This window comes from Variovorax sp. GW460-12-1-14-LB1, from assembly GCF_059423605.1.
The window spans coordinates 57,672-102,026 of the sequence record NZ_JBWKYF010000017.1 but is presented as its reverse complement, the minus strand read 5'-3'; the positions used below and the strand labels follow the sequence as shown (position 1 = coordinate 102,026).

Sequence of the window (44,355 nt, the reverse complement as noted above, 5' to 3'; positions counted from 1 at the left end):
CGGTGCCTGCGTGCTGGGTGCGGTGGGGCTGGTTTCGCTCGACGGAAGGCGGCGGGAGGGAGCGGTCAAGCCGGCCGATGTATACTCCCAAAGCTTTGCATGCCGCAAGGCGCACGGTGAGGGCAGTTCCAGTGCTCACCGCAAGTCAAACATCCCGGAACAAGGAAATTCAACATGATCGCAGCCTCCATCAAGGCCGAAGTTGTCAAGGACAACGCCCGTGCAGCCAACGACACCGGCAGCCCCGAAGTGCAAGTCGCACTGCTGACCGCCCGTATCAACGAGCTGACCCCCCACTTCAAGACGCACGCCAAGGACCACCACGGTCGTCGCGGCCTGCTGCGCATGGTCAGCCGCCGTCGCAAGCTGCTCGACTACCTCAAGTCCAAGGACGCCGAGCGTTACACCGCGCTGATCGCCAAGCTGGGTCTGCGCAAGTAGTTCGAATCGCATGAAAAAACGCCTGGGTTAGTCCGCTAGCTCAGGCGTTTTTTACTTCGCGATCCACTTTCGGAGTGCCCAACAGAGCGAAGCTGTGTCATTCCAATGAAGTTCGTCCCGAGCTTCGCTGGAATGGCATCGTGTTCTGAGCAGCCTCCGCCCCTTGCGAATCCTGTGTGATTCGCTATCAAAATAGGAGCAAAAATGAGCCTCTTCAACAAAATCACCAAGTCCTTCCAATGGGGCGACAAGACCGTCGTCATGGAAACCGGTGAAATCGCCCGTCAGGCGACCGGCGCCGTGCTGGTCGATATCGACGGCACCGTGATCCTGGCGACCGTGGTCGCCTCCAAGACCGCCAAGCCCGGCCAGGACTTCTTCCCGCTGACCGTCGACTACATCGAGAAGACCTACGCCGCTGGCAAGATCCCCGGCAGCTTCTTCAAGCGCGAAGCCAAGCCCAGCGAACACGAAACCCTGACCAGCCGCCTGATCGACCGTCCGATCCGCCCGCTGTTCCCCGAAGGTTTCCTGAACGAAGTGCACGTGGTGATCCACACCGTGTCGCTGAACCCTGAAGTCGACGCCGACATCGCCGCCATGATCGGCGTGAGCGCCGCGCTGTCGATCTCCGGCATCCCGTTCAGCGGCCCGATCGGTGCCGCCCGCGTGGGCTACATCAACGGCCAGTACGTGCTGAATCCGGGCCCCACGGCCCGCAAGGATTCGCAGATGGACCTCGTCGTCGCCGGCACGCAAGCCGCCGTGCTGATGGTCGAATCCGAAGCCCAGCAACTCAGCGAAGAAATCATGCTGGGCGGCGTGGTATTCGGTCACGAGCAAGCCAACATCGCGATCAACGCGATTCACGACCTCGTGCGCGACGCCGGCAAGCCGGAATGGCTCAAGGAAGGCACCTGGGTGCCTGAAGCCAAGGACGAAGACTTCATCGCCAAGATCAACGGCCTGGCCGAAGAAAAGCTGCGCGCCGTCTATCAAATTCGCAGCAAGCAAGCCCGCACGCAAGCCCTGCGCGAAGCCAATGCCAGCGTCTTCACGGCACTGAAGGCCGAAGGCGCCGAGTTCGACGCCGGCAAGGTCAGCGACCTGCTGTTCGCGATCGAATCGCGCATCGTGCGCGGCCAGATCCTGCAAGGCGAGCCGCGCATCGACGGCCGCGACACGCGCACCGTGCGCCCCATCGAAATCCGCAACTCGGTGCTGCCCCGCACCCACGGCTCGGCGCTGTTCACGCGCGGCGAGACGCAGGGCCTGGTCGTCACCACGCTCGGTACCGAGCGCGACGCACAGCGCATCGACGCGCTGGCCGGCGAGTACGAAGACCGCTTCCTGTTCCACTACAACATGCCTCCCTTTGCCACCGGTGAAGTGGGCCGCATGGGCTCCACCAAGCGCCGCGAAGTGGGCCACGGCCGTCTGGCCAAGCGCGCGCTCGTCGCCGTGCTGCCGACCAAGGAAGAGTTCCCGTACACCATCCGCGTGGTGTCGGAAATCACCGAGTCGAACGGCTCCTCGTCGATGGCTTCGGTCTGCGGCGGCTGCCTCTCGATGATGGACGCCGGCGTGCCCATGAAGGCGCACGTGGCCGGTATCGCCATGGGCCTGATCAAGGAGGACAACCGCTTCGCGGTGCTGACCGACATCCTGGGCGACGAAGATCACCTGGGCGACATGGACTTCAAGGTGGCCGGCACGACCAACGGCATCACCGCGCTGCAGATGGACATCAAGATCCAGGGCATCACCAAGGAAATCATGCAGGTCGCACTGGCACAGGCCAAGGAGGCGCGCATGCACATCCTGGGCAAGATGCAAGAAGCGATGGGCGAGGCCAAGGCCGACGTGTCGCAGTTCGCACCGCGCCTGACCACGCTGAAGATCAACCCCGAGAAGATCCGCGACGTGATCGGCAAGGGCGGCGCGGTCATCCGTGGCCTGCAGGAAGAAACCGGCACGACGATCAACATCGACGAAGACGGCACCATCACCATCGCCTCGACCGATCCGGAAAAGGCCGAATTCGCCAAGAAGCGCATCGAGCAGATCACCGCTGAAGTCGAAATCGGCAAGGTCTACGAAGGCCCGATCACCAAGATCCTGGACTTCGGCGCACTGGTCAACCTGCTGCCCGGCAAGGACGGCCTGCTGCACATCAGCCAGATCGCGCACGAGCGCGTCGAGAAGGTGACCGACTACCTGAGCGAAGGCCAGATCGTGAAGGTCAAGGTTCTCGAGACCGACGAGAAGGGCCGCGTCAAGCTGTCCATGAAGGCCCTGACCGAGCGTCCGGCCGGCATGGAATACAGCGAGCGCCCGCCGCGCGAAGACCGTGGCGATCGCGGCGACCGTGGCGGCGACCGCCGCGAGCGTTCGGACCGTGGCGACCGCGGCGGCGATCGTGGCGAGCGCGCACCGCGTTTCAACGACCAGCAGCAACAGCCCCGCGGCGAGCAGCAACAGCAGCCCGCCGGCGAGTCGCAGCAGCAAGCGCCGCGCGAACCGCAGGAGTAAGCAGTGAGGTGTGACGGCCTGTGCCGTCGCCTCTCGCGTGGACAGTGGTGATGCCCGCCCCGTGCGGGCATCCGAGCCTCGGAGACCCCCATGAAAGCCATTGAGATCACTTCGTACGGCGCCCCCGAGGTGCTGCGCGTCGCTGCGCGTCCCGACCCGGTGGCGGGCGAGGGTGAGCTGCTGATCCGCGTGGCGGCCAGCGGCGTGAATCGCCCGGACGTGCTGCAGCGGATGGGGCACTACCCCGTGCCGCCCGGTGCCTCCGACCTGCCGGGCCTCGAAGTGGCCGGCGAGATCGTGTCGGGTGACGCCAAGGCGCTGGCCGATGCGGGTTTCCAGGTCGGCGACCGCGTGTGCGCGCTGGTGGCTGGTGGCGGCTATGCCGAGCTGTGCGTGGCGCCCGTGGCGCAATGCCTGCCGGTGCCCAAGGGCTGGAGCGATGTCGAGGCGGCTTCGCTGCCCGAGACCTTCTTCACCGTCTGGAGCAACGTGTTCGAGCGCGGCCGCCTGCAGAAGGGCGAGACCCTGCTGATCCAGGGTGGCTCCAGCGGCATCGGCGTCACGGCGATCCAGATCGCCAAGGCGCTCGGCGCGACCGTGATCGTCACGGCTGGCAGCGACGACAAGTGCGAAGCCTGCCTGAAACTCGGCGCCGACCACGCGATCAACTACCGCACGAGCGATTTCGTTGAAGTGGCGAAGCAGCTCACGGGCGGCAAGGGCGTGGACGTGGTGCTCGACATGGTGGCTGGCGACTACGTGGCGCGCGAGGTCGAGTGCCTGGCCGAAGACGGCCGGCTGGTGATCATTGCGGTGCAGGGCGGTGTGAAGAGTGAGATCAACGCGGGCCTCGTGCTGCGCCGGCGGCTCACGATCACGGGCTCGACGCTGCGTCCGCGGCCGGTGGCGTTCAAGGGTGCCATCGCCAAGGCACTGCGCGAGAAGGTTTGGCCGCTGCTCGAAAGCGGCGCGGTCAAGCCCGTGATCCACAGCACCTATGCGGCAGCAGGTGAACCCAGCGGTGCGGCCCAGGCTCACACCCTGATGGAATCGAACCAGCACATCGGCAAGATCGTGCTGACTTGGTGAGACGAACAACGCGATGACAACCTTCAAGAAACTGATTGCCGGCAACTGGAAGATGAATGGCGGCCTGGCCGCCAACGAGGCGCTGGTGAAGGCCCTGCAGCAAGGGCTGGCCGCCAGCCCCGCGGCCTGCGGTGTTGCACTGTGCGCGCCTGCGCCGTACTTCGCCCAGCTGCAATCGCTGCTGGCGGGCACGCCGTCGCTGGCCCTTGGTGCGCAGGACATCTCGGCGCACCCGCAAGGTGCGTTCACCGGCGAGCAGTCGGCGGCCATGCTGAAGGATTTCGGCGTGCGCTATGCCATCGTGGGCCATTCGGAGCGTCGCCAGTACCACGGCGAAACTGACGATGCCGTGGCTGCGAAGACGGCGGCGGCGCTGGCGAATGGCATCACGCCGATCGTCTGCGTCGGCGAGACGCTGGCAGAGCGCGAAGCAGGGCAGACCGAAGAGATCGTCAAGCGCCAGCTGGCCGCGGTGATCCATGTGAACGGCCATTGCATCAGCGAGATCGTCGTGGCCTACGAGCCGGTCTGGGCCATCGGCACGGGCAAGACGGCTTCGCCGGAGCAGGCGCAGGCGGTGCATGCCGTGCTGCGTGCGCAACTGCACCATGCCGCGAGCGAACACGCCGCGGGCATCAAGATTCTGTACGGCGGCAGCATGAACGCGGCGAATGCCGCCGAACTGCTGGCGCAGGCCGACATCGACGGCGGCCTCATCGGCGGCGCCTCGCTCAAGGCGCCCGACTTTCTGCAGATCATTTCTGCCGCTGCACGCTGATCGCGGCAACGGCAGCCATCACTTAGGAGTAAGAACGAATGAACGTGGTCCTCAATCTTCTGGTCGGCGTGCAAATGCTGGCGGCGCTGGCAATGATCGGCCTGATCCTGATCCAGCACGGCAAGGGTGCCGACATGGGCGCGGCCTTCGGCAGCGGCAGTGCAGGCAGCCTGTTCGGTGCCAGCGGCAGTGCCAACTTCCTCTCGCGCACCACGGCTGTGCTGGCTGCGGTGTTCTTCGCCTGCACGCTGCTGCTGGCCTACTTCAGCCACGCACGTCCTGCGGGCGGTGGCAGCCTGCTCGAGCGCGCAGCCGTGGGTGCGCCTGCTGCACCGGCCGCGCCTGCGACTGGCGCTGCGGGCGAAATCCCCGCTGCAGCAGCACCTGCCAAGGCCGCTTCGGCGCCTGCGGCACCCGTTTCGGGCACCGGCCAGATTCCGGCCAAGTAATCAGGTTGTTTTCATGCAGCCGTTCGTGAGAAACGGCTTCATTTCAGGGTAAACTCTAAATCTGTTCAGAAAGCCAAATGCCTCAACGGCACCTCATGCCATCTGGACAGTTAAAAACCGCGGTCGTGGTGAAATTGGTAGACACGCTATCTTGAGGGGGTAGTGGCGAAAGCTGTGCGAGTTCGAGTCTCGCCGACCGCACCAAATCTCACCGGCAGAAGAACTCTCTCCAGAGGCTCTTCTGTCGGTGGCAAGCGGTGAAAATTTCTCGATGAACCTCGATTCCTACCTTCCCGTCCTTTTGTTCATTTTGGTCGGGGTCGGCGTAGGCGTCGCCCCGCAAGTCATCGGATACATCCTCGGGCCCAATCGGCCCGACGCTGCGAAGAACGCGCCCTACGAGTGCGGCTTCGAAGCCTTCGAGGATGCGCGCATGAAATTCGATGTGCGCTATTACCTCGTTGCGATTCTCTTCATCCTCTTCGATCTCGAGATTGCCTTTCTCTTTCCGTGGGCCATTGCGCTCAAGGAAATCGGCGCTGTTGGCTTCTGGGCCATGATGATCTTTCTCGCCATCCTCGTCGTGGGCTTCGTCTACGAGTGGAAAAAAGGCGCGCTCGACTGGGAATGACAAGGAAGCTACACGATGGCCATTGAAGGCGTTCTCAAAGAAGGCTTCGTCACCACGACCTACGACTCGGTCGTGAACTGGGCGAAGACCGGATCTCTCTGGCCGATGACGTTCGGCCTCGCATGCTGTGCGGTTGAAATGATGCACGCGGGCGCGGCCCGCTACGACATCGACCGTTTCGGCATGCTGTTCCGCCCCAGCCCGCGCCAGTCCGATCTGATGATCGTGGCCGGCACGCTGTGCAACAAGATGGCGCCGGCGCTGCGCAAGGTCTACGACCAGATGCCTGAACCGCGCTGGGTGCTCTCGATGGGCTCCTGCGCGAACGGCGGCGGTTACTACCACTACAGCTATTCCGTGGTGCGTGGCTGCGACCGCATCGTGCCGGTCGACGTCTATGTGCCGGGTTGTCCGCCCACCGCTGAAGCACTGCTGTACGGCGTGATCCAGCTGCAGCAGAAGATTCGCCGCACCAACACCATTGCCCGCGCCTGAGAGATTGCCGACGATGACTGACTTTGCAATTTCGCCGGAGGTGCTGCGCGCCACCATCGCCGAGACACTCGGCGCCAAGGCCAAGAGCGTGACGGTTGCGCTTGAAGAAGTGACCGTCGTGGTCAGCGCCGCCGACTACATCGACGCGGCGCTGCTGCTGCGCGATGCGCCCGGTTGCCGTTTCGAACAGCTGATCGATCTGTGCGGCATGGACTATTCCGACTACCGCGAAGGCGAGTGGCCAGGCGAGCGCTATGGCGTCGTCTCGCACCTGCTCTCCGTGAGTCTCAACCAGCGCGTGCGCCTGAAGGTGTTCGCGACCAGCGAAGACCTGCCCGTGGTCGATTCGCTCCAGCCCGTCTGGAGCGCCGCCACGTGGTTCGAACGCGAAGCCTTCGACCTGTACGGCATCGTGTTCGACGGCCACGACGACCTGCGCCGCATCCTGACCGACTACGGCTTCATCGGCCACCCGTTCCGCAAGGACTTCCCGGTGTCGGGTCACGTCGAAATGCGCTACGACGAAGAGCAGAAGCGCGTGGTCTACCAGCCGGTCTCGATCGAGCCGCGCGAAATCACGCCGCGCGTGATCCGCGAAGACAACTACGGCGGCGGTTTGCACTGACAGATATGGCCGAAATCAAGAACTACACACTCAACTTCGGTCCCCAGCACCCCGCGGCACACGGCGTGCTGCGCCTGGTGCTCGAGCTGGACGGCGAAGTGATCCAGCGTGCCGACCCCCACATCGGCCTGCTGCACCGTGCGACCGAGAAGCTCGCCGAATCGCGCACCTTCATCCAGTCGCTGCCCTACATGGACCGCCTCGACTACGTGTCGATGATGTCCAACGAGCACGCCTACTGCCTCGCCATCGAGCGGATGATGGGCCTCGATGTGCCGATCCGCGCGCAGTACATCCGCGTGATGTTCGCCGAGATCACCCGCCTGCTGAACCACCTGCTGTGGCTCGGCGCGCACGGTCTCGATTGCGGCGCGATGAACATGCTCATCTACTGCTTCCGCGAGCGTGAAGACCTGTTCGACATGTACGAAGCCGTGTCCGGCGCGCGCATGCACGCGGCGTACTTCCGCCCGGGCGGCGTCTATCGCGACCTGCCGGATTCGATGCCGCAGTACAAGGTCAGCAAGATCAAGAACGCGAAGGCCATCGAGAAGCTCAATGAGAACCGCCAGGGCTCGTTGCTCGACTTCATCGACGACTTCTGCAAGCGCTTCCCGAAGATGGTCGACGAGTACGAGACGCTGCTCACCGACAACCGCATCTGGAAGCAGCGCACCGTGGGCATCGGCGTGGTCACGCCGGAGCGCGCGCTGAACCTCGGCTTCACCGGCCCGATGCTGCGTGGCTCGGGCGTCGAATGGGACCTGCGCAAGAAGCAGCCCTACGACGTCTACGACCAGATGCAGTTCGACGTGCCCGTGGGCAAGACTGGCGACTGCTACGACCGCTATCTGGTTCGCGTGGAGGAAATGCGCCAGGCCAACAAGATCATCCAGCAGTGCTCGGCCTGGCTGCGCGCCAACCCCGGCCCGGTGATCACCAGCAACCACAAGGTCGCCGCGCCCGCGCGCGAATCGATGAAGGCGAACATGGAGGAGCTGATCCACCATTTCAAGCTCTTCACCGAAGGCTTCCACGTGCCCGAAGGCGAAGCGTATGCCGCCGTCGAGCACCCCAAGGGCGAGTTCGGCATCTACCTCGTGAGCGACGGCGCCAACAAGCCGTACCGCCTGAAGATCCGCGCCCCGGGCTTCCCGCACCTCGCTGCCCTCGACGAAATGTCGCGCGGCCACATGATCGCCGACGCTGTCGCGGTGATCGGCACGATGGACATCGTGTTCGGCGAAATCGACAGGTGAGAGAGAGCGAATGACGATTTCCTCAACCCATCACCATGACGCGGCGCCCTCGGCGCCGCTGAAGGCCGCCATCCTCGAGCGCTTTGCGCGCGAGGTCGCCAAGTACCCCGAAGCCGGCAAGCAGTCGGCCGTGATGGCCTGCCTGGCCATCGTCCAGCAGGACGAAGGCTTCGTGAGCGTGCAGCGCGAGCGCGAGATCGCCGCCTACCTCGGCATGGCGCCCATCGCCGTGCACGAGGTGACGACCTTCTACAACATGTACAACCAGCATCCGGTGGGCAAGTTCAAGCTCAACGTGTGCACCAACCTGCCGTGCCAGCTGCGCGATGGCGTCACCGCGCTCGTGCATCTCGAGAAGAAGCTGGGCATCAAGATGGGCGAGACCACGGCCGACGGCCTGTTCACGCTGCAGCAGAGCGAATGCCTGGGCGCCTGCGCCGATTCGCCCGTGATGCTGGTCAACGACCGCACCATGTGCAGCTTCATGAGCAACGACAAGCTCGACCAGCTCATCGACGGTTTGCGCAGTGCCAAGCCAGGGGAGGCTTCGTGATGACGCCCGAACAGGTTCTCTCGCAATTCCAGGCCACCGGTGTCCAGACCTGCTTCCATGACCGCCACATCGGCGCTCAGATCTATGCAGGCCTGGACGGCACCAACTGGCACCTGGCCGACTACGAAGCGCGCGGCGGCTACCAGGCGCTGCGCAAGATCCTCACCGAGGGCCTCACGCCCGACCAGGTGATCGCCGAAGTGAAGGCCTCGGGTCTGCGCGGCCGTGGCGGCGCCGGTTTCCCGACCGGCCTGAAGTGGAGCTTCATGCCTCGCCAGTTCCCGGGCCAGAAGTACCTCGTCTGCAATTCGGACGAAGGCGAGCCCGGCACGTGCAAGGACCGCGACATCCTGCAGTTCAACCCGCACATCGTGATCGAAGGCATGGCCATCGCCGCGTATGCGATGGGCATCAGTGTGGGCTACAACTACATCCACGGCGAGATCTTCCAGAGCTACGACCGCTTCGAGGCCGCCCTCGAAGAGGCACGTGCCGCCGGCTACCTCGGCGACAAGATCATGGGCAGCACGTACAACTTCCAGTTGCACGCCGCCCACGGCTTCGGTGCCTACATCTGCGGCGAAGAAACCGCGCTGCTCGAATCGCTCGAAGGCAAGAAGGGTCAGCCGCGCTTCAAGCCGCCGTTCCCGGCCAGCTTCGGCCTGTACGGCAAGCCGACCACCATCAACAACACCGAGACCTTCGCGGCGGTGCCCTGGATCATCCGCAACGGCGGGCAGGCCTACCTCGAGTGCGGCAAGCCGAACAACGGCGGCACCAAGATCTACTCGGTGAGCGGTGACGTCGAGCTGCCCGGCAACTACGAAGTGCCGATGGGCACGCCGTTCTCCAAGCTGCTCGAACTGGCCGGCGGCGTGCGCAAGGGCCGCACGCTCAAGGCCGTGATTCCCGGCGGCTCGTCGTCGCCGGTGCTGCCGGCCGACATCATGATGGCCTGCACCATGGACTACGACTCCATCGCCAAGGCCGGCTCCATGCTGGGCTCGGGCGCGGTGATCGTCATGGACGACACGCGTTCGATGGTCGAGTCGCTCAAGCGCCTCTCGTACTTCTACATGCACGAGTCCTGCGGCCAGTGCACCCCCTGCCGCGAAGGCACGGGTTGGCTCTACCGCGTGGTGGACCGCATCCACAACGGCCAGGGCAAGCCCAGCGACATGCAGCTGCTGGACTCCGTGGCCGGCGACATCATGGGCCGCACCATCTGTGCGCTCGGTGATGCGGCGGCCATGCCCGTGCGCGCCATGATCAAGCACTTCCGCCATGAGTTCGAGGCCCTGATCCCGGGTCACGTCCCGACGGCGCCCGTCAAGGCCTGAGTGCGAGAAGAAACACAGACATGATCGAAATCGAACTCGACGGCAAGAAGGTCGAAGTGACCGAAGGCAGCATGGTGATGCATGCAGCCGAAAAGGCGGGCACCTACATCCCGCACTTCTGCTATCACAAGAAACTCAGCATCGCGGCCAACTGCCGCATGTGCCTGGTCGACGTGGAAAAGGCGCCCAAGCCGATGCCGGCCTGCGCCACGCCCGTCACGCAGGGCATGATCGTTCGCACCAAGAGCGACAAGGCCATCAAGGCCCAGCAGTCCGTCATGGAGTTCCTGCTGATCAACCACCCGCTGGATTGCCCCATCTGCGACCAGGGCGGCGAATGCCAGCTGCAGGATCTGGCCGTGGGCTACGGCGGTTCTTCTTCGCGTTACGAAGAAGAAAAGCGCGTCGTGTTCCACAAGGACGTCGGCCCGCTGATCAGCATGGAAGAAATGAGCCGTTGCATCCACTGCACGCGCTGCGTCCGTTTCGGCCAGGAAGTGGCCGGCGTGATGGAGCTGGGCATGTCGCACCGCGGCGAGCACTCCGAAATCGAAACCTTCCTCGGCGACTCGGTCGACTCCGAGCTGTCGGGCAACATGATCGACATCTGCCCGGTCGGTGCGCTCACGAGCAAGCCGTTCCGCTACAGCGCCCGCACCTGGGAACTGTCGCGCCGCAAGTCGGTGAGCCCGCACGATTCCACAGGTGCCAACCTGATCGTCCAGGTCAAGAACAACCGCGTGATGCGCGTGGTGCCGCTGGAGAACGAAGACGTCAACGAATGCTGGATCGCCGACCGCGACCGCTTCTCGTACGAAGCGCTCAACGGCACCGAGCGCCTGACGCAGCCCATGCTGAAGCAGGGCGGTCAATGGCAGCAGGTCGACTGGCAGACGGCGCTCGAGTACGTTGCCAACGGCCTCAAGCAGATCAAGACCGACCATGGTGCGCAAAGCATCGGCACCCTGGTCAGCCCGCACAGCACGCTCGAAGAGCTGCAGCTTGCCGCCATGCTCACGCGTGAACTGGGCAGCGACAACATCGACTACCGCCTGCGCAACGCCGAGTTCACGGCCTTCGAAGGCGTGCGCTGGCTCGGTACCTCGATCGCCTCGCTCACGCAAGTGCAGCGCGCGCTGGTCGTCGGTTCGAACCTGCGCAAGGAACACCCGCTGTTCGCACAGCGCATCCGCCAGGCCGTGCGCAAGGGCGCCGCGCTGTCGGTGATCACCTCGTCCAGCCTCATGGCCGACCGCGGTGCCTGGGCCATCGACGTGGCGCAAGCATCGATCGTCGAAGCCGATCAGTGGATCGAGGCGCTGGCAGCCGTGGCTGCGGCCATCGGCCAGACCAATGGCGCCGCCGCGCCGCTGGCACCGAAGAACGCGCCCGACGCCGCCGCGCAAGCCATCGCAGCCTCGCTGCTGAGCGGCGAACGCAAGGCGATCCTGCTCGGCAATGCCGCCACGCACCACGCACAAGCCAGCAGCCTGCTGGCCCTCGCGAACTGGATCGGCGCACAGACCGGCGCCACCGTCGGCTACCTGACCGAAGCGGGCAACACCGTGGGCGCACAGCTCGTCGGCGCCTTCCCGCAAAACGGCGGCCTCGATGCCGGCCGCATGCTTGCCGCCGGCTCCGGCCTCAAGGCCGTGCTGCTGCTGAACACCGAGCCGGTGTTCGACTCGGCCGCCGGTGCTGCCGCCGCCGATGTCATCGGCAATGCGCAGATGGTGGTCACGCTGAGCCCCTTCAAGGCCAACCTCGAGTTCAGCGACGTGCTGCTGCCCATCGCCCCGTTCACCGAAACGCCCGGCACCTTCGTCAATGCCGAAGGCCGCCTGCAGGGTTTCCATGCCGTCGTGAAGCCGCAAGGCGAAACGCGTCCGGCCTGGAAGGTGCTGCGCGTGCTGGCGAACCTGCTCGGCCTGCCGGGCTTCGCCTTCGAATCGACCGCCGAGGTGCTGGCCACCGTCGGTGACAAGGGCACCGTGCCGGCGAACGCGCTGAGCAACGCCACCTCCGCCAAGGCCGTCGCGGCCAGCGGCGCCGTGGCCGCACCCGTGGTCGCGAGCATCTACCAGCTCGACTCGATCGTGCGCCGCGCACCGTCGCTGCAGCTGACCGCCGACGCGCGCCACAGCGCACAGGCCGCACCCGCTCGTGCCGAGGAGGCCCTGGCATGATCGACGCAATTCATGGCTTCGGCCAGGGGCTGGTCGCCGCAGGCTGGTGGACGTCCGTCGTCTGGCCCGTGGTCTGGACGCTGATCAAGATCATCGTCGTCGTGATCCCGCTGATGTTGGCTGTGGCGTACCTCACGCTGTGGGAACGCAAGGCCATCGGCTTCACGCAGATCCGCGTGGGCCCGAACCGCATCGGGCCGCTGGGCCTGCTGCAGCCGATCGCCGACGCGCTCAAGCTGATGACCAAGGAAATCATCCTTCCGACGGTCGCCAACAAGGGCCTGTTCCTGCTCGGTCCCATCATGACCATCATGCCGGCGCTGGCCGCATGGGCCGTGATTCCCTTCGGCCCCGACGTGGCGCTGGCCAACATCAATGCCGGCCTGCTGTTCGTGATGGCCATCACCTCGCTCGAGGTGTACGGCGTGATCATCGCCGGCTGGGCCTCGAACTCGAAGTACGCCTTCCTGGGCGCGCTGCGCGCCTCGGCACAGATGGTGAGCTACGAAATCGCGATGGGCTTCTGCTTCGTCGTGGTGCTGATGGTCACGGGCAGCCTGAACATGTCCGACATCGTGACGGTGCAGGGCAAGGGCATGTTCCATGACATGGGGCTGGGCTTCCTGTCGTGGAACTGGCTGCCGCTGCTGCCGATCTTCGTCGTGTACTTCATCTCGGGCCTGGCCGAAACCAACCGCCACCCGTTCGACGTGGTGGAAGGCGAATCGGAAATCGTGGCCGGCCACATGATCGAGTACTCGGGCATGAGCTTCGCGATGTTCTTCCTGGCCGAGTACGCCAACATGTGGCTCGTCTCGATCCTGACCGTGGTGCTGTTCCTCGGCGGATGGCTGCCGCCGTTCGAGTTCCTGAGCTTCATTCCGGGCTGGATCTGGCTGGGCCTGAAGACCTTCTGCGTGGTCACCATGTTCCTGTGGGTGCGCTCGACGTTCCCGCGCTTCCGCTACGACCAGATCATGCGTCTGGGCTGGAAGATCTTCATTCCCGTCACCCTGGTGTGGCTGGTCGTGGTCGGTGGCTGGATGCAGACGCCGTTCAACATCTGGAAATAAGCAGGAAGCGACGACATCATGACTGCTTCACACACCGCCGGAGGGCTCGGACGCACCTCCAAGCTGGCCTCCGCACCGTTCTCGCTCAAGGACTTCCTGGGCAGCTTCATGCTGTTCGAACTGTTCAAGGGCCTGGCCATCACGGGCAAGTACGCCTTCGCGCGCAAGATCACCGTCCAGTTCCCCGAAGAGAAGACGCCGCTGTCGCCGCGCTTCCGTGGCCTGCACGCGCTGCGCCGCTACGAGAACGGCGAAGAGCGCTGCATCGCCTGCAAGCTCTGCGAGGCCGTGTGCCCCGCGCTGGCGATCACCATCGAATCCGACGTGCGTGACGACGGCTCGCGCCGCACCACGCGCTACGACATCGACCTGACCAAGTGCATCTTCTGCGGCTTCTGCGAAGAGAGCTGCCCGGTCGACTCGATCGTCGAGACGCACATCTTCGAATACCACGGCGAAAAGCGCGGCGACCTGTACTTCACCAAGGACATGCTGCTGGCCGTGGGCGACCGCTACGAAAAAGAAATCGCGGCGAACAAGGCGGCCGACGCCAAGTACCGCTGAGCCGGCTCCGCTCGAAACCCGTACCAATCGAATTCCAATGGACGTCAAGACCGGTCTGTTCTATCTGTTTGCCGCGGTGCTGCTGTTTGCAGCCTTCCGCGTCATCACCTCCCGCAACCCCGTGTACGCCGCGCTGTACCTGGTGCTGGCTTTCTTCCAGGCCTCGGCCATCTGGCTGCTGCTGCGCGCCGAGTTCCTCGCGATCTCGCTCGTGCTGGTGTACGTCGGTGCCGTGATGGTGCTGTTCCTGTTCGTCGTGATGATGCTGGACATCGACGTCGACGGCCTGCGAGAGGGCTTCTGGAAGCACTTCCCGCTGGCGGCCGGCATCGGCGCGCTCATCGCGCTCGAAATGGCGGCTGTGCTCATGGGCGGCTTCCGCCTGGGCGAAGGCCCGCGCGCCATGGCGACGACCTCGCCCAACAGCTCGAACACGCTCGAGCTGGGCAAGCTGCTGTATTCCGAATACCTCTATCCGCTGGAAATCGCTGCTGTCATCCTGCTGGTGGCCATCATTGCCGCCATTGCACTGACGCTGCGCACCCGCAAGGACAGCAAGTACGTCAACCCGTCGGACCAGGTGCGCGTGAAGGCGCGCGACCGCGTGCGCATCGTGCAGATGCCCGTCACGCGTGCGGCCGAGCCGGTGGTTGAGGCCCCGGCAGCGGATGCCGCTGCAAAGGAAAACAAGGCATGACGCTCACGCTCGGACACTTCCTCTCGCTCGGCGCGATGCTCTTCGCGCTGTCGGTGATCGGCATCTTCCTGAACCGCAAGAACCTGATCGTGCTGCTGATGGCCATCGAACTGATGCTGCTCGCGGTCAACATGAACTTCGTGGCCTTCTCGCACTACCTGGGCGACATGCACGGCCAGATCTTCGTGTTCTTCATCCTGACGGTGGCGGCGGCCGAATCGGCCATCGGCCTGGCGCTGCTGGTCCTGTTGTTCCGCAACAAGTCCAACATCAACGTCGACGAACTCAACTCGCTCAAGGGTTGACAGCAGTATGAGCGCAACCCTTTCCGCATCCACCTTGCTGGCCGTGCCGCTGGCACCCCTGGTCGGCGCCGCACTTGCCGGCCTGTTCGGCACGAAATTCGGCGGCAACCACATCGGCCGCAAGGTCACGCATTCGCTGACCATCCTGGGCGTGTTCGTCGCCTTCGTGATCTCGGCGATGACGCTGAAGTCGGTCATCGTCGACGGCGCCCGCTTCAACCAGACCATCTACGAATGGATGATGGTCGGCGGCCTGAAGATGGAAGTCGGCTTCCTGGTCGACGGCCTCACGGCCATGATGATGTGCGTCGTGACCTTCGTGTCGCTGATGGTCCACATCTACACCATCGGCTACATGGAAGAAGACGACGGCTACAACCGCTTCTTCTCGTACATCTCGCTCTTCACCTTCTCGATGCTGATGCTCGTCATGAGCAACAACATGCTCCAGCTGTTCTTCGGCTGGGAGGCGGTGGGCCTGGTGTCGTACCTGCTGATCGGCTTCTGGTTCAACAAGCCCACGGCCATCTTCGCGAACATGAAGGCCTTCCTGGTCAACCGCGTGGGTGACTTCGGCTTCATCCTGGGCATCGGCCTGATCGCCGCCTACGCCGGCACGCTGAACTACGGCGAAGCCTTCGCCAAGGCGCACACGCTGGCCGGCATCACCTTCCCGGGCACCGAGTGGATGCTCATCACGGTGATCTGCATCTGCCTGTTCATCGGCGCGATGGGCAAGAGCGCCCAGTTCCCGCTGCACGTGTGGCTGCCCGACTCGATGGAAGGCCCGACCCCCATCTCGGCGCTGATCCACGCGGCGACCATGGTGACGGCCGGCATCTTCATGGTGGCGCGCATGTCGCCGCTGTTCGAGCTGAGCGACACGGCCCTGAGCTTCATCCTCGTGATCGGTGCCATCACCGCGCTGTTCATGGGCTTCCTGGGCATCATCCAGAACGATATCAAGCGCGTGGTCGCGTACTCGACGCTCTCGCAGCTGGGCTACATGACGGTGGCGCTCGGTGCCTCGGCCTACTCGGTCGCGGTGTTCCACCTGATGACGCACGCCTTCTTCAAGGCGCTGCTGTTCCTTGGCGCAGGCTCGGTGATCATCGGCATGCACCACAACCAGGACATCCGCTGGATGGGTGGCGTGCGCAAGTACATGCCCATCACCTGGATCACCTCGCTGCTGGGTTCGCTCGCGCTGATCGGCACGCCGTTCTTCTCGGGCTTCTACTCGAAGGACAGCATCATCGAGGCCGTGCACGAAAGCCACCTGTGGGGCGCGCAGTTCGCCTACTACGCGGTGCTGGCCGGCGTGTTCGTGACGGCGTTCTACTCGTTCCGCATGTACTTCCTGGTCTTCCACGGCAAGGAACGCTACGACCAGAACCCGGACGCACACCACGACGACCATGCGCACGACGCGCACGGACACGACGACCATGGCCATGGCCACGACGCCCACAAGCCGCACGAATCGCCGATGGTGGTCTGGCTGCCGCTGGTGCTGCTGGCGATCCCCTCGGTGGTGATCGGCTTCATGACCATCGACCCGATGCTGTTCGGCAGTTTCTTCAAGGACGCGATCTTCGTCGACGGTTCCAAGCACCACGCGATGGGCGAGTTGAAGGAAGCCTTCCACGGCCCGGTCGCCATGGCGATCCACGGCCTGCAGACCGCACCGTTCTGGCTGGCGCTGGCCGGCGTGGCGCTCTCGTACTACATGTACATGATGAACCCGGCGCTGCCGGCCGCCATCAAGCGCGCCTTCAGCCCGATCTACAACCTGCTCGAGAACAAGTACTACCTCGACTGGATCAACGAGAACATCCTCGCCCGCGGTGCGCGCCTGCTCGGCACGGGCCTGTGGAAGGGCGGCGACCAGGCGCTGATCGACGGCGCGCTCGTCAACGGTTCCTGGAAGGTGGTGGGTCGCGTGGCCGGCGTCGTGCGCTGGCTGCAGTCGGGCTTCATCTACCACTACGCCTTCGCGATGCTGCTGGGCATCTTCATCCTGATGACGTACTTCGTCTGGTTCAAACGTTGAGCCCGAACGCTGGAGAAAAAGAAAAATGGGTTTGTTGAGCCTTGCCATCTGGGTGCCGATCGCATTCGGCGCCGTGCTGCTGGCGTTTGGCCGCGACGAGCACGCCAAGGGCGTGCGCTGGGTCGCGCTCGTCGGTGCCATCGTGAGCTTCCTGGTCACGGTGCCGCTGTTCACGCGCTTCCAGAACGGAACCGCCGCGATGCAGTTCGTCGAGAAGACGAGCTGGATCTCGCGCTTCAACGTCAACTACCACCTGGGCATCGACGGCATGTCGCTGTGGCTGGTGCTGCTGACCTCGTTCATCACGGTCGTGGTCGTGATCTCGGCCTGGGAAGTGATCACCGAGCGCGTGAACCAGTACATGGGCGCGTTCCTGATCCTGTCGGGTTTCATGATCGGCGTGTTCTCGGCGCTCGACGGCATTCTGTTCTACGTGTTCTTCGAAGCCACGCTGATCCCGATGTACCTGATCATCGGCATCTGGGGCGGTCCGAACAAGATCTACGCGGCGTTCAAGTTCTTCCTGTACACGCTGCTCGGCTCGCTGCTGATGCTGGTCGCGCTGATCTTCCTGTACAACAAGTCGGGCGGCAGCTTCGACATCCTGAGCTGGCACAAGCTGCCGCTGGGTTCGACCGCGCAGACCTTCCTGTTCTTCGCCTTCTTCGCGGCCTTCGCCGTCAAGGTGCCGATGTGGCCGGTCCACACCTGGCTGCCCGACGTGCACGTCGAGGCCCCCACGGGCGGTTCGGCCGTGCTGGCCGCGATCATGCTGAAGCTGGGTGCCTACGGTTTCCTGCGCTTCTCGATGCCCATCGCGCCTGACGCTTCGCACGAGTGGGCGTGGCTCATGATCGCGCTGTCGCTCATCGCCGTGATCTACGTGGGCCTGGTTGCGCTGGTGCAGCAGGACATGAAGAAGCTGGTGGCGTACTCGTCGGTGGCCCACATGGGCTTCGTGACGCTGGGCTTCTTCATCTTCAACGAGCTCGGCGTGTCCGGCGGCATCGTGCAGATGATTGCCCACGGCTTCGTGTCGGGCGCCATGTTCCTGGGCATCGGCGTGCTGTACGACCGCGTGCACTCGCGCCAGATCGCCGACTACGGCGGCGTGGTCAACACCATGCCCAAGTTCGCCGCGTTCGCGCTGCTGTTCGCCATGGCCAACTGCGGCCTGCCGGGCACCGCCGGTTTCGTGGGCGAATGGATGGTGATCCTGGGCGCCGTCAAGGCCAACTTCTGGGTCGGCCTGGGCGCTGCCACCGCACTGATTTTCGGCGCTGCCTACACCCTGTGGATGTACAAGCGCGTGTACCTGGGCCCGGTCGGCAACGACCACGTCAAGGAACTGAAGGACATCAACGCCCGCGAATTCCTGATGCTCTCGCTGCTGGCGATCGCCGTGCTGTGGATGGGCCTGTATCCGAAGCCTTTCACCGACGCGATGGATGCCTCCGTCGTCGAGCTTCTGCGCCACGTGGCGATTTCGAAGCTGCCCGTCTGATGCCACGCTGAAGAAGAGAACGAGATGATTGACAAACTCAGCTGGGTGACGATCTACCCCGAAATCGTGTTGCTGGTCATGGCCTGCATCATTGCGCTGGTCGACCTGTCGGACACGAGCCCGCGCCGCACCCGCACCTACATCCTGACGCTGCTCACGCTGGCGGCGGTGGCCGTGCTGACCGGCCTGGCCGCTGTCGGCGGCAAGACCTCCTACGGCTTCGGCGGCATGGTGGTGAGCGACACGATGGGCAACTGGCTCAAGTGCTTCGCCTCGCTGGCCCTGATGGTGACGCTGGTCTACGGCCGTCCCTACGCGGCCGACCGCGAGATGCTGCGCGGCGGCGAGATGTTCACGATCAGCATGCTGGCCCTGCTGGGCATGTTCGTGATGATCGGCGGCAGCAACTTCCTGCTGATCTACCTCGGCCTGGAACTGCTCACGCTGTCGAGCTACGCGCTCGTGGCGCTGCGCCGCGACAACGCGGTGGCCAGCGAAGCCGCCATGAAGTACTTCGTGCTCGGCGCCATGGCCAGCGGCTTCCTGCTGTACGGCCTGTCGATGATGTACGGCGCCACCGGCTCGCTCGACCTGAACGAAGTGTTCAAGGCGATCTCGACCGGCAAGGTGAACCACCAGGTGCTGGTATTCGGTCTGGTCTTCATCGTGGCCGGCCTGGCGTTCAAGGTCGGTGCCGCTCCGTTCCACATGTGGGTGCCCGACGTCTACCAGGGCGCGCCGACGGCGATCACGCTGCTGATCGGTGCCGCGCCAGAGCTGGCTGCCTTCGGCATCATCATCCGTCTCCTGGTCGACGGCCTGCAGCCGCTGGCCATCGACTGGCAGCAGATGCTCGCCGTGCTGGCGGTGGCGTCACTCGTGATCGGCAACCTGGCCGCCATCGCGCAGAGCAACCTCAAGCGCATGCTGGCCTACTCGACCATCGCGCAGATGGGCTTCATGCTGCTGGGCCTGGTGGCGGGTTCCGACCTGCAGGGCACGCAGAACGCGCAGGCCGCCTACAGCGCCGCGATGTTCTACGTCGTGACCTACGTGCTGACCACGCTGGCCAGCTTCGGCATCATCCTGCTGCTGGCGCGCGAAGGCTTCGAAAGCGAAGAGATCACCGACCTGGCCGGCCTGAACCAGCGCAGCCCGCTGTACGCCGGCGTGATGGCCATCGCGATGTTCTCGCTGGCCGGCCTGCCGCCACTCGTTGGCTTCTACGCCAAGCTGGCCGTGCTGCAGGCGCTGATCGCCTCGGGCGCCGCCATCTACATCGGCCTGGCGGTGTTCGCCGTGATCACCTCGCTGATCGGCGCGTTCTACTACCTGCGCGTGGTCAAGGTCATGTACTTCGACGCACCCGTCACGGCGACCACCGTGTCGGCCTCGTTCGACGTGCGCACCGTGCTCACGATCAACGGCGCGCTGATCCTCATTCTTGGTGTCCTGCCCGGCGGTCTGATGACGCTGTGCTACGACGCCATCGCGGCCACGCTGGCCCACTGACGCGGTCCGCAACACGGTGTCGCAAACCGCGTCGGTCTGGGTGGTGCTGCTGGTGGCCCTGGTGGCCGCCAACCTGCCGTTCCTGAATGAGCGCCTGTTCGGGGCGGTGCCCCTGTCGACCGCGCACAAGTCGCTCGCCATCCGCTTCGGCGAACTGGTGGTGCTGTACTTCATCGCCGGCGGCATCGGCCTGCTGTTCGAACGCAGGGCAGGGCAGATCGCCGCGCAGGGCTGGGAGTTCTACGCGGTGACGGCCTCGCTGTTCGTCGTGCTGGCCTTCCCCGGGTTCACCTGGCGCTACCTGATGAAGCACAGGCACTGACCGACATGACTTCTCCTGCCGCTACCACCGCCGATCTGCACCTGAAGGAAGCGCTCGTCAGCAGCGAAGAGCTCTTCAAGGGCAAGTTCCTGCACGCCAAGCGCGACACCATCCGCCTGCCCGACGGCCACAGCGCCACGCGCGAGTACGTGGTGCATCCCGGCGCGGTGGTGGTGATTCCGCTGCTCGACGACGGCCGCGTGGTGCTGGAGCGCCAGTTCCGCTACCCGGTGGACCGCGTGATCGTCGAGTTTCCCGCGGGCAAGCTCGACGCCGGCGAAGATCCGCTGCTGTGCGGCCAGCGCGAACTGCTCGAGGAAACCGGCTACACCGCGCGCGAATGGGCGCATGCGGGCGCCACGCACCTGGCGGTGGCGTACTCGACCGAGATCATCCACATCTACTTCGCACGCGGCCTCTCGCTGGGCGAGCGGCAGCTCGACCATGGCGAGTTTCTCGATGTGTTCACCGCCACGCCGCAGGAGCTCATCGGCTGGTGCCGCGACGGCACCGTGACCGACGCGAAGACGCTCACCTGCACCCTGTGGCTGCAGAACGTCCTGTCGGGCGCATGGGCACTGGATTGGCAGGCCGCAGCCTCGCAAGGCGGCGCGGGATAATCCGCGCATGAAGGTCCTCGATCTCCGCTGCACGCACGGCCACGGCTTCGAGGGCTGGTTCGCGTCCAACGAGGCGTTCGACAGCCAGCTCGCGAGCGGCCTGGTCGAGTGCCCGGTCTGCGGCGACACCGCCATCGTCAAGCTGCTGAGCGCGCCCCGCCTGAACCTGAGCAACGCCAAGGCGCCGAAGGAAGAAGGGCGCGGCGACGCGGCCCGCGTGCCGGCGGCACCCGCAACGCCTTCCACGCAAGTATCCGCAAGCGCGACTTCACCCGAAGCCCGCTGGATGCGCGCCGTGCGCGAAGTGCTGGCCAAGACCGAAGACGTCGGCGACCGCTTTGCCGACGAGGCGCGCAAGATGCATTACGGCGAAACCGCCGAGCGCGGCATCCGCGGCCAGGCCACACCGGAGCAGACCGAGGCGCTGCTCGATGAAGGCATTCCGGTGATGGCGCTGCCGATTCCGGCGGCGCTCAAGGAAACCCTGCAGTAACCGACGACTGACCCGATCGGGTCAGGCCGTGAACTGCAGCGCGGCCAGCCGCGCGTACACGCCGCCTTGCGCCACCAGCGCCGCGTGCGTTCCCTGTTCGACGATGCCGCCGTGGTCCAGCACGATGATGCGGTCGGCCTTCTGCACGGTCGCCAGGCGGTGGGCGATCACGAGCGTGGTGCGGTTTTCCATCGCCGATTCGAGCGCGGCCTGCACCATGCGTTCGCTCTCGGCGTCGAGCGCGCTGGTGGCTTCGTCCAGCAGCAGCAGCGGTGGGTTCTTCAGGATGGCCCGTGCGATGGCGATGCGCTGGCGCTGGCCGCCCGACAGCCGCACGCCGCGTTCGCCCAGGAAGGTGTCGTAGCCCTCGGGCAGGGCCTGCAGGAAGTCGTGCGCGAAGGCGGCGCGCGCGGCGGCGTGCACCTCGTCGGCGCTCGCGTCGGGCCGGCCGTAGCGGATGTTCTCGAAGGCGCTGGCCGAAAAGATCACCGCGTCCTGCGGCACGAGGCCGATGCGGGTGCGCAGGTCGTGCAGGGCGAGTGCGTCCAGCGACGCGCCGTCGAGCACGATGCGGCCCGACTGCGGGTCGTAGTAGCGCAGCAGCAGCTGGAACACCGTGCTCTTGCCCGCGCCGCTGGACCCCACCAGCGCCACGGTCTCGCCCGGCGCGATGTCCAGGCTGAAGTCGCGCAGCGCCGGCGTGCCCGGCCGCGAGGGGTAGTGGAAGGTGATCGCGTCGAAGCGGATGGCGCTGCCCGCGGCGGGAACGGGCGCGACCGCCGGCCGTGCGGGTGACGCAATGGCCGTCGGCGCATGCAGCAGTTCCATCAGGCGCTCGGTGGCGCCGGCCGCGCGCAGCAAGTCGCCGTACACCTCGCCGAGCACCGCGGTGGCGCTCGCCAGGATCGCCACGTAGACCACGGTCTGGCCCAGGTGGCCGGCCGTGATGTCGCCGCGCAGCACGGCCTGCGTGCCTTCGTACAGGCCCCAGAGCAGGGCGGCCGAGGTGGCGATGATGATGAAGGCCACGAGCACCGAGCGCGCGCGCGTGCGGCGCACGGCGGTATGAAAGGCGTTCTCGGTCGAGCCCTTGAAGCGGTCGGCCTCGCGGCCTTCGGCCGTGTAGCTCTGCACCACGGGAATCGCGTTCAGCACCTCGGCCGCGATGGCGCTCGAGTCGGCCACGCGGTCCTGGCTGGCGCGCGACAGCTTGCGCACACGGCGGCCGAACCACATGCTCGGCAGCACCACCAGCACCAGGATGCCCAGCACCTGCACCATCACATAGGGGTTGGTCCACACCAGCACCGCCAGCGCGCCCACGCCCATGACGGCGTTGCGCAGGCCCATGCTCAGCGACGAGCCGACGACCGTCTGCACCAGCGTGGTGTCGGCCGTGAGGCGCGACAGCACCTCGCCGGTCTGCGTGGTCTCGAAGAAGGCCGGGCTCTGCTGCAGCACATGGCCGTAGACCGCGTTGCGCAGGTCGGCCGTGACGCGCTCGCCGAGCCAGCTCACCGTATAGAAGCGCGCCGCCGAAAACAGGCCCAGCGCCACGGCCACGGCGAAGAGGGCACCGAAGTGCTCGCGCAGCGCCATGGTCTGGGCGCCCTTGTCGGCGCTGACCAGGCCGCCATCAATCAGGCTGCGCAGGGCGATAGGAAAAGCCAGCGTCGTGACCGCCGCCATCACCAGGAAGACCCCCGCCAGCACGATCTGCACGCGGTAGGGGCGAAGGAAGGGGCGCAACCCCGACAGCGAGCGGGGCGAGCCCTTGGCTGCGGAGGACGACGGAGGGGAAGAAGCCATGGGCGCGAATTCTACCGAGCCCTTGCCCCCACAAAGGTCGCCTTGACAGTAATTGCCATGACAACTAATATTTCGGACATGAGCGATGCCCCCATTTCCCCGGTCCCTCCGACGCCCGACGAGGCCGTGCGCCCGCCGGCCGACTTCTATCGCGCCGAGGACTACCGCGCCGAAGAGAGCATCGGCTACCTGATGCGCCGCATCGTCACGTCCGTCGGCCAGACCGTCGGCACGCGCATGTGCGAGCCCGGCAGCCCCACCTACCCGCAGTGGGTGCCGCTGTACAAGCTGCACGTCGGCGCCGCCACCACCGTGGCCGAGCTGGCCCGCGCCTGCGAACTCGACACCGGCGCCATGACGCGCCTGCTCGACCGCCTCGAGGCCAAGGGCCTGTGCCGCCGCGTGCGCTCGCTCGAAGACCGCCGCGTGGTCAACATCGAACTCACCGACGAAGGCCGTGCGGCCGCGAAGGAAGTGCCCTATGTGCTGAGCCGGGTACAGAACGAGTACCTGGCCGGTTTCAGCCTCGAAGAATGGGAGCAGCTCAAGGACTACTTGCGCCGCATCCTCGACAACGCACAGGGCCTTGCGGCCCGTGGAGAGAAGAATGACTGAGTCTTTCGCCGTGCGCGCGCTGCGCCGCACGCCCGTCGTGGCCGCCGCGCTGGCGGTGGTCGCGCTCGCCGGTTGCGCCGACATGGCCGGCATCGGCTCGCACGCCACGCTGCGCGATGCGTCCACGCTCGGCATCGCGGCCGACCCCGCGCGCGCCACCGTGCCCAGCCTGGACAGCCAGTGGTGGCAGGCCTTCGGCGACAGCCAGCTCAATGCGTTGGTCGACCAGGCCGTGGCCGGCAACCCGAACCTGCAGGTCGCGCGTGCGCGCCTCGTGCGCGCTCAGGCCTCGGCGGACATCGCCGGCGCGGCGCTGCTGCCCAAGGTCGGTGCCGACCTGAACCTGAACCGCCAGAAGTTCAACAGCAACTACATCTACCCGGCGCCGCTGGGCGGCTCGACGCAGAACATCGGCCTGCTGCAGCTGGGCGCGAGCTGGGAGCTCGACTTCTTCGGCAAGAACCGCAGCGCGCTCGACACCGCCCTCGGCGCGGCCAACGCGGCAGCGGCCGACGCCGATGCAGCCCGCGTGCTGCTTGCGAGCAACGTGGCGCGCAGCTACTTCCAGTGGGCGCGTCTGAACGAGCAGGTCGAAGTGGCCAAGCGCACGCTGGCCCAGCGCGACGAGACCTTCAAGCTGGTGCGCGACCGCGTGTCCGCCGGCCTCGACACCCGTCTCGAACTGCGCCAGAGCGAAGGCGGCCTGCCCGAAGCCCGTCAGCAGATCGAAGCGCTCAACGAGCAGATCGCGCTGCAGCAGCACGCGCTCGACGCGCTCGTGGGCCAGCCCAACGTGTCGGCCTCGCTGAAGCCGCCGGTGCTCGCCGGCGTGAAGCCGATGGCGCTGCAGGCGAACATCCCGGCCGACCTGCTGGGCCGCCGCGCCGACATCGCCGCCGCGCGCTGGCGCGTCGAAGCGGCTACCAGCGACGTGGCCAATGCCAAGACCCAGTTCTATCCCAACGTGAACCTCACGGCCTTTGCCGGCTTCCAGAGCCTGGGTTTCGGCAAGCTGCTCAAGTCGGGCAGCGAGCAGTGGGGCGTGGGCCCGGCCATCCACCTGCCGATCTTCGAAGGCGGGCGCCTGCGCGCCAACCTGCGCGGCAAGTCGGCCGACCTCGACGTGGCCATCGAAAGCTACAACGCCACCGTGCTCGACGCCGTGCGCGATGCGGCCGACCAGGTCTCGAGCGCGCAGTCGATCGTGCGCCAGCAGACCGAGCAACGCGCCGCGCAGACGGCCGCCGAAGGCGCCTATGACATTGCCGTGCAGCGCTACCGCGCGGGCCTGGGCAACTACCTCAACGTCCTGACCGCCGAAACCGCCGTGCTGGCCCAGCGCCGCCTCGCGGTCGATCTGGCGGCCCGCGCCCTCGACACGCAGGTGGGCCTGGCGCGCGCCCTGGGCGGCGGCTGGCAGCCGCCGGCCACCGCCACGGCTTCGGCGCCGACGGCCGCCACCCAGAACTGATTTGCTGATCCGCCTTCTTCGGAAAGAACTCCATCATGAGCGATAACAACACTCCGACATCCGCTTCCCCCGTGCCCACCACCGCTGCGCCCGAGGCGCCTGCGGGCAACGGCAAGCGCCGCCGCGCACTCACCGTTCTCACCGCCGTGGTGCTGGTCGTCGGCGGCGGCTGGGGCCTGTACGAATGGCTGGTCGCCAGCCATTACGAGAACACCGACAACGCCTACGTGCAGGGCAACGTCATCCAGATCACGCCGCAGATCGGCGGCACGGTCATGGCCATCGGCGCCGACGACACCGACTTCGTGAAGGCCGGCCAGCCGCTGGTGCAGCTCGACCCGGCCGACGCCAAGGTGGCGCTCGAACAGGCCGAGGCCGCGCTCGCGCAGGCCGTGCGCCAGGTGCGCACGCTGTACGCCAACAACGGCTCGCTGGCCGCGCAGGTCACGCTGCGCCAGAGCGACATCGCCAAGGCCCAGAGCGACATCGCCAAGGCGCAGGACGACCTGCAGCGCCGCCGCGCGCTGTCGGGCAACGGCGCCGTGTCGAAGGAAGAACTCAACCACGCCGAGACGCAGCTGGCCAACGCCAAGAGCGCACTGGCCGCCGCACAGGCCGGCGTGGTCGCCGCGCGCGAGGCGCTGGTCAGCAACCAGTCGCTGACCGAAGGCACCAGCGTGGCGCAGCACCCGAGCGTGCTGGCCGCCGCCGCCAAGGTGCGCGAGGCCTACCTCGCCACGCAGCGCGTGGCCATGCCCGCGCCGGTCGACGGTTACGTCGCCAAGCGCACCGTGCAGCTGGGCCAGCGCGTGGCCGCCGGCACGCCGATGATGTCCATCGTGCCGCTGCACCAGCTGTGGGTCGACGCCAACTTCAAGGAAGTGCAGCTGCGCAACATCCGCATCGACCAGCCCGTGAAGCTCACGGCCGACGTGTACGGCAAGAAGGTCGAGTACACCGGCAAGGTCGCCGGCCTGGGCGTGGGCACCGGCGCCGCCTTTGCGCTGCTGCCGGCGCAGAACGCCACCGGCAACTGGATCAAGGTGGTGCAGCGCGTCCCCGTGCGCATCGCACTCGACCCCGAGCAGCTCAAGTCAAACCCGCTGCGCATCGGCCTGTCGATGGACGCCGAGATCGACATCACGCAGAAGACCGGCAAGATGCTGGCCGATGCGCCGCGCAGCACCGCCTTCGCGCAGACACAGGTCTACAGCCAGCTCGACCGCGGCGCCGACGCCGAGGTGGACCGCATCGTCGCCGCCAACCTCGGCCGCGGCGCGCCCACGGCAGCCGTGAACCGCCCGGCAGCGTCCGCCGCCGCACCGGCCGTGCACGCCGCCACGCAGGGCCAGCCGGGCTGATCGCCGCCGGCCGCTGAACCCTCACAGCCCGCGCCATGGCCACTGCTGCTCCTGCTTACATCGCGCACCCCCCGCTCGAGGGCTCCGCCCGCGTGTGGGGCACGGTCGCGCTGTCCGCCGCCACCTTCATGAACGTGCTCGACTCGTCGATCGCGAACGTGTCGCTGCCGGCCATCTCGGGCGACCTTGGCGTGAGCACCACGCAAGGCACCTGGGTCATCACCAGCTTCGCGGTGGCCAACGCCATCGCGGTGCCGCTCACGGGTTTCATGACCCAGCGCTTCGGCCAGGTGCGCCTGTTCATGGCCAGCGTGATCCTGTTCATGGTCGCCTCGCTGCTGTGCGGCCTGGCGCCCAACATGACCACGCTCATTCTGTTCCGCGCGTTGCAGGGCTTCGTGGCGGGGCCGATGATCCCGCTGTCGCAGACGCTGCTGCTGTCGAGCTACCCGAAGGCCAAGGCCGGCCTGGCCATGGCCATGTGGTCGATGACGACGCTGGTCGCGCCCGTGATGGGACCGCTGCTCGGCGGCTGGATCACCGACAACATCTCGTGGCCGTGGATCTTCTACATCAACATCCCGGTGGGCATCGTGGCTGCGGCCATCACCTGGACGCTGTACCACAAGCGCGAGAGCAAGACGCACAAGGTGCCGATCGACGCCATCGGCCTGGCGTTGCTGGTGCTGTGGGTCGGATCGCTGCAGCTCATGCTCGACAAGGGCAAGGAGCTCGACTGGTTCCACTCGGGCGAGATCGTCACGATGGCCGTGGTGGCCGTGGTCGGCTTCGCCTTCTTCCTGGTCTGGGAGCTGACCGACAAGCACCCGGTGGTCGACCTGTCGCTGTTCAAGCGGCGCAACTTCTGGTCGGGCGCGGTGGCCACGGCCATTGCCTACGGCCTGTTCTTCGGCAACGTGGTGCTGCTGCCGCTGTGGCTGCAGCAGTGGATGGGCTACACCGCCACGCAGGCGGGGATGATCATGGCGCCCGTGGGGCTGCTGGCGATCTTCTTCTCGCCGGTGGTGGGCCTCACGGTCTCCAAGATCGACCCGCGCCGCTACGCGACCTTCTCGTTCCTCGTGTTCGCGCTGGTGCTGTGGATGCGTTCGAACTTCAACACGCAGGCCGACTTCGTGACGATCATCATCCCGACGATCATCCAGGGCATCGCGATGGCGTTCTTCTTCATTCCGCTCGTGACCATCACGCTGTCGGGCCTCACGCCCGACCGCATCCCGGCCGCGTCGGGGCTGTCGAACTTCCTGCGGATCACGGCGGGCGCCATGGGCACTTCGATCGCCACCACGCTGTGGGACAGCCGCGCGGCGCTGCACCACGCGCAGCTCGTGGAGTCGGTGAACCCGGGCAACAGCGCGGCCACCAGCGCCATCTCGGGGCTGACCGGCAGTGGCTTCAGTTCCGAGCAGGTGCTCGGGCAGATCAACCGCCTGGTCGACCAGCAGTCGTTCATGCTCGCGACGAACGACATCTTCTATGCCTCGGCGGTGCTGTTCCTGCTGCTGATCCCACTGGTGTGGCTGGCGCGGCCGCAAAAGGGCGGCGCGGGCGGCGACGCAGCCGCCGGCGCGCACTGACGACAGGCAGCGCTCGCGCATGGACCAGTTCGCGGCCATGAAGGCGTTCCGCGCCGTCGTGGAGGCCGGTGGCTTCACCGCCGCGGCCGACGCGATGGACGTGTCGCACACGGTGGTCTCGCGCCACGTCAAGCAGCTGGAAACGGCGCTGGGCGTGCAGTTGCTGAACCGCACCACGCGCCGCTTCGCGCTCACGCAGGCGGGCCAGACCTACTACGAACACGCGCGGCAGATCCTCGACCAGGTCGAGACCGCGGCGCTGGTCGTGGCGCAGCACCAGGTCGAGCCCACGGGCCTGCTGCGCATCAACGCGCCGATGTCCTTCGGGCTGGAGGAACTGGCGCAGTGGCTGCCGGCTTTTCTCGACGCACACCCGCAGGTCAAGGCCGACCTCGTGTGCAACGACCGCTTCGTCGACCTGATCGAAGAGGGCTTCGACGTGGGATTGCGACTGGCGTATGCACTCTCGGACTCGACGCTGATCGTCAAGCGCCTCGCGAGCTTCGAGGAGTGGTGGGTGGCATCGCCCGCCTACCTGCAGCGGCGCGGCACGCCGCGAACGCCCGCCGACCTGGCGGCGCACGACTGCCTGAACTATTCATTGGCCGCGAAGGCCGCACAGCCCAGCTTCACCGCGCCGGACGGCAGCGTCTGCACGGTCGACGTGGGCGGGCGGCTGCAGGCCAACAGCGGGCTCGTGCTGCGCAGCGCTGCGCTGGCGGGTACGGGGCTGGCGGCATCGCCGGCCTTCCTCGTGCGCGACCCTGTGGCGCGCGGCGAACTGGTCCGCGTGCTGCCCGAATACCGCCAGCAGCCGCTGAACCTGTACGCGCTGTATCCGCAGAACCGGCACCTGTCGCCGAAGGTGCGGGCGTTTGTCGACTTTGCCGCTGCGCGCTACCTGCCCGCGGACGGGCAGGGCGACTGAGCGCAGCAGCCGCGCCTTACTTCGCCGCAGTCGGCACCAGGTCGAAGCGGTCGCTTTGGTACTGGAACAGCAGGCAGTTGGCGCCCGGTTCGCAGCCGCTGCGGTGCGGCAGCCGCGCCGGCAGCAGGTAGTACGAACCGGCCGGGTACAGCACCTTCTTGCCGTCATCGAAGATCGCATAGAACACACCCGAGAGCACGACGGACGGGAGCGCCTGCGTGTGGCGATGGTGCGGGTTGTCGAAGCCGGCCGGGAATTCGACAAAAGCTTCGTAGGGGCCATTGCCCGTCAGGTTGCCGCGCACGTTGGCGTAGCGGATGCCGCCCGCGAGGGCCTGCCATTGCAGCGTGTCGGCCGGCGCCGAGATCGGCGTGCGGAGTGCCGGCGTGGCGGCGGTGGCGAGGCCCGGCGCGCACAGGGCACAGGACAGGGCGAGGAACAGGGCAGAAGAGCGTTTCATGGTCATGGATCGAAGAGAGTGGATTCGTGGGTGCATGCGAAGGGCAGGGCGTCAGCGGCCCGCTTCCAGCAGTTGCAGCACCTCCTCGGTCGAGCGCACCTCGGCCACCACATCCGACACCCCGCGCAGCGCCGCGCGATGCAATTCGCTGTGGCCCAGCACGCCGCCTTCCTCCAGGTCGAGGTCGCGCGTCGCGCAGGCATCGCCCACGATGAGGCTCTGGTAGCCGCGCGGTGCGGCATCGAAGGCGGTGGCCGACACGCACATGTGCGTCATGAGGCCCGTGAGGATCAGCGTCGTGATGCCGCGCGCCTGCAGCTCGGCCTCGAGTGCGGTGCCGGCGAAGGCGCTCGGCGTCGCCTTGCGCAGCACGGCGTGTTGCGGCGCCGGGTGCAGTTCGTCGTGGATGCCGAAGGCGTGGCTGCCGTCCGCGAAGATCGGGCTGTCGGCGGGTGCCACATGCTGAACATGGAACACCGGCACCGCATGCCGGTCGGCGGCATCGATCAGGCGCCGCGCCTGGCGCAGGGCGGCCAGTCCGTCGGGAATGGGCATGCGCCCGTCGAAATACTCGTTCTGGAAGTCGATCGCGATCAGCGCCGTGGCGGCGGGATCGAGACGGCTCGTGGGCACGGCGCCGGTGAGGCTGCGAATGCTGGGGTGCTTCATGCGTTCTCTGCGTGAGTGAAAGAAGGCCTGAAGCGTAGGCAGCCCGCGGGCTGCGGGGTAGAGGCGTGGCCGCACAAGATTTGTGCGGATATTGAAGGGTGACGCGGCTATTTGACGCCGTGTCCCAGCGCCTTCAGCACGTCATGGCACGCGCCCATCGTGTGGTAATCGGTCTTGCCCGCCGGGCTCTTCTCGTCGCTGATCTTCGCGTTCTGCGGCGTGAGGATGCGGTACCACGCGCCGTGCGTGTGGTCGACGAAGTGGTCCCAGCTGTAGGCCCAGATCCGGTCGTACCAATCCCAATAGCCGGCGTCGCCCGTGCGCACCGCGAGCAGGGCGGCGGCGGCGAAGCTTTCGGCCTGCACCCAGAAGTACTTGTCGCCATCGCACACCGCGCCATCGGGACCGAAGCCGTAGACCAGCCCGCCGTGCGCCGCGTCCCACCCGCGCTGCATCGCGGTGTCGAAGAAGTGGCGCGCGCGTGGCACGAGCCATTCGGTGCCGGGCGCGCCGCGCCCGAGGTGGCCCTCGAGCTGCAACAGCAACTTGGCCCACTCGGTGAGGTGGCCGGTCTGGAAGCCCCAGGGCCGGAAGATGTTGGTCTTGTCGCCGCGGTTGTAGTCCCAGTCGACCGACCAATCCTGGCGGTAGTGCTCCCACACCAGCCCGTCGGCGAGCGCGGCCTGCCGGCCCGTGATGCTCTCGGCCAGCGTGCGTGCGCGCTGAAGGTAGAAGGGCTCGCGCGTGGCGTCGTAGGCCGCGAGCATGGCCTCGCAGGCGTGCATGTTGGCGTTCTGGCCGCGGTAGGGGCCGACCTGCCAGCTTGGCGTCGCCTCGTCGGCGTACAGCTGGTGCTGCGGTTCCCAGAAATGCTGTTCCATCAGATCGCGGGTGTGCGCGAGGCCGGCGCGTGCTTCCTCGACGCCGGCCATCAGCGCATGTGCGTGCGCCAGCAGCACGAAGGCCAGGCCGTAGCAGTGCTGCGTGCCGTCCTGCACGGTGGCTTGATGGCCATCCCAGTCGATCTGCCATGCATAGCCACCATTCGGCTGCGCATGCGCGGTCTGCAGGAACGCCAGGCCGTGGCGCACCGCCGCAAGGTCGTCGGGCCGGCCGAAGCGGCGCCAAGCCATCGCGTGGTTGAACACGAAGCGTGTGCTGCTCACGAGGTGGCGCGTGCGGCGGTCGTACACCGTGCCGTCGTCCTTGAAGAAATGGAAGAAGCCGCCCGAGGCATCGCGGCTGCGCGGCGCGTAGAACGCCAGCGTGTGGGCGACGTGGTCGGCAAGGAATTCGGGTGAGCGGAAGTTCGGCATGGCGGTGATGGATTCAATCCGGGTGAAAGCGCATCGCGGCAGCGCAGCGGGCACGCCAGTTTTTCACGAAGCGTGCATGCGTGCCCGACATCCTCATGACGGTGCGCGTGCATGCATCGCGCGTTCGCAGGTGTGCGTGCTGCGGTGCGCAATGTCGTCGGGACGACAGTCGCTCGCACAGAGGGGGCGCACTCTGTGAATGGTTGCAGTGCAGCATAGGCATTTGCCCCAGTATGCAATTGCATAGCAGCCACCAACAATCGGTCCGCGCTCGATGGTGGCGCATTGAGATGGACCGCATGACCGATTTCTTTTTTCCGCACACGGACGACGCCGCGAGATGAGCGACGTCATTCTTGAAACACGCCAGCTCACCAAGGAATTCAAGGGATTCACCGCGGTCAGCAAGGTCGACCTCTCGGTGAAGCGCGGTTCGATCCACGCGCTCATCGGCCCCAACGGTGCCGGCAAGACGACCTGCTTCAACCTGCTCACCAAATTCCTCGAACCCACGGCCGGCACGATCCTGTTCAACGGCCACGACATCACGGGCGAACGCCCGGCGCAGATCGCGCGGCGCGGCGTGATCCGCTCGTTCCAGATCTCCGCCGTGTTCCCGCACCTCACGCTGCTCGAGAACGTGCGCCTGGGCCTGCAGCGCAAGCTCGGCACCTCGTACCACTTCTGGAAGAGCGAGAAGTCGCTCAAGCCGCTCGATGCGCGCGCCCGCGAACTGCTCGCCGAGGTCGGCCTCGAAGAGCTGGCCGACGAACAGACCGTGAACCTGCCCTACGGCCGCAAGCGCGCGCTCGAGATCGCCACCACGCTGGCCATGGAGCCCGAGCTGATGCTGCTGGACGAACCCACGCAGGGCATGGGCCACGAAGACGTGCACCGCGTGGCCGAGCTCATCAAGCGCGTGTCGGCCGGACGCACCATCCTGATGGTCGAACACAACATGAGCGTGGTCTCGACCATCGCCGACACCATCACGGTGCTGCAGCGCGGCGCCGTGCTGGCCGAAGGCCCGTACGCCGAAGTCTCGAAGAACCCGCAGGTGATGGAGGCCTACATGGGCACCACCGACGGCGAAATGCAGGGGGCGCACTGATGACCGCTGCACTCGAAATCAAGGGCCTGCAGGCCTGGTACGGCGAATCGCACGTGCTGCACGGCGTCGACATGGTGGTGCAGCCGGGCGAAGTCGTCACGCTGCTGGGCCGCAATGGCGCGGGCCGCACGACGACCATGCGCGCCGTGATGGGACTCACCGGCGCCCGCAAGGGCAGCATCAAGGTCAACGGCGTCGAGACCGTCTCGATGGCGACGCACCGCATCGCCCACCTGGGCATCGGCTACTGCCCCGAAGAGCGCGGCATCTTCGCCAGCCTCTCGTGCGAAGAAAACCTGATGCTGCCGCCCGAGCTCAAGGGCGCGGGGCAGGGCATGTCGGTCGACGAGATCTACGCCATGTTCCCCAACCTCGCCGAGCGCCGCCACAGCCAGGGCACGCGCCTGTCGGGCGGCGAGCAGCAGATGCTGGCCGTGGCGCGCATCCTGCGCACCGGCGCCAAGCTGCTGCTGCTCGACGAAATCTCCGAAGGCCTGGCGCCCGTGATCGTGCAGGCGCTGGCCCGCATGATCACCACGCTGCGCGCCAAGGGCTACACCATCGTCATGGTCGAGCAGAACTTCCGCTTCGCCGCGCCGCTGGCCGACCGTTTCTACGTGATGGAGCACGGCCGCATCGTCGAGAAGTTCGGCGCCGCCGAGCTCGAAGCCAAGATGCCCGTGCTGACCGAGCTGCTCGGCGTCTGAGTTCTTTCACCCCTTCTTGCTACTGCCGGAGACATCCATGAAAAATCAGCTCACCGCTTTCGCCCTGGCTTTCAGCGCACTGGCGCTCGCAGCGTCCGCCCAGGCGCAAGGCCAGGACAAGGTCAAGATCGGCTTCATCACCGACATGTCCAGCCTGTACGCCGACCTCGAAGGCAAGAACGGCGCGCTGGCGATCCAGATGGCCATCGACGACTTCGGCGGCAAGGCGGCCGGCAAGCCGGTCGAGCTGCTCACCGTCGACCACCAGAACAAGCCCGACATCGCCGCCTCGAAGGCGCGCGAGTGGATCGACACGCAAGGCCTGAGCATGGTCTTCGGCGGCACCAACTCGGGCGTGGGCCTGGCGCTGGCCAAGGTCGCGGCCGAGAAGAAGCGCGTGTATTTCAACAACGGCGCGGCCTCCTCGGCGCTCACCAACGAACAGTGCTCGCCCTACACCGTGCACTACGCCTACGACACCGTCGCGCTCGCCAAGGGCACCGGTGCCGCGGTGGTCGACGGCGGCGGCAAGACCTGGTTCTTCCTGACGGCCGACTACGCCTTCGGCCACGCGCTCGAAGCCGACACCTCCACCGTCGTGAAGGCCAAGGGCGGCACGATCGTCGGCGCGGTGCGCCATCCGCTCAACGCGTCCGACTTCTCGTCGTTCCTGCTGCAGGCGCAGAACTCCAAGGCCCAGATCCTGGGCCTGGCCAACGCGGGCGGAGACACCGTCAACAGCATCAAGGCCGCCAAGGAATTCGGCATCGGCAAGTCGATGAAGCTGGCCGGCCTGCTGATCTTCCTGAGCGACGTGCACAGCCTGGGCCTGAAGAACACCGAAGGCCTGCAGTTCACCACCAGCTGGTACTGGGACCTGAACGACGAGACCCGCAAGTTCGCCAAGCGCTTCTTCGACAAGACCAAGCGCATGCCCACCGAGATCCAGGCCGCCGACTACTCGGCCACCATGACCTACCTCAAGGCCGTGGACACCGCCAAGACCGACGATGCCGACAAGGTCATGGCCGAGCTCAAGAAGATGAAGCTCAACGACTTCTTCGGCACCGGCCAGATCCGCCCCGACGGCCGCTACGTGCACGACATGTACCTGATGCAGGTCAAGTCGCCCGCCGAATCGAAGACGCCGTGGGACTACTACAAGCTCGTGAAGAAGCTGCCCGGCGACACGGTGTTCACCACCAAGGCCGAGTCCAAGTGCACGCTCTGGAAGTGACACCACCGAACACCCCACAGGAACAACATCCATGAAGACCACCACATTCGCTCTCTCCGCCGTTTTCGCCGCCGCCGCGCTGGCCGCCGGCACCGCCCAGGCACAGGACAAGGTCAAGATCGGCTTCGTCACCGACATGTCGAGCCTGTACGCCGACGTCGAAGGCAAGAACGGCGCGCTGGCGATCCAGATGGCCATCGACGACTTCGGCGGCAAGGTCAACGGCATGCCCATCGAGCTGCTCACGGCCGACCACCAGAACAAGGCCGACATCGCCGCCTCCAAGGCGCGCGAGTGGATCGACACGCAAGGCCTGACCATGCTGTTCGGCGGCACCAGCTCCGGCACGGCCCTGGCCATGGCCAAGGTGGCGCAGGAGAAGAAGCGCGTCTTCGTCGTGAACGGCGCCGGCAGCTCGGCGCTCACCAACGAGCAGTGCTCGCCCTACACCGTGCACTACGCCTACGACACCGTCGCGCTCGCCAAGGGCACCGGCGCGGCCGTGATCGGCCGTGGCGACAAGAGCTGGTACTTCCTGACCGCCGACTACGCCTTCGGCCAGGCCCTCGAAGCCGACGCGACCAAGGTCGTGAAGGAAAAGGGCGGCACCGTGCTGGGCTCGGTGAAGGCGCCGCTCAATACCTCTGACTTCTCGTCCTTCCTGCTGCAGGCGCAGAACTCCAAGGCGCAGGTGCTGGCGCTGGCCAATGCCGGCGGCGACACCATCAACAGCATCAAGGCCGCGAAAGAGTTCGGTATCACCAAGAGCATGAAGATGGTGGGCCTGCTGGTGTTCGTGACCGACGTGCACAGCCTGGGCCTGAAGAACACCGAAGGCCTGCTGCTCACCACCAGCTGGGACTGGAACCTGGACGACAAGACGCGCGCCTTCGGCAAGCGCTTCTTCGAGAAGACCAAGCGCATGCCCACCGACATCCAGGCCGCCGACTACTCGGCCACCATGACCTACCTGAAGGCCGTGCAGGCCGCCAAGACGGTCGATGCCGACAAGGTCATGGCCACGCTCAAGTCCACGCCCATCGACGACTTCTACGCCAAGGGCAGCATCCGCGCCGACGGCCGCTTCGTGCACGACATGTACCTGGTGCAGGTCAAGTCGCCGGCCGAATCCAAGCAGCCGTGGGACTACTACAAGGTGGTCCAGAAGTTGAAGGGCGAAGAAGTCTTCACGACCAAGGCCGAAAGCCGCTGCGCCCTCTGGAAGTGACCTCCCGCGGGCGCCCCTGCGGCGCCCGGGTTCGTTGAAACGCTTATGAACATTTCCCTTCCCGCCTTGTTGAGCCAGCTCCTTCTGGGGCTGGTCAACGGCTCGTTCTACGCCATCCTGAGCCTCGGGCTGGCGGTGATCTTCGGTTTGCTCAACGTCATCAACTTCGCGCACGGCGCGCTGTTCATGCTCGGGGCCGTCCTCACCTGGATGGCGATGGAGTACCTGGGCGTCAACTACTGGGTGATGCTGATCGCCGCGCCGGTCCTCATCGGCCTGTTCGGCGTGGTCATCGAACGATTGCTGCTGCGCTGGATCTACAAGCTCGACCACCTCTACGGCCTGCTGCTCACGCTGGGCCTCACATTGCTGATCGAAGGCGTGTTCCGCTCGGTCTACGGCGTGTCGGGGCTGCCCTACGATGCGCCCGAGCTGCTCTCCAGCGCCACCGACCTGGGCTTCATGGTGCTGCCCAACTACCGCGCCTGGGTGGTCGTGGCGTCGCTCGTGATCTGCTTTGCGACCTGGTACGTGATCGAGAAGACGCGCCTGGGCGCCTACCTGCGCGCTGGCACCGAGAATCCGCGGCTGGTGGAAGCCTTCGGCGTCAACGTGCCGCTGATGATCACGCTGACCTACGCCTTCGGCTGCGCGCTCGCCGCCTTCGCCGGCGTGCTGGCCGCGCCGGTGATGCAGGTGTCGCCGCTGATGGGGCAGAACCTCATCATCGTGGTGTTCGCGGTGGTCGTGATCGGCGGCATGGGCTCCATCATGGGCGCCATCCTCACGGGCCTGGGCCTGGGCGTCATCGAAGGGCTCACCAAGGTTTTCTATCCCGAGGCTTCTTCGACGGTTGTGTTCGTGATCATGGTCATCGTGCTGCTCATCCGCCCCGCCGGCCTGTTCGGCAAAGAGAAATAAGGCGAGCGGCATGAACATGAAAAAAATCTCCACCGTCGTCTACGCGCTGCTGCTGGTCGCCCTGGTGCTCGCGCCGTTCTTCGGCGCCTACCCGGTGTTCGTGATGAAGCTCATGTGCTTCGCGCTGTTCGCCGCGGCCTTCAACCTGCTGCTGGGCTACACCGGGCTGCTGTCCTTCGGCCACGCGGCCTTCCTGGGCGGCTCCGCGTACGTGGCGGGCCATGCGATCAAGGTCTGGGGCCTCACGCCCGAACTGGGCCTGATCGCGGGCACGCTCACCGGCGCCTTGCTGGGCTGGCTGTTCGGCGTGCTGGCCATCCGTCGCCAGGGCATCTACTTCGCGATGATCACGCTGGCGCTCGCGCAGATGATGTTCTTCGTCGCGCTGCAGGCCAAGTTCACGGGCGGCGAAGACGGCCTGCAGGGCGTGCCGCGCGGCAAGCTCTTCGGCGTCGTCGACCTGTCCAACGACCTCACCATGTACTACGTGGCGCTGGTGATCGTGGTCGCGGCCTTCCTGCTGATCGTGCGCACCATCCACTCGCCGTTCGGGCAGGTGCTCAAGGGCATCAAGGAAAACGAGCCGCGCGCGCTCTCGCTGGGCTACGACGTGAGCCGCTTCAAGCTGCTGGCCTTCGTGATCTCGGCCGCGCTGTCGGGCCTGGCCGGCTCGCTCAAGACGCTGGTGCTGGGCTTTGCCACGCTGTCCGACGTGCACTGGACCGCTTCGGGCCAGGTCATCCTGATGACGCTGGTGGGCGGCCTGGGCACGCTGTCGGGTCCCATCGTGGGTTCGGCGGTGGTCGTGCTGCTCGAAAACAAGATCGGCGAACTCGGCAACTTCCTGGCGCGCATCACGACCGTCGACTGGTTCAACACGCTGGGCGAGTCGGTCACCATGGTCACGGGCCTGATCTTCGTGATCTGCGTGCTGGCCTTCCGCAAGGGCATCATGGGCGAGATCATCGCCTTCATCGAGCGCCGCCGCGCGAAGTAGCGATGCCGGTGGCGCGGCGGCGGGGAGGTTACCCTCCCTGCGGCGCCACCGCTTGTGCCCCCCGTGCACGGGGCGCAGAATCCGGCTCCCACTTCGAGGAGCCGGCCATGGCCCTTCTTCCGTACTTTGTCCTCACGCCCGAGCGGCGCGAAACGCCCTTGAACGTGCTCGGCACGCAGGTGACGGTGCTGGCGTCGAATGCCTCGACGCAAAGCTACGGCGTCACCTTCCAGCGCGGCGACGAAGGCACGGGCCCGCCACCGCACAGCCACGACTGGGACGAGTCGTTCTACGTGCTCGGCGGCGAGGTCGAGTTCCTCTGCGACGGCCAGGCGCATCGGTGCCAGCCCGGCACGCTGGTGCACGTGCCGCGCGGCACGGTGCACGGCTTTCACTACGGCAAGGGCGGCGGCCAGATGCTCGAGATCACGGGGCAGGACGCGATGGCCGCGCAGATGTTCACCGCCATCGACCGCGAGATTCCGGTCGGGCCGGCGCCCGACATTCCGAAGCTGCTGGCGGTGCTGGCGCGCAATGGGGTGACGGTCTCCGCGTGAGTCGCGGCCCTCATCGGCACTGACAAGCCGACGCTGTCCAAAACCACCGGTTCCCGTGGCGACGCCGCATGCAGCGCTCGGCACAATCATCCGCACCCGGCCGCACCGGCCTACACCGACAAGAAGATGGAGGAGACCCCCATGCGCAGACGGCTGCTCGCACTTTTCGTGGCGCTCGCACTGACAGGGTGCATGACCCCGCCGCCGCTGCCGCCGAACGGCGGCCAGCTCGCGAAGGGCGCGAAGGTCGGCCTGCTGGTGCGCATCCCCACCGCATCCGCGGAACACATGCACGTGGGCACGACCGTCTTCAACAACTTCTCGACCACGTACCCGTTCCCCTGGAACCCCACGGCCAAGGTCTACGAGGCCTTCACGTCGGAGCTCGAAAAAGCCGGCTTCCAGGTGGTGCGCCTCACGAGCTTTGCCACGACCTCCGTCAACGCGCTGGCCGTCTTCAAGCACGATCGATGGATCGCGAATCCTGCGCAGGCGTGGGCGACACGCAAGCTGAAGGACGACCAGATTGCCGCGGTGGTCCTCGTCGAGGCGACGCGAACGCAGGCGCGCCTGGAGTGCACCGGCGGGCCTTGTGGCGAGAGCGTCATGCAGAACTCGGGCCTCTTCACGCGCAGCATGCTGGGGTCGACGCGGTACTTCGCGGTGCCCGCGATCGAAGCCAAGGTCTTCGTCATGGACCCGCCGCTGAACCTCGCGGCCTACGAGCCGATGCTCGCCCAGCAGCGGCAACGGGTGCGGCAACTCAAGGATTTCCCGGAACCGCGCGACCTCAAGCGGTTGAGCACTGCCGAGTTCGCGCCCGTCGCTTCGGCGATCGACGACCACGTCCGCGCGCTGTCGCGCAACACGGCGCAGGCGCTGAGCCAGGGCGTGAAGTAGCCCATCGCGCTGTGCTTCGGCTCACAGCCGCAGCGGCGCCGCGTACCCCGTCATCTCGAGGTAACCGCGCCCCACGCGCCGGCCTTGTTGCGCATCGCGCAGCTCGCTCAACCCTTCCCAGTACACGCCGCCCGTGGAGCCGCGGCTGTCCAGTTCCTGGTCGTCGAGCAGGGCCTGCACCTCGAAGCGGCCCGCGGGCGTGTCGATGCGCCAGTGCGTCGGGTAGCTCGCGCGCGTGCGCGGGCTGGTCCAGCTGCGCAGCGCCTCGAAGCGCACCTCGCCAGGCTGGAAGATGCGCGCCGCGCCACCGCGCGCGCGGAACGAGCCGCCCGACCACAGCGCGCTGCCGTCGCGGCGGCGCAGGTGGAAGGCGGTGAGCGCGCTGCCGTCGTCGAGGTTCATGCCGATCCAGTCCCAGCCCACGGCTTCGGGGTGCATCAGCGCCTCGCTCCATTCGTGGTCGAGCCAGGCGGTGCCGGCGATCTCGAGCGGGGCCTGGCCTTGCAGCGTGAGGCGTCCTTGTGCCTGCAGCTGCGGCTCGCTGTAGTAGTAGCTCGCCTGCTCGGGCTCGGGGCCCTTGCGCGACAGGCCTTCGCGGCCCTGCAGCAGCACGGGTTGCGACGGCGCGAAGCGCAGGTCGAGCGTGAATTCGCCGGCGGGGATGCGCGCGGTGTAGGCGCCGCTGCCGGCGTCGCGCACCAGCGACCAGTCGCGCAGCCGCACGTCGGTGTCGGCCTCGCTGGCCGAGGCCACGTCGAAGCCCGCGCGCGCGATGCGCTGGTCGTGCCGCAGCACGCGGCCTTCGAGGTCGGTGACGGCGGCGTGCGCGAACACCAGCTGCTTGGCGGCGAAGGCCGAGCGCATGGCCTGCGTGGCGTCGACGCGCGAGCGGAAGAAGGTCACCTGGAAGCCGAAGGCGCGCCCCGCGGCGGTCTGGCCGTGGCCGGTGATGTACCACCACTCGGTGCGCAGCTCGGGGTGGCTGCCGAAGTCGCGCGGAAACTGCAGCGCCTTCGCGGGCAGGGCCCGGGCGGCATGCGGCGCGCCCGAGGCGGCCAGCGCGGCCAGCAACAACAGCTGCCGCCGCGCGATGAGGCCGCTGGGTGCGCGCAGGGCCATCGTCAACCCGCCACCAGCGCGTCGATGCGTTGCTGCGCCGGCGCGATGTCGCCGAAGGCGTTGCGCACCCAGTCGGCGTCGTGGTAGCTCGGCAGGTAGCGTTCGCCCGCGTCGCACAGCAGCGAAAGGATCGAGCCCTGCTGGCCGGCCGCGCGCATCTCGTGCGCCACGGCCAGCATGCCGACGAAGTTGGTGCCGGTCGACGGGCCGACCTTGCGGCCCAGCAGCGCCGACAGCGCATGCATGGCGGCCACCGAGTCGAGGTTGGGCACTTCGAGCATGCGGTCGACCAGCGTGCGCACGAAGCTGGGCTCCACGCGCGGGCGGCCGATGCCTTCGATGCGCGAACCGGGCGCCGTGAGCGTCGTGTCGCCGCTGCGGTGGTAGGCCGAGAACACCGAGCCCTCGGGATCGGCCACGCACACCTGCGTGTCGTGGCAGCGAAAGCGCAGGTAGCGCCCGATGGTGGCGCTGGTGCCGCCGGTGCCGGCGCCCACCACGATCCACGCGGGCACCGGATGCCGCTCGCGCGCCATCTGCTGGAACATGCTCTCGGCGATGTTGTTGTTGCCGCGCCAGTCGGTCGCGCGCTCGGCGTAGGTGAACTGGTCCATGTAGTGGCCGCCGGTGCGCTCGGCCAGCGCGCGGGCCTCGTCGTACACCTGCGCGGCGTGGTCGACGAAGTGGCAGCTCGCGCCGTAGAAGGCGATCTGCGCGACCTTCTCGGGCGAGGTGCTGCGCGGCATCACGGCGATGAAGGGCAGGCCCAGCAGCCGCGCGAAGTAGGCCTCGCTCACGGCGGTGGAGCCGCTCGACGCTTCGACGATGGTCGTGCCTTCGCGCACCCAGCCGTTGCACAGCGCGTACAGGAACAGCGAGCGCGCGAGCCGGTGCTTGAGGCTGCCGGTGGGGTGCGTCGATTCGTCCTTCAGGTACAGGTCGATGCCGTGCGCGGCCAGTGCGGGCAGCGGCAGCGGAATGAGGTGCGTGTCGGCGCTGCGCTGGTAGTCGGCTTCGATGCGGCGGATCGCGCCGGCGAGCCAGCTGTCGCAGGAGGAGGTTGAAGGGATGGTGGGCTGCATAGCGCGCCAGTCTACAAGTCATGCCTTGTAACCCGGTGGGTGACAGAAATCGGGATACTGCCCGCTGCCAATCCACAACAAGACCGGAGACGAACTGCATGAAGAGAATGAACCATCGGCTTTCCCTGGGCGCCGTGTCGCTGGCGGTGCTCGCCCTCGCAGGGTGTGCGTCCAATGCCCCGGGCGTGAACACGCCCACGCGCCCTTCCTCATCCTTCGCGGTGCCTGGTCTGGAGAAGCCCGCCGAAGTGCTGGTCGACCGCTGGGGCGTGCCGCACCTGTACGCCGGCACGCTCTACGACGCCTTCGTGGCGCAGGGCTTCATCGCCGCGCGCGACCGGCTCTGGCAGATGGACCTGTGGCGCAAGCGCGGCCTGGGCGAGATGGCGAAGGACTTCGGCCCCGCCTGGGTCGAGAGCGACCGCGCCGCGCGCGCCGTGCTCTACCGCGGCGACATGTACCGCGAATGGCTGGCCTACGGCTCCGACGCCAAGCGCGTGGCCGAGGCCTTCACGGCCGGCGTCAACGCCTACGTGGCGCAGGTGCGCGCGCAGCCCGCGCTGCTGCCGACCGAGTTCGCGCTGCTGGGCTACCAGCCGGCCACGTGGTCGCCCGAGGACGTGGTGCGCATCCGGCACCACGGGCTCACGCTCAACTTCACGTCGGAGGTCGACCGCGCACGCGCCTTCTGCGCCGGCGCGCCGGGCGTCAAGGCCGACTGGCTGCGCCGCGAGCTCGATCCGCCGGTCACGCCGAAGGTGCCCGACGGCTTCGATCCCTGCAGCCTTCCGGTGGCGGAGCTGCGCGCGGCCTACCTGCGGGCGACCGATGCGCCGCGCTTCACCAAGGAGAACACGCGCGTGGGCGTGAACGCGGGCGCGTCTTCCACGCCGGTCGCGCTGCTGCCCGGCAGCGCCGAGGCGATCGCCGCGAAGGCCGAGCAGGACGAGGCGGAGCAACGCGCATCGCAAGGTGACCCCACGGCCGCCTACGGCAGCAACAACTGGGTCATCGCGCCGAAGCTCACGTCCACGGGCCGGCCGATTCTGGCCAACGACCCGCACCGCGCGCACGGCGCGCCGAGCCTGCGCTACATGACGCACCTGAGCGCGCCCGGCATGGACGCCATCGGCGCGGGCGAGCCCTTCCTGCCGGGCCTGTCGATCGGCCACAACGGCACCATCGCCTTCGGCCTCACGCGCTTCTACATGGACCAGGAAGACCTGTACGTGTACGAACTCAACCCGGCCAACCCCGAGGAGTACCGCTACCAGGGCCGCTGGGAGCCGATGACGCGCGTCACCGAGCGCATCGCGGTCAAGGGCGAGGCCGCGCCGCGCGAGGTGGTCAACACCTTCACGCGCCACGGCCCGGTGCTGGTCGCGGAGCCCGGCAAGCGCCGCGCCTTCGCCTTGCGCGCCGCCTGGCTGGAGCCCGGCATGGCGCCGTACTTCGGTTCCATGGACTACATGCGCGCGCGCAACTGGGACCAGTTCCGCGCGGCCATGAACCGCTGGGGCGCGCCGGGCGAGAACCAGGTGTATGCCGACAGCAGCGGCAACGTCGGCTGGATTCCGGGCGGCCTCACGCCGATCCGTCCGAACTGGGACGGCCTGATGCCCGTGCCGGGCGACGGCCGCTATGAGTGGTCGGGCTTTCGCAACGGCGACGAGCTGCCGTCCGAGTTCAACCCCGCGCGCGGCTACGTGGTCACGGCCAACGAGAACAACATCCCGCCCGACCATCCGGCTGCGAAGAAAGGCGTGGGCTACGAGTGGAGCGATGCGGCCCGCGCGCGCCGGCTCAAGGAACTGTTCGCGGCCAAGGTGGCGGCGGGTTCGCGCTTCACCATCGAGGACTCGGAGCGCATGCAGAACGACATCGTCGCGACCCCGGCGCAGCGCGTGCTGAAGCTGCTGGCCGGCCAGCGCAGCGACGACGCCCAGACCGCGGCGGCGCTGCGCCTGCTGCAAGGCTGGGACGGCGCCATGGACCGCGACAGCGCGGCCGCCGCGCTGTACGAGGTGTGGAGCAGCAAGTTCCTGCGCCAGGCCGTGCTCAAGGCGGGGGCGGGCGATGCCGCTGCCGCGCTGGCCGCGCCCGGCGACAACACGCGCATGGTGCTGCTGCTGGAGAACCCGTCCGGTTGGGTGAGCAACGCGCAGCGCGATGCCTTGCTGCTGACGACCTTGCCTGCCGCGATGCAGGAGCTGTCCACCAAGCTCGGGCCCGACCCGGCGGCGTGGAAGTGGGGCGCCTTGCACCGCGCGGAGTTCCGGCATCCGCTGGGCGGCGTGGTCGATGCGGCCACGCGCAAGAAGCTCGAGGTGGGCGACTGGCCGATGTCCGGCTCGTCGTTCACGCCGATGGCGGCCACCTACCGCGCGAACGACTACAAGCTGACCTCGGGCGCGTCGTTCCGCATGGTGCTCGACGTGGGCAACTGGGACGCCTCGCGCGTCATCAACACGCCGGGCCAGTCGGGCAACCCCGACAGCCCGAACTACCGCGACCTGGCGCCCCTGTGGCTCGAGGGCAAGTACGTGCCGCTGGTCTACAGCCGTGGCGCGGTCGAGAAGGAAACGGTGGAACGGATCCAGCTGACGCCGGGGCGCTAGCAGAGCCGGTCACGGAAGAGGGCGCTGCCCGCGCCCCGCCGCGGCGCGCCCGGCCATGCCGGTCGTCACGCGGTCGTCATTCGCCGATGTGATGCTTGCAGGAGTTGAAATACTGCCCACAAGCTTGCTG

Annotated in this window: 42 protein-coding genes and 1 tRNA gene; 37 read left to right on the top strand and 6 right to left on the bottom strand. The window is 66.8% G+C overall.

Annotated features, from left to right (window positions below; genetic code table 11):
- Nucleotides 1-174: 174 nt before the first annotated feature.
- From rpsO to AC07Y4_RS11590, 23 genes are all read left to right on the top strand, one after another.
- A complete protein-coding gene (gene rpsO, locus AC07Y4_RS11700) occupies nucleotides 175-441 on the top strand; it encodes a 30S ribosomal protein S15 (RefSeq protein WP_056579564.1) in 267 nt (88 codons plus the stop codon).
- A gap of 204 nt (nucleotides 442-645) precedes the next feature.
- Nucleotides 646-2,973 (top strand): polyribonucleotide nucleotidyltransferase, encoded by a 2,328-nt coding sequence (gene pnp / locus AC07Y4_RS11695; protein ID WP_495264605.1) that lies wholly within the window; start codon nucleotides 646-648, stop codon nucleotides 2,971-2,973.
- A gap of 90 nt (nucleotides 2,974-3,063) precedes the next feature.
- Nucleotides 3,064-4,062, top strand: a complete 999-nt coding sequence (locus tag AC07Y4_RS11690) for an NAD(P)H-quinone oxidoreductase (protein ID WP_159276094.1) — start codon at nucleotides 3,064-3,066, stop codon at nucleotides 4,060-4,062.
- Between the two features lie 13 nt (nucleotides 4,063-4,075).
- The gene (gene tpiA / locus AC07Y4_RS11685; protein ID WP_095746059.1) at nucleotides 4,076-4,840 is read left to right on the top strand and encodes a triose-phosphate isomerase; all 765 of its coding nucleotides are present in this window, start codon (nucleotides 4,076-4,078) and stop codon (nucleotides 4,838-4,840) included.
- A gap of 38 nt (nucleotides 4,841-4,878) precedes the next feature.
- A complete protein-coding gene (gene secG / locus AC07Y4_RS11680; RefSeq protein WP_056579571.1) occupies nucleotides 4,879-5,289 on the top strand; it encodes a preprotein translocase subunit SecG in 411 nt (136 codons plus the stop codon).
- Between the two features lie 119 nt (nucleotides 5,290-5,408).
- Nucleotides 5,409-5,493 (top strand) — tRNA-Leu (locus AC07Y4_RS11675).
- 67 nt (nucleotides 5,494-5,560) lie between these two features.
- Complete coding sequence (locus AC07Y4_RS11670) at nucleotides 5,561-5,920, top strand: NADH-quinone oxidoreductase subunit A (protein ID WP_055805154.1); 360 nt, start codon at nucleotides 5,561-5,563, stop codon at nucleotides 5,918-5,920.
- A 15-nt stretch (nucleotides 5,921-5,935) separates the two neighbouring features.
- On the top strand, nucleotides 5,936-6,415 hold the full coding sequence (locus tag AC07Y4_RS11665; protein ID WP_007837763.1) for a NuoB/complex I 20 kDa subunit family protein: 480 nt from the start codon (nucleotides 5,936-5,938) through the stop codon (nucleotides 6,413-6,415).
- Between the two features lie 13 nt (nucleotides 6,416-6,428).
- On the top strand, nucleotides 6,429-7,040 hold the full coding sequence (locus AC07Y4_RS11660) for an NADH-quinone oxidoreductase subunit C (protein WP_495274573.1): 612 nt from the start codon (nucleotides 6,429-6,431) through the stop codon (nucleotides 7,038-7,040).
- A 5-nt stretch (nucleotides 7,041-7,045) separates the two neighbouring features.
- On the top strand, nucleotides 7,046-8,299 hold the full coding sequence (locus AC07Y4_RS11655) for an NADH-quinone oxidoreductase subunit D (RefSeq protein ID WP_070063113.1): 1,254 nt from the start codon (nucleotides 7,046-7,048) through the stop codon (nucleotides 8,297-8,299).
- Between the two features lie 10 nt (nucleotides 8,300-8,309).
- Nucleotides 8,310-8,852, top strand: coding sequence for an NADH-quinone oxidoreductase subunit NuoE family protein (locus tag AC07Y4_RS11650; protein ID WP_495274572.1), 543 nt, complete (start codon nucleotides 8,310-8,312; stop codon nucleotides 8,850-8,852).
- The gene (nuoF, locus tag AC07Y4_RS11645; RefSeq protein ID WP_070063112.1) at nucleotides 8,852-10,192 is read left to right on the top strand and encodes an NADH-quinone oxidoreductase subunit NuoF; all 1,341 of its coding nucleotides are present in this window, start codon (nucleotides 8,852-8,854) and stop codon (nucleotides 10,190-10,192) included. The genes AC07Y4_RS11650 and nuoF overlap by 1 nt, the downstream gene beginning before the upstream one ends.
- A 20-nt stretch (nucleotides 10,193-10,212) precedes the next feature.
- Nucleotides 10,213-12,378: an NADH-quinone oxidoreductase subunit NuoG gene (gene nuoG, locus AC07Y4_RS11640; protein ID WP_495274571.1), complete on the top strand. Its 2,166-nt coding sequence runs from the start codon at nucleotides 10,213-10,215 to the stop codon at nucleotides 12,376-12,378.
- Nucleotides 12,375-13,451: an NADH-quinone oxidoreductase subunit NuoH gene (gene nuoH, locus AC07Y4_RS11635; RefSeq protein ID WP_070063110.1), complete on the top strand. Its 1,077-nt coding sequence runs from the start codon at nucleotides 12,375-12,377 to the stop codon at nucleotides 13,449-13,451. Before nuoG ends, nuoH begins: the two co-directional genes overlap by 4 nt.
- A gap of 18 nt (nucleotides 13,452-13,469) precedes the next feature.
- Nucleotides 13,470-14,015 carry an NADH-quinone oxidoreductase subunit NuoI gene (gene nuoI, locus AC07Y4_RS11630; protein WP_062475395.1) on the top strand — a complete coding sequence of 182 codons (546 nt, stop codon included), beginning with the start codon at nucleotides 13,470-13,472 and terminating at the stop codon, nucleotides 14,013-14,015.
- A 37-nt stretch (nucleotides 14,016-14,052) separates the two neighbouring features.
- On the top strand, nucleotides 14,053-14,712 hold the full coding sequence (locus AC07Y4_RS11625) for an NADH-quinone oxidoreductase subunit J (protein WP_062475392.1): 660 nt from the start codon (nucleotides 14,053-14,055) through the stop codon (nucleotides 14,710-14,712).
- On the top strand, nucleotides 14,709-15,017 hold the full coding sequence (nuoK, locus tag AC07Y4_RS11620) for an NADH-quinone oxidoreductase subunit NuoK (RefSeq protein ID WP_007837741.1): 309 nt from the start codon (nucleotides 14,709-14,711) through the stop codon (nucleotides 15,015-15,017). The genes AC07Y4_RS11625 and nuoK overlap by 4 nt, the downstream gene beginning before the upstream one ends.
- A 7-nt stretch (nucleotides 15,018-15,024) precedes the next feature.
- Complete coding sequence (gene nuoL / locus AC07Y4_RS11615; protein ID WP_495274570.1) at nucleotides 15,025-17,070, top strand: NADH-quinone oxidoreductase subunit L; 2,046 nt, start codon at nucleotides 15,025-15,027, stop codon at nucleotides 17,068-17,070.
- Nucleotides 17,071-17,095: 25 nt separating this feature from the next.
- Nucleotides 17,096-18,574 carry an NADH-quinone oxidoreductase subunit M gene (locus tag AC07Y4_RS11610; protein ID WP_062475386.1) on the top strand — a complete coding sequence of 493 codons (1,479 nt, stop codon included), beginning with the start codon at nucleotides 17,096-17,098 and terminating at the stop codon, nucleotides 18,572-18,574.
- Nucleotides 18,575-18,598: 24 nt separating this feature from the next.
- Nucleotides 18,599-20,086, top strand: coding sequence for an NADH-quinone oxidoreductase subunit NuoN (gene nuoN, locus AC07Y4_RS11605; protein ID WP_062475383.1), 1,488 nt, complete (start codon nucleotides 18,599-18,601; stop codon nucleotides 20,084-20,086).
- A gap of 16 nt (nucleotides 20,087-20,102) precedes the next feature.
- Nucleotides 20,103-20,408 (top strand): DUF2818 family protein, encoded by a 306-nt coding sequence (locus tag AC07Y4_RS11600; RefSeq protein ID WP_062475381.1) that lies wholly within the window; start codon nucleotides 20,103-20,105, stop codon nucleotides 20,406-20,408.
- 5 nt (nucleotides 20,409-20,413) lie between these two features.
- Nucleotides 20,414-21,028 (top strand): NUDIX domain-containing protein, encoded by a 615-nt coding sequence (locus AC07Y4_RS11595; RefSeq protein ID WP_495274569.1) that lies wholly within the window; start codon nucleotides 20,414-20,416, stop codon nucleotides 21,026-21,028.
- A gap of 7 nt (nucleotides 21,029-21,035) precedes the next feature.
- Nucleotides 21,036-21,521, top strand: coding sequence for a DUF1178 family protein (locus AC07Y4_RS11590; protein ID WP_495274568.1), 486 nt, complete (start codon nucleotides 21,036-21,038; stop codon nucleotides 21,519-21,521).
- A 21-nt stretch (nucleotides 21,522-21,542) separates the two neighbouring features.
- Here the strand turns inward: AC07Y4_RS11590 and AC07Y4_RS11585 are convergent, their stop codons facing one another.
- Nucleotides 21,543-23,330, bottom strand: a complete 1,788-nt coding sequence (locus AC07Y4_RS11585) for an ABC transporter transmembrane domain-containing protein (protein ID WP_095949072.1) — start codon at nucleotides 23,328-23,330, stop codon at nucleotides 21,543-21,545.
- 78 nt (nucleotides 23,331-23,408) lie between these two features.
- Between AC07Y4_RS11585 and AC07Y4_RS11580 the strand changes: the two genes are divergently transcribed.
- From AC07Y4_RS11580 to AC07Y4_RS11560, 5 genes are read left to right on the top strand one after another with little or no spacing between them, the layout of a single operon-like run.
- A complete protein-coding gene (locus AC07Y4_RS11580; protein WP_159271080.1) occupies nucleotides 23,409-23,945 on the top strand; it encodes a MarR family winged helix-turn-helix transcriptional regulator in 537 nt (178 codons plus the stop codon).
- On the top strand, nucleotides 23,938-25,416 hold the full coding sequence (locus tag AC07Y4_RS11575) for an efflux transporter outer membrane subunit (protein WP_495274567.1): 1,479 nt from the start codon (nucleotides 23,938-23,940) through the stop codon (nucleotides 25,414-25,416). Before AC07Y4_RS11580 ends, AC07Y4_RS11575 begins: the two co-directional genes overlap by 8 nt.
- A gap of 35 nt (nucleotides 25,417-25,451) precedes the next feature.
- On the top strand, nucleotides 25,452-26,777 hold the full coding sequence (locus AC07Y4_RS11570) for an HlyD family secretion protein (protein WP_495274566.1): 1,326 nt from the start codon (nucleotides 25,452-25,454) through the stop codon (nucleotides 26,775-26,777).
- Between the two features lie 35 nt (nucleotides 26,778-26,812).
- On the top strand, nucleotides 26,813-28,375 hold the full coding sequence (locus tag AC07Y4_RS11565) for a DHA2 family efflux MFS transporter permease subunit (protein WP_495274565.1): 1,563 nt from the start codon (nucleotides 26,813-26,815) through the stop codon (nucleotides 28,373-28,375).
- A gap of 19 nt (nucleotides 28,376-28,394) precedes the next feature.
- Nucleotides 28,395-29,303, top strand: a complete 909-nt coding sequence (locus AC07Y4_RS11560) for a LysR family transcriptional regulator (RefSeq protein ID WP_159271085.1) — start codon at nucleotides 28,395-28,397, stop codon at nucleotides 29,301-29,303.
- 16 nt (nucleotides 29,304-29,319) lie between these two features.
- Here AC07Y4_RS11560 and AC07Y4_RS11555 read toward each other — a convergent pair whose 3' ends face one another.
- The 3 genes from AC07Y4_RS11555 to AC07Y4_RS11545 form a co-directional block, all read right to left on the bottom strand.
- The gene (locus AC07Y4_RS11555) at nucleotides 29,320-29,763 is read right to left on the bottom strand and encodes a cupin domain-containing protein (RefSeq protein ID WP_495274564.1); all 444 of its coding nucleotides are present in this window, start codon (nucleotides 29,761-29,763) and stop codon (nucleotides 29,320-29,322) included.
- Nucleotides 29,764-29,814: 51 nt separating this feature from the next.
- Entirely contained in the window at nucleotides 29,815-30,432 is a 618-nt protein-coding gene (locus tag AC07Y4_RS11550; RefSeq protein WP_495274563.1) for a cysteine hydrolase family protein, read from the bottom strand.
- A gap of 107 nt (nucleotides 30,433-30,539) precedes the next feature.
- On the bottom strand, nucleotides 30,540-31,748 hold the full coding sequence (locus AC07Y4_RS11545) for an AGE family epimerase/isomerase (RefSeq protein WP_495274562.1): 1,209 nt from the start codon (nucleotides 31,746-31,748) through the stop codon (nucleotides 30,540-30,542).
- A 340-nt stretch (nucleotides 31,749-32,088) separates the two neighbouring features.
- Here AC07Y4_RS11545 and AC07Y4_RS11540 point away from each other — a divergent pair, with 340 nt between their 5' ends.
- The 8 genes from AC07Y4_RS11540 to AC07Y4_RS11505 all read left to right on the top strand — a co-directional run bounded on the left by AC07Y4_RS11540 (nucleotide 32,089) and on the right by AC07Y4_RS11505 (nucleotide 39,406).
- A complete protein-coding gene (locus AC07Y4_RS11540; protein ID WP_062474077.1) occupies nucleotides 32,089-32,859 on the top strand; it encodes an ABC transporter ATP-binding protein in 771 nt (256 codons plus the stop codon).
- Nucleotides 32,859-33,566, top strand: a complete 708-nt coding sequence (locus tag AC07Y4_RS11535) for an ABC transporter ATP-binding protein (protein ID WP_062474075.1) — start codon at nucleotides 32,859-32,861, stop codon at nucleotides 33,564-33,566. Before AC07Y4_RS11540 ends, AC07Y4_RS11535 begins: the two co-directional genes overlap by 1 nt.
- Before the next feature lie 37 nt (nucleotides 33,567-33,603).
- On the top strand, nucleotides 33,604-34,803 hold the full coding sequence (locus AC07Y4_RS11530) for an ABC transporter substrate-binding protein (protein WP_495274561.1): 1,200 nt from the start codon (nucleotides 33,604-33,606) through the stop codon (nucleotides 34,801-34,803).
- Between the two features lie 31 nt (nucleotides 34,804-34,834).
- Nucleotides 34,835-36,031 (top strand): ABC transporter substrate-binding protein, encoded by a 1,197-nt coding sequence (locus AC07Y4_RS11525; protein ID WP_095746043.1) that lies wholly within the window; start codon nucleotides 34,835-34,837, stop codon nucleotides 36,029-36,031.
- A gap of 45 nt (nucleotides 36,032-36,076) precedes the next feature.
- Nucleotides 36,077-36,952, top strand: a complete 876-nt coding sequence (locus AC07Y4_RS11520) for a branched-chain amino acid ABC transporter permease (RefSeq protein WP_062474069.1) — start codon at nucleotides 36,077-36,079, stop codon at nucleotides 36,950-36,952.
- A 10-nt stretch (nucleotides 36,953-36,962) separates the two neighbouring features.
- The gene (locus AC07Y4_RS11515; RefSeq protein WP_172438368.1) at nucleotides 36,963-37,949 is read left to right on the top strand and encodes a branched-chain amino acid ABC transporter permease; all 987 of its coding nucleotides are present in this window, start codon (nucleotides 36,963-36,965) and stop codon (nucleotides 37,947-37,949) included.
- Between the two features lie 107 nt (nucleotides 37,950-38,056).
- Nucleotides 38,057-38,506, top strand: a complete 450-nt coding sequence (locus tag AC07Y4_RS11510) for a cupin domain-containing protein (RefSeq protein WP_062474067.1) — start codon at nucleotides 38,057-38,059, stop codon at nucleotides 38,504-38,506.
- A gap of 141 nt (nucleotides 38,507-38,647) precedes the next feature.
- Nucleotides 38,648-39,406, top strand: a complete 759-nt coding sequence (locus AC07Y4_RS11505) for a hypothetical protein (protein WP_095746040.1) — start codon at nucleotides 38,648-38,650, stop codon at nucleotides 39,404-39,406.
- Nucleotides 39,407-39,427: 21 nt separating this feature from the next.
- Here the strand turns inward: AC07Y4_RS11505 and AC07Y4_RS11500 are convergent, their stop codons facing one another.
- Together AC07Y4_RS11500 and AC07Y4_RS11495 are read right to left on the bottom strand one after the other, a co-directional pair.
- On the bottom strand, nucleotides 39,428-40,525 hold the full coding sequence (locus AC07Y4_RS11500; protein WP_495274560.1) for a lipocalin-like domain-containing protein: 1,098 nt from the start codon (nucleotides 40,523-40,525) through the stop codon (nucleotides 39,428-39,430).
- A gap of 2 nt (nucleotides 40,526-40,527) precedes the next feature.
- The gene (locus AC07Y4_RS11495; RefSeq protein ID WP_495274559.1) at nucleotides 40,528-41,607 is read right to left on the bottom strand and encodes a PLP-dependent cysteine synthase family protein; all 1,080 of its coding nucleotides are present in this window, start codon (nucleotides 41,605-41,607) and stop codon (nucleotides 40,528-40,530) included.
- 98 nt (nucleotides 41,608-41,705) lie between these two features.
- On the opposite strand from AC07Y4_RS11495, the gene AC07Y4_RS11490 reads away from it, so the two are divergent.
- A complete protein-coding gene (locus AC07Y4_RS11490) occupies nucleotides 41,706-44,225 on the top strand; it encodes a penicillin acylase family protein (RefSeq protein WP_495274558.1) in 2,520 nt (839 codons plus the stop codon).
- Nucleotides 44,226-44,355: the final 130 nt, after the last annotated feature.

Excerpts from the sequence above, each read along its gene's own strand:
- nuoI (WP_062475395.1), top strand. The coding sequence starts at position 13,470 with ATGACTGCTTCACACACCGCCGGAGGGCTCGGACGCACCTCCAAGCTG.
- nuoK (WP_007837741.1), top strand. The coding sequence starts at position 14,709 with ATGACGCTCACGCTCGGACACTTCCTCTCGCTCGGCGCGATGCTCTTC.
- AC07Y4_RS11550 (WP_495274563.1), bottom strand. The coding sequence starts at position 30,432 with ATGAAGCACCCCAGCATTCGCAGCCTCACCGGCGCCGTGCCCACGAGC.
- AC07Y4_RS11515 (WP_172438368.1), top strand. The coding sequence starts at position 36,963 with ATGAACATGAAAAAAATCTCCACCGTCGTCTACGCGCTGCTGCTGGTC.
- rpsO (WP_056579564.1), top strand. The coding sequence starts at position 175 with ATGATCGCAGCCTCCATCAAGGCCGAAGTTGTCAAGGACAACGCCCGT.
- tpiA (WP_095746059.1), top strand. The coding sequence starts at position 4,076 with ATGACAACCTTCAAGAAACTGATTGCCGGCAACTGGAAGATGAATGGC.
- AC07Y4_RS11565 (WP_495274565.1), top strand. The coding sequence starts at position 26,813 with ATGGCCACTGCTGCTCCTGCTTACATCGCGCACCCCCCGCTCGAGGGC.
- AC07Y4_RS11545 (WP_495274562.1), bottom strand. The coding sequence starts at position 31,748 with ATGCCGAACTTCCGCTCACCCGAATTCCTTGCCGACCACGTCGCCCAC.
- AC07Y4_RS11670 (WP_055805154.1), top strand. The coding sequence starts at position 5,561 with ATGAACCTCGATTCCTACCTTCCCGTCCTTTTGTTCATTTTGGTCGGG.
- AC07Y4_RS11520 (WP_062474069.1), top strand. The coding sequence starts at position 36,077 with ATGAACATTTCCCTTCCCGCCTTGTTGAGCCAGCTCCTTCTGGGGCTG.
- AC07Y4_RS11575 (WP_495274567.1), top strand. The coding sequence starts at position 23,938 with ATGACTGAGTCTTTCGCCGTGCGCGCGCTGCGCCGCACGCCCGTCGTG.
- AC07Y4_RS11580 (WP_159271080.1), top strand. The coding sequence starts at position 23,409 with ATGAGCGATGCCCCCATTTCCCCGGTCCCTCCGACGCCCGACGAGGCC.
- AC07Y4_RS11490 (WP_495274558.1), top strand. The coding sequence starts at position 41,706 with ATGAAGAGAATGAACCATCGGCTTTCCCTGGGCGCCGTGTCGCTGGCG.
- nuoG (WP_495274571.1), top strand. The coding sequence starts at position 10,213 with ATGATCGAAATCGAACTCGACGGCAAGAAGGTCGAAGTGACCGAAGGC.
- AC07Y4_RS11660 (WP_495274573.1), top strand. The coding sequence starts at position 6,429 with ATGACTGACTTTGCAATTTCGCCGGAGGTGCTGCGCGCCACCATCGCC.
- AC07Y4_RS11530 (WP_495274561.1), top strand. The coding sequence starts at position 33,604 with ATGAAAAATCAGCTCACCGCTTTCGCCCTGGCTTTCAGCGCACTGGCG.
- AC07Y4_RS11595 (WP_495274569.1), top strand. The coding sequence starts at position 20,414 with ATGACTTCTCCTGCCGCTACCACCGCCGATCTGCACCTGAAGGAAGCG.
- secG (WP_056579571.1), top strand. The coding sequence starts at position 4,879 with ATGAACGTGGTCCTCAATCTTCTGGTCGGCGTGCAAATGCTGGCGGCG.
- AC07Y4_RS11505 (WP_095746040.1), top strand. The coding sequence starts at position 38,648 with ATGCGCAGACGGCTGCTCGCACTTTTCGTGGCGCTCGCACTGACAGGG.
- nuoL (WP_495274570.1), top strand. The coding sequence starts at position 15,025 with ATGAGCGCAACCCTTTCCGCATCCACCTTGCTGGCCGTGCCGCTGGCA.
- nuoN (WP_062475383.1), top strand. The coding sequence starts at position 18,599 with ATGATTGACAAACTCAGCTGGGTGACGATCTACCCCGAAATCGTGTTG.
- AC07Y4_RS11570 (WP_495274566.1), top strand. The coding sequence starts at position 25,452 with ATGAGCGATAACAACACTCCGACATCCGCTTCCCCCGTGCCCACCACC.
- pnp (WP_495264605.1), top strand. The coding sequence starts at position 646 with ATGAGCCTCTTCAACAAAATCACCAAGTCCTTCCAATGGGGCGACAAG.
- AC07Y4_RS11690 (WP_159276094.1), top strand. The coding sequence starts at position 3,064 with ATGAAAGCCATTGAGATCACTTCGTACGGCGCCCCCGAGGTGCTGCGC.
- AC07Y4_RS11665 (WP_007837763.1), top strand. The coding sequence starts at position 5,936 with ATGGCCATTGAAGGCGTTCTCAAAGAAGGCTTCGTCACCACGACCTAC.
- AC07Y4_RS11525 (WP_095746043.1), top strand. The coding sequence starts at position 34,835 with ATGAAGACCACCACATTCGCTCTCTCCGCCGTTTTCGCCGCCGCCGCG.
- AC07Y4_RS11585 (WP_095949072.1), bottom strand. The coding sequence starts at position 23,330 with ATGGCTTCTTCCCCTCCGTCGTCCTCCGCAGCCAAGGGCTCGCCCCGC.
- AC07Y4_RS11500 (WP_495274560.1), bottom strand. The coding sequence starts at position 40,525 with ATGGCCCTGCGCGCACCCAGCGGCCTCATCGCGCGGCGGCAGCTGTTG.
- nuoF (WP_070063112.1), top strand. The coding sequence starts at position 8,852 with ATGACGCCCGAACAGGTTCTCTCGCAATTCCAGGCCACCGGTGTCCAG.
- AC07Y4_RS11495 (WP_495274559.1), bottom strand. The coding sequence starts at position 41,607 with ATGCAGCCCACCATCCCTTCAACCTCCTCCTGCGACAGCTGGCTCGCC.
- AC07Y4_RS11590 (WP_495274568.1), top strand. The coding sequence starts at position 21,036 with ATGAAGGTCCTCGATCTCCGCTGCACGCACGGCCACGGCTTCGAGGGC.
- AC07Y4_RS11625 (WP_062475392.1), top strand. The coding sequence starts at position 14,053 with ATGGACGTCAAGACCGGTCTGTTCTATCTGTTTGCCGCGGTGCTGCTG.
- AC07Y4_RS11510 (WP_062474067.1), top strand. The coding sequence starts at position 38,057 with ATGGCCCTTCTTCCGTACTTTGTCCTCACGCCCGAGCGGCGCGAAACG.
- AC07Y4_RS11650 (WP_495274572.1), top strand. The coding sequence starts at position 8,310 with ATGACGATTTCCTCAACCCATCACCATGACGCGGCGCCCTCGGCGCCG.
- AC07Y4_RS11540 (WP_062474077.1), top strand. The coding sequence starts at position 32,089 with ATGAGCGACGTCATTCTTGAAACACGCCAGCTCACCAAGGAATTCAAG.
- AC07Y4_RS11555 (WP_495274564.1), bottom strand. The coding sequence starts at position 29,763 with ATGAAACGCTCTTCTGCCCTGTTCCTCGCCCTGTCCTGTGCCCTGTGC.
- AC07Y4_RS11560 (WP_159271085.1), top strand. The coding sequence starts at position 28,395 with ATGGACCAGTTCGCGGCCATGAAGGCGTTCCGCGCCGTCGTGGAGGCC.
- nuoH (WP_070063110.1), top strand. The coding sequence starts at position 12,375 with ATGATCGACGCAATTCATGGCTTCGGCCAGGGGCTGGTCGCCGCAGGC.
- AC07Y4_RS11535 (WP_062474075.1), top strand. The coding sequence starts at position 32,859 with ATGACCGCTGCACTCGAAATCAAGGGCCTGCAGGCCTGGTACGGCGAA.
- AC07Y4_RS11655 (WP_070063113.1), top strand. The coding sequence starts at position 7,046 with ATGGCCGAAATCAAGAACTACACACTCAACTTCGGTCCCCAGCACCCC.
- AC07Y4_RS11610 (WP_062475386.1), top strand. The coding sequence starts at position 17,096 with ATGGGTTTGTTGAGCCTTGCCATCTGGGTGCCGATCGCATTCGGCGCC.